The following is a 57,671-nucleotide window of genomic DNA, read 5'->3' on the forward strand; positions in this document are numbered from 1 at the left end:
GAAAAGAGTGTATGGCTACGGTCTGCGATCAATAGTGATGGTTTAATTTGCTCGGCATAAGCGAATAGTTCACTCCGTTGGTGGCTGAATAGGGCATTGACGGGAACCACGCCTAAACGCAGCAAAGCAAAAAAGGTGATATAAAATTCTGCAATATTCCCTAATTGCACTAATGCGGTTTGTCCATGCTGAACACCGCGGCGCTTGAGGGCAGCGGCCAGATTATCCGCGAGTTGATTGAGTTGGCGATAAGTATATTGTTGAGATGAGCAAATCAGAGCAATATTTTCGTTGTCAGCATGACGCCTGAGTATGTCGCAAAGGGGAAGATCAAGCCAATAACCGCGCTGGCGATAGCGTTGTGATAAGGTTTCAGGCCAGCGATTAAACTCAATACTCATAACACACGTTCCTTACTGTCAGATAATCCTAGAGCTTGTAGCATGGTGCCCAGTTTCACCCCTGTTTCCTGCCATTCAGCATGGGGTTGTGAGTCAGCAACGATGCCGGCTCCGGCAAAGAGTCGAATATGGTTTTCGAATAATTCACCACAGCGAATGGTAACAACCCATTCACCATTGCCCTTAGCATCACACCAACCGACAATACCGCCAAAATAGTTGCGCTCGAAGGGTTCGAGCTGAGCGATGAGTTCGTATGCTCGTTCTCTCGGTGTTCCACAAAGTGCTGGAGTTGGATGAAGTAAGCCAGCAACGGAGAGGACATTAGTGTGTTTATTGCGCAATTCACTGCGTATTTCTGTCGCGAGGTGCCAAAGCAAAGGCGTGCTGAATATTGACGGAGAGTCTGGGATCATCAATTCAGTACAGTGTTTAGTGAGCGCCGTTCGGATTGCATCAATCACGAATTGATGTTCATGGTGATCTTTAGCTGAATGGAGTAGTGATTGACGCAACGCACTGTCTTCCAGAATATTGTGGCTTCGGCGTGACGAGCCTGCCAGTGGTTGAGAAATAAGGGTATTACCCTGTTTACGTAGTAGAAGTTCTGGGCTAGCACCAATTAACGTGCTGTTTTCTAGTGGAATATGAAAGTTGTAGCTATAAGGGTTTTGGGCATTAAGCTGCGTAAAAAGCTGAATAGAGTCAGGTTTTCGAGCAAATTCAATATCCAGTAGACGCGAAAGGACGACCTTATCAAGCAAGCCATGATGGATGGCGTCAACAGCTTGCGAAACCATCTGGCAAAATTCTTCTTTTTCTGGCCATAAATACCACTGTTGCATTTTTAACGGTGGCATAGAGGATCGAGTGGAAAAATGCGCGGTTTCCTGTTCCAGCCAACGGTATTCATAAGGTATATAGAGGGCAGAAGGTTGGCGTTTATCAAAAGGGATTGCCCCGACTGCAATAGGATTTTTAATTCCAGCCTGTTGAGCTTGAAGGAATAATTGAGATAGATGGTCACTTAATAGATTATCAATATCATCATAATGATTGGCGGGAGTGGTTACTTTGGCAAAACGTCCTCGTGCATGTAGGCTTTTATTTGAAGATAGGAACACAAAATCATCACAACTAAAATCCGATAATTCGGATGTGTGATATTCAGTCATTAACTTAAGCACGATATTTCCCTGTTACTATTTAATAAAAAAAGTCAATTTAATACGTATTAATGTTGATAGACGCATTAAACTTCAACTTGCAATTTACAACACGCTATGAAACCTGATTTCTCCCCGTTTCGCGGGGAGAAATCACATGTTCACCTTGAAGTTAGATTGGTATAGACGCAATTCACAGCGGCAAAAGCGTTTGCTTTATGCCACTGGAGTAAAGTTTTGTCTTACCAAGTATATTCCACTGTGGCAACGATGCTGCGCCCGCTACCGTAGAAGCAGGCTTCTACATTTGAGCATGAAGCAACATAACGTTTATTGGTCAGGTTATTCACGTTTAGTTGTACATTCGCGCCTTTTAACTGTGGGGAAGCTTCACCAAGATTGTATTTCGCCATCAAGTCATAGAGGGTATAGGGCTTGACGTGGAATGTTTCTGTATAATCACCGGAAGTCGATCCTGTATAGCGTATCCCGGCTCCCAGAGTGAATCCTTTCAGAGCGGTTTGCGTGAAGCTATAACTCCCCCAGGCAGAAGCTGCATGTTCAGGCACTGAAGGGATTCTTTTGCCAATACGTGAAGTATTGCTATCGTCTTTAGTTTTAGTGTCTGTATAGGTATAACTTGCTATCAGGTTAATTTCTGGTGTGATTTGGGAATGAATTTCAGCCTCTGCTCCTTTTGAACCAATTTTGCCAATTTGCTCGCTAAAACGGGTAACTGGGTTACGGGTGGTTACGTTTTTCTGGGTGATATCGAACAGAGAAAGTGTTAACAGCGTATCACTATCTTTGGGTTGGAATTTAATCCCGATTTCAGTTTGTTCACCGGTTGTAGGTTTGAATGCCGGTGTACCAGGTGCTCCTTGAGACAAGTTAGGTTCAAAGGAGGTGCTGTAACTGATATAAGGCGAAATGCCGTTATCAAAGGCATACAACAAACCCGCACGTCCTGTGAATGCACGGTCTTTTTGTGTTGTTGAGGTGTTTTTGAGCAGGTTTTGTTGCTTGGTTTCAGTCCAGTCATAACGGCCGGACAGAACTAAATTCCAGTTTTCCCAACTGAGTTGGTCTTGTACGTAAGCACCTAACTGGTAAAGTTTCTTTTTGTCATTTAAAGAAAGAGATAACTCATTTTCATTGACGGGGATACCCCAAACTGGATTTGACCAATCAAAGTTGTATTGACTACCGCTTTTATACCATCTTTTGCTAAGGCTATCCGCCCATTTGTAATCGATTCCACTAATAACGTTATGATCAATGTTACTGGTTGAGAATAGTGCCTTCAGCTGATTATCCACATTAAATGATTGCGTTTTGTTGTATTCCCTCTGTGGACGGCGTTGGATACTGGTTGGTAGGTCTTTTACATCCGATACATAAACGAAAAGCTTAAAACGTTCATTTGCTCTTGAATAACGCAGGTTTTGTTGGAAAGAGAAAACATCATTAATGTCATGCTCAAGAATATAGCCGATAGAGGATTGTTCCCGTCTGGACTGATTAAAAGAAGGCTCACTGAGATTCATCTTGTAGGGAATATAGCCCGCATTGGGAACAGATGTTACGGTGCCTTTTTTAGGATAGAAATTACGGAATCCCGCTTTGGGATCGTACTGATAACTGCTCAGCAACGTGAAGGTCGTATTGTCGTTTGGTATCCATGTCAGAGCTGGAGCAATGGCAATTCGCTCTTTTTTATAATCTTTGACAAATTGTTTTTGGGTGCTGACGATACCATTTAAACGATAAAGAACGGGAATGTCATCACCCAATGCCCCACCAAAATCAAAGGCTAATTCACCCAGGCTCCGGTTACCTGCTTTCATCTGGACTTTACGAATGGCCTCTGCTGTGGGCCTTTTGCTTGTCATATTAATCAAGCCGCCAGGGCTGACCTGACCATATAGCACAGATGCCGGCCCATGCACTAACTCTACACGTTCCAATAGCCAAGGATCGAGCTGATTACCATAACTCAAGCCATCAAGGAATTTAGGCGCGTAACGAAAACCACGGGTAATCACTTCGTCATTACGGTTAGAAGAGCCGCGGTAGTTAGTCACAACGCCACTTGAATAATTCAGGGCATCGGCAACGCTCGTTGCGCCTTGTGCTTCTATTTGTGCGCGATTGATGACACTGATTGACTGGGGAGTCTTGATAAGCGGAGTGAGGCTTTTGGTGCCTGCGGCACTGTCTGATTCTACAATGTTTTTTCCAGAATACCCTTCCGTCTTGCTTGTGACGATTAAGGTATCTTCGCTGTTATTGGAAGTCCCATTATTGGCTGAGGCATAGGGAGATAACAGTAAGACAGAAGTAAGCGATAAGAATAATTTATTATAGTTATAGTTTCTATTTGTTCTTTTTGCGGTTTTCAATATCTTATTCTTGCTAGGCAATACCATGGATTTCATCTCTCAATATAGATACTTTTAAAATAATTGATAAAAATCAAATTGATAATTAAGGCGACACCACTATGGCTAAGCTGAATAGTGAGGGCCTCCTGCCTCGTTACTCCTGATAATGCTCCATTAACTCTGTTAGCCAGTGATTAAGATTAATAAAATAAATTGGATAATATTGCAAACAAAAATCATTATCAATATCATTGGTGAATGATAATCGTTTTTATTTTCTAGGATCGTTGCTGGTGTGGTGTATCAAATGGATATGTCATTTGTGAGCGGATTTTTTTGAAGGGGATAAAGGGATGACATTAGTTTTTCAGCCACCAGGTACGGCAGCTCATTTATTAGCTGCGCGTCATGTTGGCAGTGAGTTGTGGTGGAAAAATATTGCTATTTTGGGAACACCCATTATAGAAATTACGAATAATCATCAAGTTAAAACAACCTTCTTTTGGCGAGATCCTAATGGGGACGAACAAAATTCACCTTTTCGCCAAGTCTACATCGATATCAATGGCATCACTGATCATCACTGTCCGCAACCTCAGAGTCTACAACGATTGCCTGAAACGGATATCTGGTATTGGTCAGTGAATCTTGAAGATAACTGGAGAGGAAGTTATCGATTTATACCCGTGACTGACGCACATTTGCCCCCTCAATTTTCAGACGAAATCAAGCAACGTAATCAACAGCAACGTGAATGGTGGATTTCACTCTTTCCATTATCTATTTCAGATCCTTTGAATCTACAGGAATGTCATCGTAATGGGCTTGGTTTGCCTTTATCGGCGATCCATATGCCCCATGCACCTGCACAGACCGCATGGTCATTAATTGATGGGAGCCGTCCACATCATACTGCGCAGCCGGATAAACGTGAGCCTTTGCTTTTGCACTGGCACAGTGATCGGCTTAACAATCAAAGGCGTGTTTGGCTTTATTCCACAGGGGAAGAAACCGCCCCCTCCCGTCCTCTTATCATTCTGCTGGATGGGTTGACTTGGGCGGAAAGAACTCCAGTTTTTCCGGTGATTGAGGTAGCAACTGAAAAACAGCAGATACCAGAGGCGGTTTGGCTGTTGATTGATGTTATTGATATGCCGCATCGAGAGCGGGAACTTCCCTGCAATCCCGATTTTTGGCAAGCGATTCAGGATGAATTGCTGCCGCTTGTCGCACAGTATGTAGCTTTTAGCGATGATCCTGCACAAACAGTGATAGCAGGACAGAGTTACGGAGGGCTGGCGGCATTGTATGCCGCGCTCCATTGGCCACAACGTTTTGGTTGTGTTCTCACACAGTCAGGATCTTTCTGGTGGCCTGATAGCAAAATTGTTCGGCAGTTTATGCCATCTTCTGACCATAAACCAGGTTGGCTGACACAGCAGGTTCTTGGGCAAAAAGTTATTCCTTCGTCGTTAAAAATTTTTCAGGAAGCGGGTTCCCGTGAAGCAGATATCCATTTTGTCAATGATCAAATGTATGCCGCGTTGCAAGGGGCGGGGCACAACGTGAATTATCGCGTGTTTAATGGTGGACACGATGTGTTGTGCTGGCGTGGTGGGTTATTTGATGGCCTTGGTTGGTTACTGGCTAAAAAATGATATGAAAAACCGATTATTGTAATCCAAGAATTGATGAGAATTAAAAATGAATTTGGAACAAAAGAATCCTTTTGATGATGACGAAGCCACTTTTTATGTACTGATAAATAATCAACAACAATATAGCCTTTGGCCGACTTTTGCCGCACAACCCGCCGGCTGGGAGCGGGTTATTGGCCCAGATTCACGGGCCGCTTGTATCGCATACATAGAAGAGCATTGGGTGGATATGCGTCCGGCTAGTCTGCGCAATTTCGATCTGCGTCAACCATCTGCGCGAACCACAGATAAATCAAACTGATAATGCTGATGGTTTAACCTGTCGATAAGAAAGGAAATTAAACGTGCTCAATGTATTGCCATGTACTGAAATTAAGTCAGTCGATTTAACGTTGCCACTTGTCGCTGCTCAGCCTGGAATTTGGGTGGCTGATCAGCTTGCCAACCGCCGTAATGTGTTCACCATTGCGCATTATATTGAAATTAATGGGAGACTGGATCGCACCCTATTTGACGCCGCTATTCGTCAGGGATTGGCTGAAGCCGATACCATTCACGCGCGATATTTTGTTAATGAAGAGGGAGAGCCTGTACAGCAAATTCCAGCCTTCTGTAATGCACAGCAAGTAATTGCTCCTGAGTGGTTTGATTTCTCTCATGGACAAAGCGAAGAGGGAGAACGTCTATCACAGGAATTAATGCGAACAGATCTGGCTGCTGAGTTACCTGCCGATGGAGAACGTCCTCTATATCGACAAGTGATCATGCAGGTTGATGCTCAACCAGAGCGCTGGTACTGGTATCAGCGTTTTCACCATCTAATGTTGGATGGCTTCAGTTTTGATGCTCTGACTCGACGCATTATTGATATCTATAATGCATTCAGAGCAGGTCGCCAGCCAACTGAAAATCCTTTCTGTTCCTTTGAATTAGTCGTCAAAGAGTACCTGAGTTGGGAGCAATCTGCTGCGAAAGCAGAGTCAGCTACGTTCTGGCAAAAGCATACCCGTGAACGAGGTGTTGCTGTTTCACTTTCTACTGAGAATATTGATAATAATAACAATGCATTACCTCTTAATTATCATTGTCATTTTCCGCTTACCCAGTTTGTTTCAGTAAGGGACGATGATTTACTGCGGCCATTCCAGCCAGCTGAAATTGTGATGGCTACACTCTGCATCTATTTCTATCGCATGAGTGGAGAAAAACATCTGTCGATTGGTTTTCCTTTTATGCGGCGTTTGGGATCACAAGCGCTTTGTGCGCTCGGCCCCGTGGTCAATCTCTTGCCGCTGCAAATAAAATTGCAAGACAGGATGTCCCTGGCAGAAGTAGCAAAGGCGTTTGTGGATGAAATGAAGCAAGTGCGTCGTTACCAGCGATATGAAGCCGAACAACTGCGTTGTGATCTGGGATTATCCGGTAGCAACAATGCGCTTTATGGGCCTGTTTTCAATTACAAAATCTATAATGAGGCATTGAAACTAGACGGAAAACCCATCAAGACGCATACACTCGCGATGGGGCCAGTGGATGATTTAGAGTTTGAATTATGTTGTTATGATGATCAGCTTCATCTGACACTGATTGCGAATCGAAATAAGTACAGTGAACAAACGCTACAGTGGCACGGTGAACGGATCAGCTATTTGTTGAATCAATTGCTTATGCAGCCGCAGCAATCCATTGCGTTCATCCCTCTGATTCCGCCACAAGAACAACAACGGCTTGATAGCTGGTCATGCGGGCCGAAAACTCAACCGCCTGTAGAGAGTGTTTCTGTACTGGATCTTTTTTTGCAACAGGTCGAACAGCAGCCTGATGCTATCGCGATACGTTGTCATAATGAACAGCTGACTTACCATCAATTGATGGTAAAAGTGATGCAACTTGCACGTTTCTTGCTATTACAGGGAATGGGGGCTGAAGATGTGGTTGCCATTGGCATTCCTCGTTCAGTGGATTCAATTATTGCTATTTTAGGCGTCTTGGCCAGCGGTGCAGCTTATATTCCCCTTGATCTCGATTATCCGCAGGAACGTTTGCAGTTAATGTGTGACGATGTTCAGCCAGCCTTGCTGATCACTCACTTGACTACATTGGGACAAATGCCCGAAACGTTTAAAGCTATCTGTCTGGATGATCCGCAGATAGCGACGCAGTGTTCCCGTTTATCCCCGTTACCCGTCACAGACGAAGAACGCCGCGAAAAACTGCGCGGGGAACACTTGGCTTACATGATCTACACTTCAGGATCTACCGGTAAGCCAAAAGGGGTGATGAGTACACATGGTGGATTGTTGAATTTATTAATCTCCCATGCAACGCATTTATTTGGGCCTGCCATTGAGAATTTTTACCGGCAATATGGCCGACGAGCGCGTGCAGGACATACTGCCTCTTTCTCCTTTGATTCCTCTTGGGAGCCACTGTTTTGTATGATCTTAGGCAGTGAACTCTATATTTTTGATGAGGAACTGAGGCGGGATGCGTGGGGCGTGGTACAGCAGATGAATCTGCTACCGATTGATATCATGGATATTACGCCTTCCTTCTTGATCCAACTTATCGATAGTGGGTTGTTGGAAAAAGGTAATCACCAACCTGCGTTTATTATGATTGGTGGTGAAGCGGCGACACCGCGGTTGTGGGAATTACTCAAACAGCAGCCGCAAATGGATATCCACAACTATTATGGCCCTTCCGAATATACGATTGATACGCTGGGAAGCAGTATTCGGCTGGCCGATCAACCGGTGATTGGACGTCCAGTTGCTAATACCGATATCTGGCTTTTAGACCGTTACTTACAACCTGTGCCAATAGGTGCAGCGGGAGAATTGTATCTCTCTGGCGCGGGTATCGCCCGTGGGTATTTGCATCGCCCAGGGATGACGGCAACACGTTTTGTCGCTAATCCATTCCGTCATGGCGAAGTAATGTATCGCAGTGGTGATCTTATGCGTTGGCGCCCTGATGGATTACTTGAATTTATTGGCCGCGTGGATCATCAGGTTAAAGTACGAGGTTTTCGCGTTGAATTAGGCGAAGTAGAAAATGCTCTGGTTGATTTGCCGGAGGTCAGTTCCGCGGTCGTGATTGCTGAACCTATCGGCGCAACATATCGGTTGGTGGGGTATTGTGCTGTACCTGATGAGCAACAACGTGCTTTACCTAATATCTCTGCTCTGCTGCTGGCGGCATTGGCAAAGAAACTGCCTGATTACATGGTTCCTTCCCTCTTGATGGTATTGGCAACCTTACCTATTTCGATCAATGGCAAAATAGACCGTCATTCATTACCTAAACCACAACAACTTCCATTGCCAGTAGGCAGAAAAGCGGAAAGTGAGCAGGAAAAATCCATTTGTGAAGCTTTCTCCAGCTTGTTAGGTGTGCAAGAAGTCAGTGCAGATGATGACTTTTTTGCGCTGGGAGGAGACAGTATTTCTGCGATGGCGCTGGGGACGCAATTGCGTCGCCTTGGTTGGCAGTTGCGTCCGCGGGATATTTTCAGTGAACGTACACCTGTGCGTATGGCATTGAAGATGACGCCTATTGCCATTGTTAAACCTGCTCCTACACGCCTTCAGGAAGGGGCGATCGATAGCCTGCCTATTTTACAGTGGTTTGCTGAGACTCATGGCATTAATACCCGTTTTGTCCACGGTGTATTTATACATGTTCCGGCAGAATTGCAGCCGCAACACTTATCACAAGCATTGGTTGCCTTAGAACAAGCGCACCCTGTACTGCGCGCATTGACTCGTGATGGTCGGCTGATTGTAGGTGAGTCTATTCCGTTATCCAAAACCGCTCATTACAGCCTATGGCAAGATTGCGAAGATATTGAAGCTTGTGCTGAGCAAGCTTTCCACGATGCCGTTATGCGTTTGGAACCTGCGAATGGTCAATTATTCCATGCTTGTTTATTACAACATAACGGTGTGTCTAAAGGATTAGTGCTTGTTATTCACCATCTGGCAACAGATGGTGTTTCGTGGCGAATAGTATTGGATGAGTTACGTCAAGGAGTAGAAGCAGCAATCGCCGGTCAGCCCGTAGTTTTGCCGGCAGAAGAGTACACGTTGTACGATTGGAATGACTATCTACGCCAAAATCTGCCACAACGTGCAGCTGAATTGCCTTTTTGGCAACAAATGTTAAATGAAAAAACGCCCCTTTTAGGGCAGCGTCCGCTGGATATACAGCGGGATCGCCAAATAACCTCCTGCAACCAGCGAACATTATTGAGTGGCGAACAAACGGCCGCATTATTAGGGAGCTTGCCAAAGCAATACCACGCGAATATTGAAGAAATTTTATTAACAATGTTGGCAATGGCTTGTTATCGTCGTTTTAACGTCAATAAGTTACGTTTCCAGTTAGAGTCTCATGGCCGTATTGAATTCGATCAAACCGGCGATTTAGCCCGGACTGTTGGCTGGTTAACCGCTGAATATCCAATAGTGGTCAATTTACCGCTGACAGGAGAACACCAACCTGCTGCGATCATGAGTTCTGATAGCGCTATTTCTGACATCGTCAGAGCGGTGAAAAGCGTTCTACGTGCAGTGCCGGATCGTGGCGTCGGTTATGGCTTGCTGCGCTACCTTGATCAAACAGGGCGGGAAATACTGGCAACGCAAGAGACACCAGAGATCTTATTTAATTATCTGGGGCGTTTTGTCGAGACAGATCACTTATGGTCACCACGACGAACTAAACATCTTTTCCAGGATGCTTTTGCGGTTTATCAAGATCCCGAAATGTCCCTAAGCCATAGCTTAGAAATCAATTTGTTTGTGGATGAGCAGGGCAACACACCACAGTTGGTGATTAATTGGCAATGGATTGATGGTATTTTTAGCCAGCAAGATATTGCGGAATTACATCGCGGTATGGCATGGGCGGCTGATTGCTTAATCCAATTCGCCAGACAGCAGCCTTTACGGGCCATGGCTACTTTAGTCGCCGCAGAAACTGGGCTATCAGATATTGAAGAAAACGATCTCACTCAGTTGACTGAGCGTTACGGTCCACTATCTGCTGTATTACCGTTACTGCCACTGCAACAAGGGTTATTATTCCATGCACAGACAGCGACCGAACAGGGAAGCTATAACTCGTTGACACGTCTTTCCCTGCTCGGGGCATTGCCTGTGGCTGAGTTACGACGGGCATTGTCAGTTTTAGTTCGGCATCATCCGCAGATAGTTGCGAAATTTGATACTGAACAATACCTCTCTCCACTGCAATTGATCCCCATTATTTCTGATGACAAGGATTATTGGACACTTGATTTCCATCAACTGCCTGAGTTGACAGCGGAAGAGGAGGAAGCTGCATTACGGGAACTGGAAAAAGCAGAACTCACGCGAAACCTCTTTCAGCAGCCAGCAGCGATGTTACATGCATTGCTGGTACGCCACGGTAAAAGCTTACGCCATACGCTATTGCTAAATGTTCATCATCTGATCGTTGATGGCTGGTCAACACCTATTCTGGTTCAAAACCTTTTGACCTTGTTGAATCAAGGAGAGCAAGCCTTGCATAAACCTGAGATACGTTATCAAGACGTAGTTCAGCAATTATTGACGCGTGAGACGGAGCCTTCTCGTCAATGTTGGCAACAGGTATTGCAAGATGTTCAACCAACGTGTTTATTCGGCGAACAACGCCGTACTGGTGAGGTTAAAGAGCTTGAGATATTACTCGCACCAGAGATGGAGCAGGCATTGACGGACTTGTGTCAGCAACGTGGTTTAACGCTCAATACTTTGATGCAAGGCATTTGGGCGCTGCTATTGAGTATACAAAGTGGCTCATCTGATGTTGTTTTCGGCTCTCCGGTATCGGGGCGGTTTGGGCAGATTGACGGGTTGGATCAGCATATCGGATTGTTCAGTAACACCTTACCCGTTCGCGTTATTTTGGATATGGAACAACCGCTATTACCTCAACTAAAACAGCTACAGGTACAGCAGATCCAATTGATTGAGCATGACAATATTGGTCTGGGCGAGATCCAGCGAATTGCAGGTACGGGTACACTTTTTGATACTTTATTGGTGGTTGAAAATTATCCTGATGTGGAACAGGACAAAGGGAATAAAGAAAATATTGCAGGCATCATCTGCCAAAGCATCAATAACCGTGGTTATACCCATTACCCTTTGACATTACTGGTATTGCCGGGTAAGCGTCTGCGTTTATTAATGGAATATCGTGAAAGCGTTAAACAGCCTGAGTATTTGGCTCAACGCATACTGTTCTTGTTCCAACAATTAATCGAACGGCCAGAAGTTGCACTGCGGGAATGGGGGTTACAATTCGCCGATGAAGCCGCACTAATTGAGGAAGTTAATCACACTTATCATGATATTCCTTCCAAAACACTTCATCAGACTGTGATTGAGCAGGCAAGCAAAACACCTGACGCTTTGGCGTTGTTGGATTGTCATCATCGTCTGACTTACCAGCAAATGCGTCTTCAAACTCGGTTATTGGTTGATCGTCTAATTGATGCGGGTGTACAGGCAGGGGACATTGTTGGGGTTGCATTATCGCGTTCAGTTCGGCTAAGTCTGGCGTTACAGGCGATTTTGGAAGCAGGGGCGACATGGTTGCCTCTTGATATCGGCTATCCTGACGAACGCTTAACCATCATGCTGGAAGATGCGCAACCTCGAGTAGTGATTACAGAAAATGAATATCAGGCACGTTTTGCCAATCAGGCACCGTTGTTGTTGCTGGATACACTGGCAGATGAAACACAACAGCCTATCCATCCAGCCGCCAATGTGACGCCTGAACAGGCTGCATACATTATTTATACCTCTGGCTCTACAGGGCGGCCAAAAGGAGTGGTGGTGAGTCACCAAGCCATTGTTAACCGTTTATTGTGGATGCAGGATGCTTATTCATTGACGACAGATGATGTGGTATTGCAGAAAACTCCCTGTAGTTTTGATGTTTCTGTATGGGAGTTTTTCTGGCCATTGATGACCGGTGCTCAGTTAATGATGGCACCACCGGAAGCGCATCGTGATCCCACACTCCTTCGGCAACTGATTGATGATTATCACGTCACGACATTGCATTTTGTGCCATCAATGCTGGCAACTTTCATTGATTCTTTCGCGTTACAAGAACAAGAAGCACCTTTCTGCCGTAGCTTGAGACGTGTTTTCTGTAGTGGAGAAGCCTTGTCCTGTGAACTGGCGCATCGCTATCAAATGCTGATTACTGCACCTTTGCATAATCTTTATGGGCCAACAGAGGCGGCGGTAGATGTGACATGGCAACCTGCGTTTGGTGAGGCCTTGCAGCGTTGCAGTAGCTCTGGTGTCCCTATCGGTCGGCCGGTATGGAATACCCAATTGCGTATTTTAGATCCTTGGTTGCGCCCTGTTCCCATTGGGGTGGCGGGTGATCTTTATCTCAGTGGGATCCAGTTAGCCACAAACTACCTGAACCGAGCTGATTTGACAGCCAGCCGTTTTGTGGCCGATCCGTTTGCATCGGGTGAGCGGATGTACCGAACGGGGGATATTGCCTGCTGGTCAGAAAACGGTGAGGTTGAATACCTTGGACGCAGTGACGATCAATTAAAAATACGTGGTCAGCGTATTGAACTGGGTGAAATTGAACAAGTTTTACTAGAACAGCCTGAAATCGCCCAGGCTGCGGTTGCTGCACGTGAGTTAGGTAAGCCAAGTCAGGCAATTGAGAATGTTGATGCGCGTCAGCTAATTGCCTGGGTGATCCCGCAATCAGATGTGACATTGGATATTCAAGCGCTGCAACAAACAATGATGAAACGATTGCCTGCTTATATGCTGCCGGTCAGCTATGTAATACAGGAAAAATTCCCACTGAGTGCTAATGGAAAATTGAATCGCAAGGCACTTCCGATGCCAGAGAAATTAACAACAGGCAGGTTACCGCAGGCGGGTTTGGAAAGTCAGCTAGCTAAGTTGTTTGCAGAGATTTTAGCGTGCGACATTGTTTGGGCTGATGATGATTTCTTTGCTTTGGGTGGGCATTCGTTGCTGGCAATGCGTTTGGCAGCCGAAATACATCGACGCCTTAATCTCCGTGTTTCAGTCGGTCATATTATGGTCGCGCGAAGTGTAGAAAAATTGAGTGCACTACTGGTAGATGAACAGAAGAAAAATTCGGCCGAAAACGGCGGAATAGGTGAAGTCTTACCGTTGAGGGAAGGAGCGGGGCCAGCACTCTTCTGTGTGCATCCAGCGTCAGGTTTTGCCTGGCAATACAGTGGGCTTTTGCGTTATCTGGAGGGAGACTGGCCGATTATCGGCTTACAATCTCCTCGTCCTCATGGTGTCATTGCTGACTGCGACAGTCTCGACGCAATGTGTACACGCCATTTGGCGACCTTACGAAATATCCAACCTCATGGGCCTTATTACTTGCTGGGTTATTCTCTGGGAGGAATGTTGGCTCAAGGAATGGCTATCCGTTTACAGCAAGAAGGCGAGGAAGTTGCTTTCTTGGGATTATTGGATGCTTATCCTCCAGAAGGTCAGGATTGGGGAGGGTTAAGCGAAGAAGAAGCCAAACAGGAAATTGCCCGTGAACAGGCAGAGTTTATGGCGGCCACAGAAGATGAGCATGATCCGCAACTGCGTAAGGAAAAGCAGACTATGTTTGAGGATATCGTGGCTAACTATCGAGATGCTGTCCGCAGTTTATTATCCGCTGTTAACCAGAAATATGATGGCGAAGCTACGTTGTTTGTGGCTACCCGAACATTGCCGCCTGAATTGGATGTCGAGGAGACATGGGCACCTTGGATTCGCCATTTACGGGTTTATCGGCAAGATTGTGAACATGCAGATATTCTTTCTCCAGATTCATTGAAACAGTGGGGGCCACTGCTCAATAACTTGTTGAAAAAACGCCGTAATTAAGCTTGCAGCAATTGATTTTATCGTATTTAACGCACCGTATGGAACATTATGGCTACTTCATCAATTTTTTTGGATTTTAGTTTACTTAAAAATAATGCCCATTTTCGCGCTATCTTTATTGCCCGTATGTTATCTGTCTTTGCATTAGGGATGCTGACGGTTGGTGTGCCTGTCCAAATGCAGTTTCTGACAGGATCTACCTTACAGGTCGGGATTGTGGTGGCACTGGATGGCGTTGGTATGTTCATCGGGTTAATCTTGGGTGGAATACTGGCTGATCGTTATGATAGACGTAAACTTATTTTGTTTGCCCGTGGCACCTGTGGTCTCGGTTTTGTCGCTCTGAGTGTTAACGCATTTCTAGACTCTCCGTCCCTGTATATGCTCTATTTTCTTTCTGTTTGGGATGGTTTTTTTGGTGCATTGGGGATGACGGCATTAATGGCAGCCATCCCCAATTTAGTCGGGCGGGAGAATCTGGCGGCGGCAGGGGCCTTGAGCATGATTACTGTTCGCATCGGTGCCATTATTTCACCGGCATTGGCAGGGATTATTATTGTTGTTGGTGGACCAGGATGGAACTTTGCCGTGGCAGCCATCGGTACATTAGCCACGTTGTTACCCCTGATGAGGCTCCCTGAAATGAAGCCTCAACCAAGTAAGCAGGAGCATCCAATCAGTGCATTGATAAGCGGAGTGAAATTTGTTTGTCAGCATAAAATTGTGGGCAGTGTCATATTGGTAGGGATGATGATCAGTATCGCGGGAGCCGTGCGTATCCTGTTTCCTGCCTTATCTCAGGAAGTTTACCACCAAGGGCCGTCAGCAACGGGGTTGATGTATTCCGCTGTTCCCTTGGGAGCCATGCTCGGCGCCTTTACCAGCGGCTGGATAGGACGCAGTACCCGACCTGGTGTTCTGCTTGTTATATGTGCCCTGTGTTCCTTTATCACGTTATCCCTGCTAGGGATCGTGACCAATATCATTCTGGCATTACTTGTGTTGGTTTGTTATGGATATTTGAATGCATTTGCATCCTTACTGCAATTTACCCTTGTTCAGAGTCATACACCGGATCATTTACTGGGGCGAGTGAACAGTTTTGTCACTGCTCAAGATGTTACCGGCGATTCTTTGGGAGCATTGGGATTAGGTTTTATGGGCCGTTTGTTATCTCCGGTAATCACTGTTTTTTCGTTTGGAACTTTTGCTGCAATTACCTGCTTGTTGCTTGCAGCAGTAGTAAAACCTTTACGTCATTCTACCCTGCGTGACAGAGAAACAAGCACCTTAGAACAAAGGCTGCAGCAAGATGATAATTAATTGAAACCAGGGTTATACCAATCGCCTTTCAAGATGCGTCTTATATCTCCCCGCAATGCGGGGAGATATAAACAATTACATTGAGTTGCAATTTACGACACGATATGAAACCTGATTTCTCCCCGCTAAGCGGGGAGAAATCACACGCATCTTGAAGTTAGATTGGTATAACGGAAATGCAGAACTATTTCAATGTATCAAAATAACACCATAACAAAGAAGGTTATGGTTAGGTTAAAGTTTATTAATATAAAGGTTAATTAAATATGGCATTTTATGATGAGTGTTGGTGGTATAAATCGTGTAGGTAATAGCTTTGATTAAACCTGCTTTCTTTTGATAACAATCTAAAAATCAGCACGCCTTTTTTAGTCTTTCCCTGCTTTTTAGACAACTATCACTTTGATGGTTTCAAGCTGCCTACACAATAAAAAACAGAAGAGCTGGCATCTTTGCAAATCAACAATGGATGGTGACTAAAATGAATAAAAGCGACAGAAGACCTTGGAACACGCTGACTTCCACACGTTTATCAGTCAAAACCCAACCACGAGTGCTTTATCACGCTATAGCTTGCTGTTTGGCTGCGGCCAGCGCAGGCGCCTATGCCGAAAATTATGTTGAAAAAGGACGGATTGGCGATCCTGCCAGTTGGCGTTCCAGTGAGTTTTCCGGCCAATGGGGGCTTGGTGCGATTCACGCTGATGAAGCCTATGCCAGAGGCTATACCGGTAAAGGGATTAAATTAGGCATATTTGATCAGGCAGTTTATGCCAAGCATCCTGAGTTTATGGGAAAAGATAAAGTCATCAACTTAAAGACTTCTGGGATACGTGAATATACTGATCCCTATATTCCGGTGAAGAAAGGTGATTCATTTACTTATGATGGCACGCCGTCCGTGGATAGGTACGGGAGGCTAGGAACACATGGTGTCCATGTGGCTGGCATAGCGGCGGCTAACCGAGATGGCAGAGAGATGCATGGCGTGGCCTATAACGCCCAAATACTCACTGCGGATAACGGTGATCCTGGCCCTGAAGATGGCATTATCTTGGGCAATGATGGTGGTGTTTACCTGGCGGGTTGGAATGCACTGAGAGACAGCGGCGCTCGTATCATTAACAATAGCTGGGGGATTGGTATTGATCGGGAGCTTGAGAGGGGTGGGAAAGATCCAAACGCAGCCCATTTTACCCTGGCTGAAGCTCAGATGCAGTTTGATGAAATCAAACCGATTTTGGGTACAAAACCTGGTGGGGCATATCAGGGGGCAATTGATGCTGCCCGTAGCGGCATTGTGACAATTTTTGCTGCTGGCAACAGTAATAACTACAGTAATCCAGATGCTATTGCGGGCTTGGCTTGGTTTGTGCCTGAGATTGCACCAAACTGGTTGACCGTCGCGAGCTTGCAACAAAATCCAAATAGTTCCAATAGCGTGCCTTATACCATCAGCGATTTTTCCTCCCGCTGTGGCTATACTGCCAGTTTTTGTGTCAGCGCACCGGGTAGTTGGATATATAGCTCAGTTATTAAGGGAACAGGGATAGACAATATTACCACGGGCTATGACAGCTATAGAGGGACCTCAATGGCCGCGCCACATGCTGGTGGTAGTATTGCGGTATTGATGGAACGTTTCCCCTATATGACCGGCGATCAAGTCGCTTCTGTGCTTCGTACGACGGCTACTGATCTAGGGGAAAAGGGCATTGACGAGCTTTACGGCTGGGGATTGATCAACCTCGGTAAAGCAATAAATGGTCCTGGCATGTTCTATACCGCAGAAGATATTCCTGAAAAATTCCGCATTCCAGATCCTGACGGAGTCGCTTACGGTAAGGGACAGTTTATTGCTGATATTCCGGGTGTTGGTGCCGTGCTCGATAAGGGTAAACCGACTGAACGCGTCTGTGATGCTGGTCAGTGCGCCCAGGATCAATGGAGCAATGATATCAGTGGTCATGGTGGATTAACCAAACAAGGCAGAGGTGCACTGACTCTCAGTGGTCAGAATACCTATTCTGGCCCAACACTGGTCAAACAGGGATTACTGGACGTTAGCGGTAGTGTCTCTTCCAGCGTTGCAGTAATGGAAAGTGGCACACTTGGTGGGAATGGTACGGTGGGAGCGCTCAATGTGCAGCGTGGCGGTACGGTAGCACCAGGTAACTCTATAGGGACGCTTAAGGTTGCTAAAAAAATTACCTTTGAACCTGGTTCTTATTACGCTGTTGAAATCGCTTCCGATGGGCGCAGTGACAAAATTCAGGTTGAAGAAAGTGCACAGCTCAATGGCGGAAAGGTTAGTGTTTCCCTTGAGAATACGGCCAACTTACTTTCGTTTGAAGATGTGCGAAGCCTGAGTGGTCAGCAATATACTATTCTTAGTGCGAAGCAGAATATCAATGGTCGCTTTGATGGTGTTGTCCCGATTTATCTCTTCCTTGGCACTGGATTGTCTTATCAACCTGGTGAAATCAATCTCCATGTTGGACGTAATGAGACGGCTTTTGTCGATTTTGCTAAGACACAAAATGAACGTGCAGTGGCTGCTGCCGCGGATACACTTGGGATGGGGAATCCGGTTTACGAAAGTATCTTAACCAGTCGTTCTGCGGAGCAAGCCCGCTCTGCGTTCCGTCAGCTTGATGGGCAAATTCACGCTGATATCGCGTCTCAGTTGGTTAATGACAGCCGTTATTTACGTGATACCTTGAATTCTCGTTTGAGTCAGGCTGAAGGCCGTTCATCTTCGCCCGATATTCATGGAGACAATAACGGTGCGTGGGTTCGGCTGCTTGGTGCATGGAGCCACGCTTCTGGAACAGCGAATGCGACGGGCTATCAGGCTTCAAACTATGGTTTATTCCTTGGTGCGGATGCGCTTATTGATGAATATAGCCGTTTTGGTATCGCAACGGGTTACACCCGTACTTCCCTTGATGGCGCTAACAATGCGACTGCTGACAGTAATAACTATCACCTTGCTCTTTATGGTGACCGCCAATTTGGTGACTTTGTGTTGCGCGCCAATAGCGGGTTCACGTGGCACCGTATTGATACCAAACGCTTTATCAGTTATGGCAGTCAGCGTGATAGTGAGAATGCCAAGTACAGTGGGCGAACAACACAATTATCCGCTGAACTTGCTTACCTTCTGCCGACAGGGGTTGTGAATTTGGAGCCGTTCATTAACCTGGCTTACGTCAATTTCCGCAATGAAGGTATTAACGAAGATGGGGTTGCTGCTGCACTTCACGGTAACAGCCAACATACTGAAGCAACGCTCTCTACATTGGGATTGCGTGCCAATCATAGCTGGCAGGCTGCATGGGGTTCTGCAATTACCCTAAATGGAGAATTAGGCTGGCAGCATCAATACGGTGAGCGTGAACGAGCAACCGGTTTAGCGTTCCGTGACAGCAACACAACCTTTGTGACTCGCAGTGTACCTGCTTCTCGTGATGGCATGGTGCTGAAAGCGAATGCGGAGGTGAGTGCAAGTAATAACGTTTCATTCACTCTTGGCTATAGTGGGTTGCTCTCCAGCCGTCATCAGGACAATAGTATGAATATCGGTTTTAGATGGCAATTCTGATGACAGCTGGAATGTATACGCATTAAACTTCAAGTTGCAATTTACGATACGAAACCTGATTTCTCCCCGCGAAGCGGGGAGAAATCACACGTATTTTGAAGTTAGATTGGTATAGGTATTGGTGCAAAAAGATCCCCCCAAAATAGGGTTGTTGTTTTCAAAAGGCAGCACACGGCCTGTCAGCTCGATTGCTGAAGTTGTGTGGCTGGCGATTCAAGCGGCTTCTAAAAAATGGCCGAGCTAAGATTAGCGTCTTGCGATAGGGCGTTAAATATGCTCAACGAACTCTTATCTGCTATTGCTTCAGGTTATAACGAAGATAATATCTTTGATGTTGCCACTATCATTCTGTATCTTGCGAATATCAGTGAATATGATGCTTATCACTGACTGTTAAATCAGAATCCAGTTTCGCCAATGGAAATTCAAGAGGTTGTGATAGTTACTATTACATTTGCAATTATTTTTACAACAATAAGTTAACAATTATTATGACATACCGTTTATCATCTAAAGATATTTGGGCATTGGGCTTGATGACCTTTGCCCTATTCGTCGGGACAGGAAATATCATCCTGCCAATGGTTGACCTGCAGGCGGGTGAGCATGTTTGGGGTGCTGTTGCTGGTTTTTTGCATACAGCTATGGAGCCAGATACATATGCTAACACTGTATTTATTCGGGGGTTAGCATGAGTCAACAATGGACATCCCGTCTGGGGCACATATTAGCAGCAACCGGATCTGCGGTTGGCATTGGTGCCATCTGGAAATTCTCGTATGTTTCAGCAACAAATGGTGGCGGAGCATTTCTGGTTGTATTTTTATTGTTTAGCTTTGTTATTGGATTAGCCGTTCTGTTAGCTGAAAACATGCTGGGAAGCAGTACGGGTGAAGTGGCCGTTAATGCGTTTAAAAAATTACTTGGTAAACATTGGGGATGGGTTGGCCTTATCGGTGTATTCAGTTCATGGTGTATCTATAGCTTTTACAGTGTTGTCGGTGGTTGGACCATAGGCTACACGGTGATGGCAAGTACAGGAAAATTGAACATTACAGAAGTCTCTCAACTGACATCTATTTTCACCAATTTCATCAGCAATCCATGGTGGCCGATAATCGCGCATCTGGCATTTTCAGGGTTAACCTGCTTCGTGGTATTATCTGGCGTGCAAAAAGGTTTAGAAAAATCAGTTAAGGTCATGATGCCACTGTTATTCTTGATCATGATAGTGTTAATTATTGTTGGCATCCGTTTACCAGGCTCATCAGAAGGTCTAAAACTATTCTTATATCCAGACTTCAATAGCTTGACCGGAAAAGGTGTTTTAGATGCATTGGGATTGGCATTTTTTTCGTTGTCTATTGGGTTAGGTATCCACATTACGTACAGCTCTTATTTGCCTAATAACAAAGGCATCGGTAAATCGAGTATCTGGGTTGTCAGCCTCTCCTGCCTGGTTTGCGTATTGGCTGGCCTGATGATTTTTCCGGCTTTAGCAGCTGCTGGCTTAAAACCCAATGCAGGGCCTGGCTTAACGTTTATGACAATGCCGATTTATTTTGCCAGCCTTCCGGGTGGCTCAATCTTGGCAGTGACTTTCTTTTTATTGTTATTAATGGCGGCACTGACCTCAGCAATTTCATTACTTGAGCACATTGTTGCCTATTGTCAATCGCGCTTTAAATGGTCACGACGTAAAGCAAGTTTAAGAGTGACGGCATCGATTATGTTAATGGGTATCCCTGTTTCCTTATCTTTTGGACCTCTAAGTGATATTACATTAGGTGGAAAAACCATCTTCGACATGCTGGACTTTATTACTTCCAATGTTCTCATGCCATTATTTGGAATTATTATTTGCCTCGTATTTGGCTGGTCAAGTAAGGTCAATGCATTAATACCGGATAATATGTCATTGCGGAAACGTCAGTGTTTGCGGTTTATATGGCGATATGTCGGACCTTTATGTATCGGGGTAATTTTGGTACACGGACTGATTTGATTATATTAAGTATCATATTCATTTATTTGATAGATACGCATTACCTTTCAAGTTGCTCATTATAAGACAACATAACTCATTGTTTCTCCCCGCCACGCGGGGAGAAACAATATCCATTTTGAAGTGAGTTGGGTAGCGAATGATGCTGCTATATTGTAACATTGTTACAATTTAGGTAAAAATTTAAACGGGCGAGTTTATCTACCAAAACCGCCCGTTAGTTATCGTCAAAATGCCTCGAATCAATTTTAATCCCTTAACGCACTCAAATGTTTGATGGGAAATTTCATATGGAGTTTATACGTATTAAACTACAACACCATATGAAACGTGATTTCTCCCCCGCGAATCGGGGAGAAATCACACGCATCTTGAAGTTAGGTTGGTATAGATTTATATAATGAATGTCTGACTAATCAAGATAATAATAACTAATTAGCCAAGTTAAATTAATTACCTTGCTATCACAATCTTACCATTAATAATGGATAAATAAGGGCTATAAGTTGCAGTATCACCGGTGATTTTATTGTCTAACAATATAGGTGAGCGACCGAAAGCTCCTTCTTCAAGACGGAATAAACGACCATCTTTATAGCTGACTAATTTAAAATTTTTCCATTCAGGTTTTATTCTTACAGTGTAATCACCGCTATTAAGCATTTCTTCAAAATCCATTGAATCAAAGAACATTCTTGGATTGCTACTATTATCTGCAATAGCCCATTCTTCCCAGGCAGGTTTACTCATGCGCCATATTTTATCCAAATCCTTTTGAACAAATGAGAGAATTATTTCCTGATAAAAAGATTTTATAATTGGCAAATCTTTTTCTGTCACTGGTTGAGCTTTTGTCCACATCCACTCTGGCAAGCCATTAATCGAATAGATTTTCTTGGCAGAAAATAAACCTTTTTCTAATGGGAGTGAGGACATACCAGTAAAATCAAAGCCCGCCTTCTCATTAGATATATTCTTGAGTGATTCTTCAGTGACTGGATTGCCATCTTTATCAACGACTAATTTAATGCGACTAATAACGTCATCATTTTCCCCATAAGCTGACACTTTTTTTAATGTTGCTTCACATCGAGATTCAGGCATAAGTTCTTCTTCAAAAGATCGACTGCCAAATAGTAACTCTATAGTATTAGATCCATTTTCTAAAAAAGCGGTTGAATTTATGCCGCTGGATTGAATTCCATAGGGAGCATCTGAATTTTCCATGGCAATCATACCATTAATACGTACCACACAGAGGCTTTGGTTTGTATTGAATGAAAGTAAATATTTATATTCCATATCTGTTTTTCCTAGTACAGATGTGCTGAATAACACGTTAGAAAAAAAATACTACCCCAAAGAAATCCGATAGGACGATTTATCTTTAGAAAGTGGTTTTTGAAATACCCATTCATTTCCTACTCCTTTTTTTCTTTCTATATTTGTAGTTGATTTAAATTCGCCATTACGAGACTTTTTCTTTCCCACACCAAAAGCAAAACTCAAATCTACCATTGCCTTAATTCCGTCATGATAAAACACCAAATCCAGGCTCTTGGGTTTTGATTCTAGCGCTGCCAGTAATTTTGCTTCTGCCTTAGCCGTCGCATCGACATAACCATAGATAGCATAGTAGCTTACTCCACCGCGAATATTAGTTTCAGCTTTAATACCGAATCCAGTTTCTAATACACTATCTTTTTTGAAAGACCAGTCTCCTTTTTTATCTGATTCCCAGCCAAATTTAACATTCAACTCTCCGGTTAAGATGAGATCCAATTGTGCACCTATATATGCTCCATTCTCACCTTTTTTGACTTTTTCTTCGTGGAGTTGTCCTGCTTCACGAAGTGAGGAAAGTACTCTTTCAACCTTAAAATAAGCCGCTACTATTTGAAGGACATCAACGCGTAGTTCCAGGCCAATTAAAGGAGCTGCCACTATTTCCGCTCCAAATTTGGAATATAGTTGAAAGTTATTATCGTGAGAAAGTTCATGTTCACCATGAATCTTAATCGAAGGGTAGATAAGATCCATTTTTAATATTTTGAACTTATCACTATCATGCCCGACTGACAAAACATTCGTTATTTTGCCAACGCCTTGTACAAATGATTCTATTGGCTTTATCTCATTTTTATTCTTCTTAAATTCTTTTTGTAGAGTCTGTGTCCACGTACGACTGGCTGACCCCTTTTGAAGTTTAATTGTTCCTTCTACAGTTAATGCATTTGTTACTTGATAGCGCGTCGTGTTTTGAGTCCAGCCACGATGCCTTCTATGCCCTAATCCTTGTTCTCTGTTAACCTGAGTTTGTTGTCTTCTCCTTTGTTGATCAGTGAATTCTTCAATATCTTTTTTAGCTTTAAAAATTAGATCGATTTCCTGTTTTTCTTTAGTCACTAAATAAATATTGGAATTAAGAACCGTTTTCTCGCCCAATACCATGAATAGCATTTTTTCTATGCCAGAATATTCCTTCTTTACTAATGGTTTTCCTGAGCATTCATCGACTCTGATAGCATAATGCTGTTTTTTGATATTGGTATGAAAATCTTTTTTTAGAAAACGTGCTAGAACTGAGAATGGTCCTTGTTCAATCTCTAAGAAGTCTTGATTTGATTTGTGGTAAATTAGTTTTCCTTTATAAGGCTTTTTAGGCGAAAATTGCGCAATGGAGTGGTGTTTTTCATCAAATAAATTGCCAATTGGGCAATCTGGGTTATGTGAAATACAGCCTTTACTGATTGAACTTAATTCAACTGATACCTTCGGTTTTTCTTCCTTCGGTAATTCATTTACATATTCAAAGGTTGTTAGTGGCGCATCAAGTACATAGAAAAAATGTTGTGGAAACCAAGACTGTTTATAACTGATAGTCTTATCGCCTAATTTGATATCAATTTTGTGGGTACAATCATCCGGGTTGTCACAACCACATACTGCCGAACCTGCCTTTGTTGACGTCATTTTTTATCTCCTTATCCAATAGTGACGCTGCCACCACCAATCACGACACCGCCACAATCAACCGCATCCCCCGTTCTGGCGGCCGGTTTTCCTTCAATAAACACGGAACCGGAACCCCCAGCAATTGCCCGTGAGTGTGACGAATGAGAAGCTAATGCATCTCCCTGTCGGGCAAGATAAGCCCCATCAACTTTCACTGTCCTGGCTCCGGTAATAACGGGAGTGGCTGAACAATCACCGTGCTCTGTGCCGATATCGCCAATTTTAACTGCATTACCCATCTTGTTTTTCCCCTGTTGATTAAAGAGGTACTTGGCCCAACTCTTGAATTAATAGACTTTCCGCCCGCATATGCCCCGGCTGACTGTATTCGGTTAATTGGGCATATATAGCTGCTGGCAGGTCATCGATGGTTAAATAATGTCGGGTGATAAAGAGCTGGAGTAATCCACGGACATTGCGATCATCCGTGATGCCGTTTTGACTGAACCAGTCAAAAAATTGCCGGGCGCATTCCTTCGTATCGATATGTGGAATAAAATCAAAAGGCGCTTTATCCAGCCATTCAGGGATCAATCCGGCTAATTTTTCGATATAACGCGCTGTGAAAATAGCCTGTATCTTTTCCAACTGAATGTCTGTGATAGCTAACATTTTGCGCTTGCTGGTTGCGCCAATCGGAAAAGGCGCCCTGATTTTGGCAAAGTTATCGGTGCGCTCTTCTTCAAGATAAAGTGTCGTGATCCGCGTGATTGGCCCCAAAAAGCAATGCAGTTCCCAGTCACTCAGGACACCGATAAAATCCCAGATATTGCGCGGATCATAAAAGCGGAAAAAGACCGGTTTTTCCTGTTGGGGAAGCAGCACTTGCAGGTATTTGCGTAAATGCTGGCGCACGGTTTTCATATCCGCGTCGCTGTGGACGAAAATCCCCCACGGGGTTTGACGACACTCCAACCAGATTTTGACCTCCTCAGTGACCTGTACCAGATAAGGGGCGATTTCAACCAGTTCAGGCTGGAGTGGCTCGCCATAAAGACAGGCGGAAGGGGGATCATAACGTTCCAGCATCAAAAACAGATCGTGTTCTGCCGCACCATCAATAATGGCGTAGAGTTTTTCCTGACTCATTCCTGCTTCTCCTTTTCTTTCATGGGACAATGGGCGACAAACATTGAACCTTCGCTTGCTGCGGCCAGCAGGATGGCAGGATTAGCAGGTGCCAGTAAATCGCCGGGGCTACCGCCAGAGTTCAGGTTAATAGCCGCGCCTTTGATATCAATACCGCCTGCATGAAGCACAATAAAGTTCCCGCCGACATTTAATGTGATTTTGCTGCCACTTTGCAAAGTGAGATCGCCCTGCGCATCCATACTGACAACCCCCTGAATTTTTTCCGCCAGATCGCCTTTGAGCTGTAACGAACGGTCACCGTCAATCTGCTCAATATAGTTACCCGTAGTTTTATGATCCTGTTGACCTTCTACGGTCACCTTGCGGTTATTGGCTATCACCAGTTCATCGTCATGACCAATACTGGTTGTGCGGTCATAGTTAATGCGTTCTCCGCGTGAATTGCGCACCTGAATGGCGAGGTTTTTCTGAGCGTGAATAAAGACCTCTTCGCGATCTTTTTCATCCTCAAAGCGCAATTCATTAAACCCTTCGCCTTTGTGGGTTTTCGAACGGATCGACATCTGGGTTTTCGCCATCGGCAAACGGTTTGGTGGAATGTTGTTGGCATGATAAGCCCGACCGACAATAATTGGCTGATCAGGATCACCATGAATAAAATCCACTAAAACCTCATGACCAATACGAGGAATGGCAATCACTCCCATGAGTTGACCGGCCCATGCCTGACTGACACGCACCCAGCAGGAGCTCTGATCGTTAAATGCACCGTATCTGTCCCAGTCAAACTGGATCCGTACACGTCCGTGCTCATCACAAAATATTTCTTCGCCTTCTGGCCCGACGACCGTGGCAATATGCGGGCCTTCCATTTTGGGTTTGGGGTAGGGCGAAGGGCGATAAGAATTTTTCCGGGTGGTGAAAGTAAATTGATTAGATAACCATGTACCGCTATCACCGGAATGGGTTTCATCTGCTTGTGGCTGACGGCCGGAATGGGTAATTTGAATGAGCTGCCATTGATCATTGAAAGCCTCTTTGGGGTGATCCGTCACGTCAACCAATTGCCCCGGCCACATAGCAAAACAGTCACCGCGCCCGTAACCAAGTTGCGTATCCCGGCGCAGGTATTCCAGACGATACTGACTTGCCCGTTGCCCCAGGTCATCATCTTTATAGCGGCTGGGAAAATCGTAATAGTGGTAGCTGTTCAGTATGCGCTGATTTGAAAGATTACGCCCTTCATACCAGAATTCCCGATTCCAGCGTGGGTTCTTAAACGTTCTATCTTTAGTGGTGATATTGGCGACGCCAACCTGTTCTGACCAGCTAAGTTGCTGGATACAGGTTGTTGCGCCAGTCACATCGGCTTCCGGGCGGTAAGGAACCGTGATGACCTGATTAAGAGACAGACAGGAATCGTGAAACATGATGCGCTGTTCGTGCTGAACCTGATCGAAAATAAAATAGTAAAAAATACCTTCATCGGCCAGTAAGCGCTGGATAAAAGCGAGATCGCTTTCATCGTACTGAACACAAAATTCCCGTGGCGGATGTTTATAACCCAATGCGAAGAAATAGTTTCGTATACCATTTTCCCTGAGCAGTGTTTCCACAATATCCATAACGGACTGATTTTGGAAAATCCGGCTATTCACCCGTAATGAGGCGCGCCATAAAGGAGACTGAATAGTGATATGGTAATGGCTGGTATGACGTCCGCTAGAAAGCTGCGAAAACTGCGTGACCATCCCCGTTATTTGCCGTTCAACCTGGCCGTTGCGATGCACGGCAAAAGCCGCATTTCTGTCGAGGACATCGGCAAAATTAATTTCAGGCGTTTTACAGGTTAGTGTGGCTTCTAGCCGAAAGGGAGTTGATAGCGCTTCATTCAGAGAAAAATCGACAACAGCGAAAGTTTGTTCAGGTAAATTTTCCGTAATCAATGTGAATAGCAAACCTGAGCGATCACGTAATTGATTGATTTTATCCATTACCCTGCTCATTTGTACTCTCCATAATATTTTGGTGTATCAATCCTTAGTTAATATTGGTGAAAATAATTTAGTAATAAAATTACTATTGCATATTTTGGGTACATTACGGAGCAGAATATAATAGAACTATTTATAAATACAACCGCGGATAAAAATACATCAGGAAAATTGTGATTGATATCTACTGTTAAATAAAATCAATTAATTGCGTCATTTAAATTTCACGGATTACAACGGATTAAAATCACATTAATGTGTTATGCTTGTTTTCTCTGTGTTATTGGGCTAATACATTTTCAGGTTTAGCTAATTTGGCAACGTGTCTGACGACGAAATACTGGAATAATGCGTAGGTTGCCCCCATTGACGCGAGGAACGTACCGATCTGAAACGAACTGAGTTTGTGGACTATTATTTTTCATGATAATTTATTGATAATAAAATGAATTAATGTAATGCCATCAGTTAAAATCAACCATGTGACAACCCCATAAATAAGTTGATAAAAATCCATAGCAAATAAAAATATAACTATTGCACTTTTTACGTTGTATTAACTAATGTTGTAATACCCTCCATTTTACTCAAAGAAAGTGGGGTGGAATATATCTGACGAAATCACTCCCATAGAAAGAAAATAAATTAACAAAATAAATAATATAGAGGAAAATTTATTTTTCGTGTAAATTTAATCAATTGATATATACGCATTAAACTTCAATAGTGACGCAATCGTAGAAAAAGCGAAACAACAAGACATGCAAGTTCAGATCCCCAGTCGGAAAAATCGAAAGGTTGTCAGAGAATACGACCGTGAACTTTACCGACTCTGTCATTTGATTAAAAATGTTTTTCTTCATCTTAAACGCTGGCGTGGTATAGCGACGCGCTATGCCAAAAATAGCGCGTCTTTTCTTATGGCTTTAGCCAGTTTAAGATGCGTTAGCTTCTTAAACATAAAACCACCCGCTATGCGGGTGGAGTTCAAGGGTTATACCAAGAAAAACACCTTTCCGTTACGATATAGATGTTCAAGCTAATATCCGTAACTTAAATAAGGAAAGGTGTTTATGGGAATTAAAGCACAAAGCTCAGCGCATACAAAGTGGCTGTGTAAATACCATATCGTCTTTTCGCCGAAATATAGACGAAAAGTCATCTTCAATAGTATCCGTTCAAGTATAGGTGAGATTCTACGAAACCTTTGTAAGTACAAAGGAGTCGAAATAATCGAAGGGCATTTAATGCCAGATCATGTTCATATGCTGGTGAGTATCCCCCCGAAAATAAGTGTTTCCAGTTTTATGGGGTACTTAAAAGGTAAAAGCTCGTTGATGATATTTGATAAACATGCCAATTTAAAATACAAATTTGGCAAGCGGAAGTTTTGGTCGGAAGGATACTAGGTCAGCACAGTGGGGCTGAATGAAGCCACAATCCGTAACTATATCAGAGAGCAAGAAAAGTCAGATTTACTTCAAGATAAATTAAGTACACGAGAGTATAACGACCCCTTCAAGGGGTAAGCCAAAGAAGCAAAGACACTTAGCTTGAACGAAGAGAAAGCCGCGTCATTTAGGCGCAGTCGGTAACATGCCCTTATAGGGCTAGAGCAAACCACCCGCTATGCGGGTGGTTATGATTGCTGCAGTACAAATTTGTTGCCTTGTTCTTTGGCTGAAAATCTCATGACGATAATATCTAAAGAGTTCTGTCTCTTTTTTTCTATTCACTGTTAACTTTTTGCGCAAAAAACAATCAGCGCCTTTCCGTTTTTACTCACTTCCTTAATGCGACAGAACTTTTTTATTTCTCTAGGAAAACATCACCTGCTTGTCGCCTTGGTAACGCCATGACGAGCTCAAGAATGGCTATCGCGGCGAGCGTAGTGATAAATAGGGATTTCCCTGCTTCAACTAATATCCAACCGCCTATCATTGGAAATCCAAATATCCCTATAAAGTAGGAAACAACGAACCAAGTAAGAGCTGCATGGCGATTCTCAAGGGAAGATTCGTTTATAGCCCAAGTTTGGATAACAGGATATACCAATCCATACCCCAAACCTGTTAAAATAGCTGCTGCAATCTGAAAGGTTGAATGAATAGGTATACCTAACAAAGATAAAATGCCCAGAATTAAAAATGACATAAGTGTGATGACAAGTGGAATACGAGGCACAGTTGATAAATAGTGGGCCAACAGAAGCCGTGATATAACCACAGTTATCACATGAACAGCAAAAAATGTACTGGCACTTGAGTTTGTTCCTTCCACTATTGAACTCTGAAATGACATTATACCAGAGAACACGCAGCCTCCTAACCCTACCATAATAATCGGACGGATTGCACTCGTAACCGCAATCTTCGATATATTCTTTATCCAAGGTCTTAATGATAATTCCCGTTGATTCTGCGGCTCTCTAAACCCAAATGTCATTAAAAATAGCGATGCAACAATAGCTACAATACCAACAAGAAGAAATGCTGTTAGGATAGGTATTTTTACTTGTTCAACAATGATGGAGAGTACAATTGGGCTACCACAAATTCCTGCCATCTGGAAAGCACTAAAACGCGTAAACCAGTATCCTCTATCTGCATCAGAAATACGTTCAGACAACGCCATTGGTCCACTAATATAGAATATACCCCAACCAAGACCAATCAAAAAAGCTCCTATACGTGGCATGTAACTCAGATCACTACCGGAACTACTGAGAAGAAAATAACCACACGACACTGATAAAGCCGCTAAGGCTGCGAAACGCGATGCTTCCAGCCTCCCAGCAAACCATCCAACCAAAGGAACACCAATCAACGTGCCGATTAAAGCCACACTCAATGTTATTCCTGTGTCAATATCACTCCCTCCTTGTGACCGGAAATATTCAGAAATTAAGAAAGTAGCTCCATACCCACCTGCAGTAAATGTGGTGCCGAAGAGGAGAAAAAGTGCTGACGTTGTTCGCATGAATCAAATCCTATCACCAATATCATTAAGTATTGAATGCCTTTGGAACCATAGATCTCAGTTTACTTATCGCTTCTTTCAAATGGAGGCAAACATAGCGTATTTCGTCTTCATTGTTAAATCTACCCAAACCGAAACGGACACTGGATTGAGCTTGCTCATTACTGAGGCCTATTGCTTTTAGAACATGCGATGGAGCCCTATTAGCAGATGTACATGCAGATCCGGAAGACAATGCAATATTAGAAAGCTCAAGCAAAAGTGAGTCTGCATCTATTCCCTCAAATGATACATTCAGTAACCCCGGAAGACATTCGGTTAGATGACTGTTTATCCGAATACCATCCATATTTTCGATAATATATTGTCGCAGTAAATTCCTTAAATGACGTAATCTTTGTGACTCATCAGGTAAGCTTTGAACAGAAAGCTCAACTGCGCGGCCAAATCCCACTATTCCTGGCACATTTAGAGTACCAGAGCGCAGACCCCGTTCATGTCCACCACCAACTATGAGGGGAGATAAAGCAATATTCTTATCGTGTGAGTTGATATAAAGTGCACCAATACCTTTGGGACCATATATTTTATGTGCAGAAAATGAGGCCAGGCTAATATTCATACGTTGTACATCAAACTCTATTTTTCCAAGCGCTTGTGTAGCATCGGTATGAAAAAATATATCGTGCTCTTTACAGATGGCACCTATTTCCTCAATTTTTTGTAATGAACCAATTTCATTATTTGCCGACATAATAGAAACAAGATAAGTATCATCTCTCAATGCGTTATATATTGAAGCAGGGGAGACAACACCGTCACTTTGTGGTTGTACATAGGTTACGTCTATTCCCATTGATTCAAGTTTGGCGCAACAGTCAAGAACGGCCTTGTGCTCAATCATGGATGTGATGATATGCCCTTTTTTATTTTTGTGCTGAAGAGTTGTGATGGCAAGATTAATCGACTCGGTTGAGCCAGATGTAAATATAATATCCGATGGTCTTACCGCATTGATTGATGAGGAAATTAATTTCCTTGCATGATCAACAGCCTCTCTAGCTTTCCAGCCAAAAGTGTGGCTGATACTAGATGCATTGCCATACTCATGGGTAAGATAAGGCATCATAGATTGAAGCACCTCAGGATCTAATGCGGTTGTAGCATTATTATCTAAATATATTAATTTTTTTAATGTTTTCATGATGTCTTACATTTGTAATGTAAAAATGGAATTATCTTCTTATATTTTTAAAATAATTAGGCAATTGTTATATCACCTTGGCTTACATCACCAGTTTCGCTAACGAGATTAAGACGAATAGCACTGGAAACACCTAACATATGGCTAAGTTGAAGCCCGCGAACATATGCTAGTGCTCTAGACCACACACAATCTTCAAAAAACACTTCCAGGAGTGTATCTGTATTACCACCTGCTGCTTTCTCAAAATATTCTTTTGTAATAGCTGCACAAGTGAGTTTTTCAGTTGGCTCTTCATAAGAAACATCAGACATTGATGGTTTGGAATCTGAGGTACTTTTGGAAACCATTCGTTGCTTGAGTTTTTCGGGTATTTCCTCGGAGGCAAGAATGTGAACTAAGTGCTGTCTCGCTGAATCTTCGTGAATAACTCGTATTTCACTCAGTGGTATTTGATATTTTTCAGCTACAGGTAAAAAAACATTTACAATCGAGGCGTGGAGTTGGCTCAAACGAGGATTTCTTTTTTGAGAATTGGAGAGATTATCCGTCAAGAATTGTAGACGAAATATTCCACGGTGATCGAAGGCTATAGATATTCTTGGTAATTGGCCACATTTATCTTGGATTTTTTTAGCTAATAGAAGAGCTGCTTCAAAGGCTTTCAGTTGTGCTTCGACAACTATTTTATCCTTTTGATCAAGATAAACACGTGAATTACCAGCGAGTATACTGATATTAGTTTCTTGTATATTTGTATTCATTAACTATTCGTCCATCATATGTAATTATTAATCCACGCAGGTGAAGATAGCATATGAAAAATTCATCAAGCAATTTATTAACTAAAAAAGTATAAGCTAGATCAAAATATTTTAAGTTAGAATTAGAGTATATGTCAAAATCCATTTTTTTGTTTTTTAAATAGTAATAATAATCATGCTTTTGATATTCACCACTCTGGTGAATCTTTGCTTCAGAGGATATATTTTCATGTGAAATAATATAACCTCAAATCTATTTATTAATTGTTATTTTAATAAATAATTTCATTGCTTATAATTTAGCAATCTTGGGTTCATCAGTGAGTGAACTTGTATATACTAAAAAATAAAAACTGTTGTTTTAGTGTAAAGAAGCATTCTTTTCTAGGATTATCATAAAGTATCCTAAAAAATACAAACTCACGAAAATGGTACCAACTGATGCGCTCATATCGAGATCTAACCAAAATAATTCTTAAAATTAGTGTTGAATAACGATTCAAACAACACTGACACGCTGCGTTTGTCTTCTCAGCATTATCGTGTTTGCTCTGTTCATCAATGGCTTTGATTGGGGCTAAAAGCTGGCTGATGCGTAATGTGATAATATTGCGTGCGCCGATATCAGCCTTTAGCCGCTTAATTAACCCAGCGCACAAAGACTTGTTCGACGGAATTTTCACTACCCTAGAGACAGGTCTAAGCAAATTGGGAGAAAGTGCTGCTGCACAAACCCAGGTAGCGATGGATCTCATTCACCTGATTGATGATATTCCGATGAAAGGCAAGCATGCTTATGATGTGCTTGGTTTTATCTACGAATACTTAATCAACCTCAGCTTCGTTTAAGAATAGCGACCTCAGTATCTCGTAAATTCAAGCTCGGTTTTTTAGGCTGGAATGTGTAAGAATAAGACCAGCGGCGATTTCCAGCAGAAAACCGAGCTGACTGCGATGCCTTGAATGCTCTATCTGGGAAATATTTTTGAGCTGGTCGACGACCGTTTTTATCAAAAATCGCCGTCTTAACATCAGCCTATCCCAGAGAGATAACGCTTTGGCCTTCATGTTACTCCGGACATGGGTGACTATAGCTGACTAATCTGGGGAAATTATTCATAACATATTGTTTTACATGTTCAATATAAAACGTTTTAAAATCACGATAATGGCTCATAGGGAATAAAATGAGGATCATCATGACTTCACTGAGAGAAAGGGAAGCGTTTCGGTACCGTTTACGTAATCCATTTTTCATGAGCTGCTGATGCCAGAGAGGGATAAATTTTGGGCAAAAGTCATCGACGTCGCAGTAAAGTTCTTCTAAATTATACATGCCTGAGGAGCTCCACGATTTTGTTTTCTTTAGCAAAAACTTTGATCGTGCCTCAGACACTTTAGTTCCCTTCTTAAGCGGAGCTCAGGTTAAATAAAGGCCTCCGCCATCGGCAAGTTTGTAGGTTTTTTCTTTGGGTTTTGCAGTTTCGATTTGTCGTGCGTTTAGTTTCATTATTAAGGGCATTCTTTCAATCGAATGGTAAGTGCCCCGAATTATGCCCTTCGCTGCATCTTGATTGCAACAGACGAAACTAGACGTAATAATAAGAAAGGGTGTTGATTTTGTTGGGTTTGAAAGAAATTGTTTGACTGGGTTGGACTTCACTGGAAGTTGAAGTGGTGCCCGGACTCGGAATCGAACCACCGACACGGGGATTTTCAATCCCCGTGTCGGTGGTTCGATTCCGCCTCCGGCACCAAGATTTTAAAGCTAATTTGTTGAATATTATCAGATAATTAACAAATAAGTTAAAATTTATGGCTGTTAAGAAAATGTTAAACAATTGGTATCCTGATTTGCATACTCAATGTTTAAAAAGCCAAATAAAGAATACAGGGTGCCTGCGTTTGCAAGCACTCTTTTTTCGTTCGAGGTAAAGAGTTCAGTAATTGATTCTGATGTCAAGTGAGGTGTAAACTTCGCGGGATACCAGTCCGGTATCAATTATCTTTTTATACCATCTATGTTGATGCAGGGCAGTTCAATCCATTCCATCCTCCTAAACCCTGATTGAAACGCGCCCTGTTTTTTTTCTGAGCCCCCTGCTTTACACCGACAGATCCAGATATATCGCCAGCTCGCTTTCCAGCGTTTTACCCGCGATTTCCATATCAATGTCAATGTATTCCATCGTGGTCGCCAGACTGCGGTGCCCCAACAGGCTTCTGACCAGTTGCAGGTTACGGTCGGGGGCTTTCATCAGCTCCGTTGCCAGGGTATGACCAGGGCGCGAGCACACTATTTTTACTGCTTTTTAAAGATTAATAATTTTCAATATTTGATTATCACAGTTTTATATCGGATAATAATTAAACTAAATTACAGTTCTTTAGACATTTATAGTTAACAAAAGAGTTAAAGAACAATGCTGACATTTTAAGTGCAAATATTAATCAAAGTATGCTCTCGCCCTGCGGTAACCCGGAGAAGACAAGCGTAGCGCGTCAGTGGTTCTATACTAATAGACCAATATTAAGCGAGGAACTTTTTTGGCTGACAATCAATTTGGCATCACATTCGCGTGCATTCCCCTAATGCAATGTGGTAACCGACATTCCGCACCTTATTCATAAGTCATTTTTTTAATTGATAATTAAATTGCATAAAATTTACGCAACCTTTTGATAATCAGCGCATTACGGATATGGCTGCGGAATGACAGTGGTAGAGCAATTTTCCGTGCTTACTACAACAATTCTAAGGGTGTAATAACAAATTTATGGAGTTACATAAAGCTGATGTTCTGTTATTGCCATTGCAAGACTATATTCAACATCTGAAGCCTGAATTTGACGCAATGTTTCCTGTTTAGGAAGATAAGGTAACAGATATTCCTGACGCTGAGGGAAAGTAAGGCACTGCGGTATAGGGCAAGAAATTGTGCTTTTTTCATTCATTCTGATGGCATTATCAATAATATCCGACCAATACCGTTGCATCTTTATTCCCCCAACAATTGCGGTCGGTGCCAACGGAAATAACAGAGATATATTGGTATAATTATCATAAATATATGCATTTTCCCACCGATGTGTATTTTCAAGTTGATATTCATTAAGTTTGCGGCTTTGGGCATGGGTTAATAAATTCAATAACCAAGGGTGTACGTCAGGTTGCTGCCTGGCGAGTGTCTGCATCAATAAAATTAATATATCCAGCGGAAGATAAAGAGTTCTGTCGGCAAGAGTAAAACCCGATAACTGTTCCTGAAAGGCCTGCAAAATAAGATATGAGAGAGCCAGATTATCGGCGCATTGCGCTAATTGTGCTCCCTGCTCCAAAAAATGAGGATAACATTGCTTATCTAGTAATAAAGGAGATTGGCTGGCAATAATATAATGTTTTTTCTTTTTATTACGACTGAATATGGATTTTTTTATTAATATACCTTCCTCATTGAGATACCACCAAGCATAAGGACGCCAGCCCAGATCACTAAAATTTGTATGGGTCAGAACCACTCGGAGATGAAAAATTTCATAGTCTTCCTTTTGTTTGTCAGTAACAAATTTGCTGACACCAGCACGTGGGAAAAATATGTTAGGGCTAGCATGAGGTAAAGTAACAAATATTTTTTTTGCGCAGAGAAAACGTCTCAATGTTATTTTATTCCAACCTAATAAAGACCATACATAGTGTGATAATGTATTTGGTAGGGTTGGAAAAAGTAGAGTTTTTTGATCATTTATCCGTGAAATAACCAACCAACGATAAACTATATTATTCATTTTTTGTTCCTTTACCAAGCAAATTTCTCTGAAATAAATACCATTGCAAAGAAAATAACAATAAGACACTCGCCATTAAGTAATAAGTTGTTTTCAGAGAAAAGAGTGATAATAATGCTCCAGCACCTAATGAAAATGTTATTTTAGACAATGAAGCAATAGATGTTCTTAGCATAATAAATTTTCCAACATCCTGTTTTTCAGGCATTTGATTACATTTCACCTGAATACATATAATGTGGAAGGTTATAAATAGTGTTGCCAAAAATAACAATGCAGTCACCAAATACTTATTCTCTGTCTCAACCATAAATATAATGATGATTGCACTAACTAACAGTGCATTATTAAGAATTAATTTTTCTCCGACTATTTTTCGCGACAAAAGTAAACCAGAGATAAATCCCGCTATCATACAGCTAATATTGAGTGACGCATAAAAGCTTCCCTCTAATTCAGTAAGAGTATTAGCCAGTGACGGCAAAGAGGTATTAATAAATTGAAATGCACCACTGGAAGGAATGGAAAATAATAGTATTGTTCTTAATTCCTGTCGGTTAAATACATGGGCGAGATAGGATTTATCCAGCAACTGTTTCTGCTTTTTATCGGTATGAACTGTTGTTGGTATCATTGATAAAGTAAAAGAGGTAAAAAACACGGTCGCCATTGTACTCGCGGCATAAAAAAAACCAGAAATAAATAAGCCTGAATTACCGGCATCCAATGTGAGAAATAATCCCCCCAGTGCTGCACCTGATGTTTGAGAAATCTGAATATTGGATGCCGAAATTTGCAACATTTTACTACCATCCTCTGGCGTGAAATTATCCCGAACAATACGATTAACCGATGTTTTATTGAACATCTTCACCAGAGATAAGATACTTTGTATGGTCATTATTGCCAGCATGAGTAATGTTGGTTGTGTTGCTGAAAATAAAAAAAACAGTGGCAGGCAGAGTGCTGACAGAGTGAGGATGCCATTACTGACAGTGAGTTGCCCGGCAGGTTTTTTAGAATCAGCAAATGAAAGAAGAAAAAAACCCATAATTGCGGAGGGAAAATACCCCGCTACTATTGTGAGACTGACAGCTAACGGACTGTGTGTGATTTGGAAAACCAACCAGAGAATAATCACACTTTGCATCCCCTCAGCTAAGGCAGAAAAAGTTATATAGGTTTGGAACCCTATAAATTTTTTCCACAATAACTGTTGATTCTTCATTGTGCTTCTCTCTTAACATTCGTTGACGGGAAAGATTCTGACAATTGATTAATCAAATTATGAAATTCAACCAGACTTTGACATGAGGCGAATGCTAAATAGCGAAAATCGTGAGCACCAATACGTGTCATTTTATGGCGTGTTTTTTCTGATTCAGATACAGCAACAATATTTTGTAAATGTAATAAATCTGATGCACTGTACTCCTCTGGATAAACACCAATAACCCCAGAATAACCGTGATAATTCTGTGATGGTGTACTATCAATCGAGCGCAGTAACTGGCTGTTGACAAAAGCCTGCCATAAATTTATTCCAGTAAAACGCAATAGTGACTCAGCAACACCAACTCCCGGTGGCCGTAGGCCAATTTCACCAAAAATTAATTGATCACCCCGTCTGTAAACTTCCATATGAAAAACGCCTTGTTTTAGCTCTAATTTGGCAATGGCTCTTTGAGCCATAGAATAGGCTATTGAAAACATTGGATGGGATGAAGGTAGATGAATACTTGCCCTAGTTTGGCCTTTGGCATTGAGGATAGGAAGGCTGTAACAAGAAAGGCAAGCTACAGCGATCTCAGACAAATTGACGATACCGTCAAGATGGAATTCTTCTTCTATATCTATCTCTTCTTCAACCAACATCAATGTATCCAGATGAGTAAGTTTTTGATATAGCTGATCAATGGCTAAGCGTTCAACATTCTGGCATGAAGAGCTAGATAGCGGTTTAATAATAAAATGGGTGGCTGTCCCTTGGGTGTATTGTGCAAAATTGTTGTAGAAATGGCCTGAAAGCCAACACCTTGGAGCAGGTAATTCATCTTCAAAATATTTACGCATACGCCATTTATTGGTTACACATAACGCTTGTTCATAATTTAAGCCTGGCAATCCATAGCGACTACGGAGAAATCCAGCAAATGCCATGTTACTTTCTGAGCTTGCAACCACATAATGAAAGGGTGTCTGATTCATTATGTTATCTATTTTTACTAGTGTTTCCTCTTGTGGAGAAAAACACACCTGTGGTTCAAAAATACGAATATAATCAATATCATGATGTTGATTAATCGACTGTTCTAGCATTATTTTTTGAGTATCCAGAATAAGGGCTCGTTCAGACATTATCGTGCTCCTGTAAATGCAATAAGTTTGTTGACATTTTCTGCTAGTGTGTGGTGATCCATATGCGTGATAATCGCGTAGCCAGCACGACCATAAATGCCTTGAGATTGCGTCTGTGTATCCTCTGCCCAATTTAGTTCAACCAAATCAAAATTCTGGTAAAAGGACTGTTTTGTCAGTGAAACACCTTCAAAAGCACGTAATAGAACAACAGCAAAAAGTTGAAAAGGATACTCAGGCAGGTGGTGTTCATAAGGTAGACCTAAAGAAAGTGTGGCATGAGCACTATATAGATCGACACCATAGCCCAGTTTTATCATTTCAGGTACCCATGCACCAGCAGGCCTTAAAGCACATTCACTAAAAAATACCTCTTCCTCATTTTTAAAAAATTCAAGATGGAATACCCCGTTAGAGGCGTTTAAACGTTCCAAAATACGTGGACAAAACTGATCAATTTGTTGGTAAATATCAGGAAAATCTTGGCGTGATAATATTTGTAAAGCCAGTGTTTTTCCTTCATTACATTGCATCACAGGGGTTGTATATTGGCTGATAGAAAACCAATGTAATTTACCGTCAGACCAAATTCCATCAACACAAAATTCAGCGGCAGTGATCTTATTTTCTGCAACGTAGGCCACATTACTCAGATTTTTTTCATACTGTTGGAAATAAGTTTCATACTCTGATTTTGAACTGATGGCAGTAGTGGCGAAAGAACCCATACCATTAGCCGGTTTTATAATAAAAGGAGTACCCAACTCAGCAACCAATTGTGAATAATCATCATCACAGGTTACATATCGGCAATAAGCATGAGGGACAAGGTGTGCCAGTCTCTTTTTTTGTAAACATTTATCCCGAAAATATAAAGTATTACGATAATCTTTAAGGCCAGGTAATTGCAACATATCGCGTAATACCGCTGCCGTAAATACACCGTCTTCGTTGCCTGTAACAATGCCTATAATTGTATGTAAGGGAAAGTTTAATACGCACCGTAGAACTTCCTGCGCATCTTCCAGATTTTTAACCATATAATACTCCGTACCATTAAGGGCAGGTTTAAATCTTTCAACTACATGAATAATTTGATATCCCTGATGAGCTAAAGCTGTCGCTATGCCTTCACGATATCCTAATACAATAACCGTATTGTTCATTCATTTTCCCCTACTCGCCAGATATAGAGATCGTGTTCATTGGTATTAAAATGGCCTAAATACTCAAATCCCCGTTGGGTAAAGAAATGAATATTCATCGTCAGTGAACGACGTAATGCAATAATAATAGGTAATTGCGTCTGCTGACCTGCTTCTTGGCAAATGATATTGAGTAATTTGCTGGCAATCCCCCTGCACCGGAATTCCGATAATACAGATAAATAACTGAATGTTAAATTATCATATTCTTGCTCAACTAATACAGCCGCAATCACCTGATTATCATATTTAGCAACTCTCCAATTAGTTAACTTCTCCATAATACTGGCAGGCGTTTCATTCAGTGCTGTTGGCATAAAATCAGCCACAAATGGTAAATAGACTTCTTGCAAAAGTGACAATATTCCCTTGATATCTTCCTCAGTTGGTATAGAGAAGTTGATCGCTATTTCTGACATTACTCATTTCCGAAATTAATCTTTTTAACAACCATAAAAAGTTGGCTTTCATATAAGATCACCAATTTCCCTTCGGATTGATATTTATCCACCAGCATTTTTAATCTTTCAACAAATAACTCACCATGAGCAGCTAAAGCACGCTGTACTTGAGTCGATGAACGACTCATTTCGATAAATTCTTCGCTGGGAATAAGCATATTCCAGCGGGTATTAAGTGTAATATGGAGAGAATTTTCATGCAGGAATGCGGTATTTAATTCCTGTACATAATCAAAATCCCGATAGTGACGGCTATAGTTAGGACTTAATTCTTCCAGTAGATTTTCATATTCATTTAGAAATTCACTATGTTGGTAATCTCGGTTATTTTGCAGGATAGCCATGATACCATTATCTGCCAGGCTGCTTCTGACCAAATTTAATACTGTTGCCCGATCCATCCATTGAAAAGATTGTGCCGCCATGATCAGATCAGGGTTACACACATTGGCAAGATGTTGTTCAGCACTGCCATGTAACCAACTAACCCATGGTAGTTTTTGTTTACCCGTGTCGATCATATCCTGCGAAATATCAATGGCAGTGTAGTGGTGGTGCTGGCCAAGCAAATTTGCCAGCCCTTCGAGGGCAATGCCAGTTCCAGCACCAATATCAACAATAGACAGAGCTCTATCTTTAGGCAACCAGTGACAAATTTCACGGAAAAGTGACTGGGGATAACGTGGGCGATAGAGATCATAACTCTTAGCCAAACCATCAAATTTTTCTTTATACTGTTTCATATTATCCTCTGCTCTTTCTCTTTTGATGACGGGTTTTCGGACGATTGTTTTTCGGACAACTGATTAAGGATGTAATTGAGTCGCCCACCTGCTCGGACAACAGCTAACATTTGTTCGGATGGTGGATAAAAATCCGCTAATGGCGTTTCAGCGATAAAACGGCCTTTGTTAATTAAGCATTCAACCATTAGCCCTTCACGAAAACCTTCAATATCGGCCTCAATCGCTAACAGGCCAAGATTCCATGCGTTGCGGAAAAAAATCCGACCGAAAGCAGGAGCAACAACCATAGGTATACCTGCTGCTAATAAAGTACTTACCGCCTGTTCTCTTGAGCTGCCAATGCCAAAAATACCATTACAGACAATGATATCTCCGGGTTGAAGTGTGGAGACAAACTTAGGAAACCGATTTTCAAATAGATGAGGAGCCAGTTGAGCCGATTCAGTGTACATGTGTTTATAGCGTGCAGGAATAATATCGTCGGTAGAAATATCCCCCGTAATTATCCTGACGCGTTGCTTTTTGGTATGATTGCTTTTTGCAAAATCGTTTTTTTGATCAATCATGCCATTCAAGCTCCGTAATCAGTGGTATCCTACCGTGTAATGCCACATTGGCTGCAACTAAAGGCGATGAGAGGTAAATATCCGCTTCAGCATTGCCCATACGCCCTTGAAAATTCCGGTTCATAGTTGAAAGAACCCGTTCCCCTTTGGCGGGAATAGTACCTTGTGTGCCGACACAAGCTCCACACCCAGGAGGAGTCACCAGAGCGCCCGCAGAAACAATTTTTTCAATATAGCCACGTCGCATAGCCTCCAGATATACACGTTTTGAACCAGGCGTAACGATACAATGAACATCCTGATGTACGCTGCGCTTATCAAGGATTGCCGCCACTTCCGCAATATCCTCTAATCGGCTATTGGTACAACTGCCGATAAAGACATAATCTATCTTCTGCCCTGACAGCGTTTCCAACGGCACCGCTTGAGCCGGGGAGAATGTGGCAGGGATATATGCGGCGTCAGTTCTGACAGCGAAAATGTCAGATGATGATCAGCGACCTCTGGATTGATAAACTGCATATTGGTTGGCCTACCTGGCCCATCCGGCATAAAGACACATTTGGCACCAAGTTCAACTGCCATACTGGCGAAACTAGCAGCAGAATCGAAGGAAAGTGTCTGGCTCCATTCTCCACATAGCTCCACTGAACGGTATAAAAAAGGAGATTGTCCGAAATGACGCAGCAAGGCAAGCATCACATCTTTAGCTCGTGTAGCCGGATGAGGCTGACCGGAAATACTCAAACTGACTGTTTCTGGTACTTTCAGCCAGGTCTGCCCGGTCAGCATTGCGGCCAACACATCAGAAGCTCCCATTCCTAAGGCCAGTGACTGTACGGCGCCACCCGTACAAGTATGAGAATCAGCCCCAATTACAATGTTACCGGGTTGAAACCACTGTTCCTCCAATGCAATTAAATGGCTGATACCTTCACCTCTGGTGAAGATATTGACACCAATCGATTTGGCAAATTCCATTGCTTCATTAACACGTTCTGCCATTAACTTATCTGGCACAATCACTGAATGGTCGAAGAAAAAACCAATTTTTTCAGGGTGCAGAACCCGTTTCAGGTTATGCTGACGAAAGAGTTTAGCGATAGTCGGTGAATTGCCATCCTGAACATAAATTTTATCGACATCAACAGTGATCAGCTCTTTAGCCATAACCTGAGGTTTCTGGCTGTGTTTAGCAATAATCTGATTAACGATAGGCTGTTCATGAGCCATCATGCTGATGTTCCTTCTGCCTGCTGATAGAGTTCATGCAGTACATGTGTTGGGAGTCCGCCTGGATAACTTCCGGCAGCTTTTCGTACCAACGCCAGACAGTATTCCAGTGCCTGTGGAGCTGTATTTATGCCATCTTCTTCTAAAATATTTTGTAAGATAGCTCGACCGGAATGTTTGCCGACAACCAAACGACGCTGACCGCCTACTATCTCAGGCTCAAAAGGTTCAAATGTTTTGTTGTCTTTCAGCATTCCATTGACATGAATGCCAGATTCATGGGCAAAAACATTGTCACCAACAATAGGCTGCCAGGGAGAAATGGTATGTTTACTCGCCTGAGCAACTTTCTGAGATAGGAGGGTAAGTTGTCGGGTATCAACACCAGTATCTATCTGATGGAAATGTTGCAGAGCCATTACCATCTGGGCTAAATCCGGCATCCCTGCTCGTTCCCCCATCGCATTAACGCAGACATGGAAATAACGTGCTCCCGCTTCAAGACCCGCCAGTGTATTGGCTACAGCTAGCCCGAAATCATTATGGCAGTGACACTGCAAATCAATGGCTGATGCCTGACGAACGGCAGAAACTCTCTGTGCATATTGCTGGCTATTCAGAATACCTATTGTGTCTGAAAGACGTAGCCGGTCGGCACCAGCATGCTCGACGGTGGTCGCATATTCTTGCAAAAAACTGATTTCCGTCCGACCGACATCTTCTGCACTGATTGAGACAAAAGCGCCTTTATCTTTAGCGAATTTAATCATATCGCCAGCAGTAGTTAACAACCAATTTCTGTCTTTGCTCACACTATGTTTAAGATGAATATTGGAAGTCGGAAGGCCGATATGTATAGCCTTAAATCCCAGAGAGAGAGTATATTTAATATCTTCCAGTACCCCCCGATTCCAGCCGATAATATTCACTTCATTCTTGCGTTCTAGTATCTCTTTTAATGCCAGAACTTCATCCCCTTTCATGGCTGGAATCCCGGCTTCTATCCATTGAACACCAGCATCTACCAATGAATTAAAAATACTCACTTTTATTTCTTTTGAAAATGCAACACCTGGAGCTTGCTCACCATCGCGTAACGTTGTGTCTTCCAGAATAATATTTTTTTGAATAGTCATAGTGTCATAACCTTATTTTTTATTAATGAGTTTAGCTAAACATGAAATTTGCTGGGAGGTTTAGGAATATTTAGCTTTTCTCTTAATGTTCCTACCTTATAATCCGTCTTGAACACACCCAGTTTTTGTAATTCAGGTATAACATGAGTCACAAATTCCTCTAAGCATCCGGGCATATAAGGAGGCATAAGATTAAAACCGTCACAGGCTTTTTCCTGTAACCACTGTGCCATTTGAGCAGCAACTTGTTGATAAGAGCCAATAAGAACTAAGTGACCTCTGGCAATAATGATTTTTTCATATAACTGTTTAATCGTTAAAGACTCCGAACTTGCCATCTTTTCAATAATCGCTCGACGACTTTGATTTCCATTAGAAACAGGAAGATCTGGAAGAGGCTGATTAATATCGTAGCCTGATAAATTAATACCACCTAGCAAATCAGATAACATGCTGAGACCGAATTCAGGGTGAATAAGCGCCTGCAAATCATTAAATTTCTTTTTGGCACTATCTTCATCAGCGCCAATAAAAAAGCATAGCCCTGGCATAATTAAAATATTGTTATAGTGCCTTTCATATTGACTGAGCCGGGATTTTAAATCGCTATAAAATGCTTTTGCTAAATTCATATCAGGCTGTGCAGTGAAAACTAATTCAGCCGTTCTGGCTGCCAATTCTTTTCCCGGTTCTGAAGAACCAGCCTGCACAATAATGGGATGCCCCTGAGGAGGACGAGAAATATTTAATGGCCCTTTTACGGAAAAATATTGTCCCTGGAAATTTAACTCATGGCATTTTGAAGGGTCATAAAAAACACCACTTTGTTTGTCACGTGGCAGGGCATCATCATCCCAGCTATCCCACAATCCAGTAACAACTTCCCAAGATTCAGCTGCCTGACGATAACGTTCATCATGTTCAGGATGTCGGGCGAGACCGAAATTTTTGGCCGCATGGGATTTAGAAGATGTCACTAGATTCCAGCCAGCACGCCCACGGCTAATATGATCCAACGAAGCAAATTCACGGGCAATATTAAACGGATGCTTGTAGGTGGTAGAGGCGGTAGCAACCAGGCCGATGTGCTGTGTCACCATAGCTAATGCTGACAATAATGTCATGGGTTCAAACACTACAATCCGGCTGCCATAACCATTCTGGTCATCCTGAAAAACCGAAGGAGTATCAGAAAGAAAAATTAAATCGAATAAGCCTTTTTCCGCTATACAAGCCATATTCAGATAATGCCCGATATCTTGTGCAGCCTGTGAATTAACATCAGGATGGCGCCATGCAGCTGGATGATGTCCAGTACCATAAGCAAGATAAGCACCAAGCACCAGTTGTTGCTGATTATTTTCCATTATATTTCCCTTTATATGTAACAATATATTCTCTTGATAGAAAAATATGAAAAATCAAACATAAAGATATATGAGGAATAAGATTTATGACTTTTTTTATACTGATGCAATCTTTCTCTACTTCTGCGGATCGTCCATATTTTAATATTTCGTGAGATACATATTCCATTGCTTTATAAGCCGCTCTGAGCATATGATTGGCATAAATAATAATGTTAAAACCTGCTTCACTCAGATCATTATGATAAGTTTCTGAATAAGTCGTTGGCACACATATCAGTGGTAATTTGGGATATTTTCTTCTAAATGAATGACTAAAATCAATAACTTCATCCGATGTATTCTGACAACTATGAATCATAATGCCATTAGCACCTGCTCTAACATAGGCATTTGCTCTCTCTAACGCATCTTCCATCCCATAACCCGCAATTAAACTTTCTAGTCGTGCAAAGATCATCAATCGACTATTTTGTTGTGCGGCTTTACCTTTAGCTATTTTGTTACTAAATTCATTAATATCAGCCAGCTCTTGTTTAACACTGGTACCAAACAGAGAGTTTCTTTTATTTCCCGTCTTATCTTCAATAATTACTGCATCAATTCCTACCTGCTCCATTTTTCTGATATAATGAACAAAATGCTCAATTCGTCCTCCTGTATCAGCATCCATAATAACTGGCATTTTAGTAAGTAATTTTATTTCATTAATGTTTTGCAAGCGACTATTAATATCCAATGTTTCATTGTCAGGAATACCTTTAACAGCTGAGTCAGTTAAAGAACTTGACCAGATACCATCAAATTTATGGGTATAACCATTATCATCTGTATAATTTGTATTTTTGATAATGAGTGCTGAAAGCGGATTATGTGCTTCAATAAAAGTAAGCGATTTCTTTTCTTTTAGTAACTTCTTCAACATAAAACAATCTCCTTTTTGAATTAAATGAGTCAAGACCAACACATGAGAACTCATTGAATGAAGAAAATAAAAATTATTAATTTATAATGAACTAACATTTATATTAAAGACATGCCAACTTAGACATCTCCTGAATAATGAATGAACAAACATTTTATATCATCAGATAATACAACAAAAAAAATAAACAATACGTAAACCAAATACAAACAATAATATTTATTTTGCGAATTAGATTTAAAAACACAAAACTCCCATGTTAAGTAAGCCACTACACATTTTTCGCCAGAATAAATCTAGACTTGCACAATAAATGCCGCATGTGTCCCGAAAACTTATATGATGAACGGAATCGTTAAATTCAAAAAACTAATAAACCTAAAGTTAATTCTAAATTAATATAAAGCTTTATTTATCCGTGACAATCATCACAAAATAAAACGTAGGTTCAAATAATAACTGTACAGTTTGTGAGAAAAATATTAGAGGTTATTTCAATCTGATATTCCTCAATTCATTTATAATTTAATAAAATTTATGTGACCAATTACAGATATAGCTATAGTATGTTTGTTCAATACTTGCATAATCAGTATCGTCCACTATATGGATTAAGAAATATTCTTATCTATCAATATAATGAAAACAATACTATCAAAATTTGATAATCAAGATAATAGATTCAGAGTTGAATTATCCTTATAAATACAAAATAAAAAATTTTCGTGCTATTTGTGCATCACTACAAACTGGGTGAATTTTTATTTCATAATGTTATAAATTTAATTTTCTTATTCTCATTGAAAATTGCAGAATCAAAAGTTTGACCCCGCTCAAACTAATCGATACAATTTTATTGTCCATGATCCATAGCCTGCAAGGATCAGCATTGAACGGCTAATGAAAAATCCCGTAGCCTGAAAGGGATAGCAAGATTTGCGGTACATCTGCACACTTTTGGAAGCAGATATCGCCGGACACCTAACCTACTGTCTGGCGATGAAAGTTTCCCGGTCTTTTTCTACACCGGCTTATTACACACGTTGAACAACATTCTTACCACGTTCACCATCATCATTTTACCTTGCACGATTTTTACCCATGCTTTGATTCACGCACGATAGACGTCCCGAAAACTTCGCGGCGTCACTTGCGTTTAAGCGAAGCGATTACCAAGTGACGCTGCCAAGCGTCAACGTCCAGAGCACGTCCGGGCTGGCTTTACGACGGGTTTGAACCCCGCATTACTCAAAGTCACCCGTTATTACGGGCATTTTTCTGCTTCTCATTCACTTTATTCGTTTGTTTTTAACCCCACGCCTGACAACAGGCTGATGCTGTAAAAAAGGAGAAATCACACCACGTCACGAATAATGAGGCGTTCATCCTGACTGAGATCAGGCGCTGAACGGGGAGTACACCACCGCCGTGCTGAGCACGTAGCGAACTCCTGCAAAAACTTACCGAAACCCTCGCCCTGTATACACATTATCTGACGTACCACGGAACGGTGAACCTAACCGACACGCAGGGGAAATGTTTCAAAATGAGTAAAATTAGTCTGAAAATCACAGGGAAAATACGGATAGCGAAGCGATCACGAACGAGAACAAACAACAAAGATTGATTTAGCCGTCCGTATTCTTCCCTGAGTTTGTGTGCTCTTGAGAGGAGTTATAACCGTTAAACTTAGCCGTTCAGTTATTGAGTAAGCTAAAACAATCAGTTAAAGTATTCCCGCCATTAGCAAAATCTAATGGTCGAGGCGTCGCGGCCTTGAAATCAAGAACACTGGTAGGATGTTTCTACCAGTGCGCCTGTTATCACCCTTTCAATGGTGGTTCAGGTGGGGAAGGCTTCGGCCTTGCTGGTTTCTTGATTCCAGTCCGCGAACCCTGCCTTGAATCACCACCATCAATTTTAATTAATGGAAGGGGTAGCAGGAATGAATAACAACGTTAGAAATGACTGGCATCAGGCCGATATCATCGCAGCATTACGTAAACGGGGTACAACCTTAGCGGCGCTCTCCCGTGAGACGGGACTCAGTTCATCAACATTGGCAAACGCACTCAGCAGGCAGTGGCCTAAAGGCGAGTGGATTATCGCGAATTATCTCGGCATCCATCCCTCAGAGATCTGGCCCAGCCGCTATTTTGATAAACGTGGTCAACTGATTGAGCGTAAAGTTCGCAATAAACCACAGGAATAACCCGCTATAATTTGTGATCGATGTTGTAAAAATGAATATTTTTTATCTTAAGCCCTGAGCGTGAAATGGCAGTCAAATTTGACCATTTTTCACCCTCACGGCTTTTTTACTTTAATATGATTAAAAAGCGCACAATTAGTGATATAAATAATAAAAATCAGTCAGATAGTAAAGAAAAAGCAAGCAAAAAAACTTAGGGGCATTAAAAGGGGCATAAACAGAATGAAAGGTAATAGATTTTATAAATTCAACAAGTTATAATTTTTTTCGATTCCGCCTCCAGCACCAAGATTTTAAAGCTAATTTGTTGAATATTATCAGATAATTAACAAATAAGTTAAAATTTATGGCTATTAAGAAAATGTTAAACAATTGGTATCCTGATTTGCATACCCAATGTTTAAAAAGCCAAATAAAAAATACAGGGTGCCTGCATTTGCAAGCACTCTTTTTTCGTTCGAGGTAATGATTTCAGTAATTGATTCTGATGTCAAGTGTGGTGTAAACTTCGCGGGATACCAGTCCGGTATCAATTATCTTTTTATTACCATCAATGTTGATGCAGGGCAGTTCAATTCATTCCATCCTCCTAAACCCTGATTGAAACGCGCCCTGTTTTTTTTCTGAGCCCCCTGCTTTACACCGACAGATCCAGATATATCGCCAGCTCGCTTTCCAGCGTTTTACCCGCGATTTCCATATCAATGTCAATGTATTCCATCGTGGTCGCCAGACTGCGGTGCCCCAACAGGCTTCTGACCAGTTGCAGGTTACGGTCTGGAGCTTTCATCAGCTCCGTTGCCAGAGTATGACGAAAACGGTGGGGGGAGACGGCAAAACCACACTCTTTCGACAAGCGATTGAAGAAAGAACGGATAGCCGCTCCTTTATAACTTTAAGAGCGCATTAATGCCAAACGGCGCTTAATTGAAACCGTGATTGGTCAACTCGCCGGACAATTTGCTATCGAGAAGTGCGGGGCACGGGATGTGTGGCATTTGAGTAATCGAATTGCCAGAAAACTGCTTTTTCACACGTTGGGTATTGTTGCCAATGTTAAACAAGGTAAAAGTCAACGCGACTGGCTTCAACAAGCCAACGTCATAGGGGGCTAAAGTTGAGCATCGCGTTAAATAATTATTTAGGCTTTACAATGTCAACTCAGGAGGCAGGTAAAACCTACCCCCGATCACGACTAAAAAAAGAAAAATGAACTACAGCTTAATGATAAAAGCAAGAATATAATATGGGGGTACCACATTAACACTATGAGAATGACTGTCTTGAGTTGCAGAGGCTCCATGGCTATGCGATCCTCCCCCTCCTTCTGACCCTGAAAACGACTTTTTATAACTAGGCGTCTGCCCATTCCTCTCGAATAGACATTGCCCGCCACTCCCTTCCTTTCCCGCAGTGTAAATAGAGTGACTGTGCGATGGGATCTCAGAAAGTTTTAGGGTATGTCCCTGAACATTAACTCTAATGCTGGGGGTTTTCGCATCTGAAATTACATCAAAATACTTGGCATTATTATTCCCCTGCACCTTTTTATTATTGGTTTGTTTAACATTGGTAAATCCGGTAGAGCCAAGTACAAATCTATCCCGTAAATCCGGCCTTCCATTTTGTCCATCGCATAATGCCCACCCCTTCGGCATTTCAGACTCAGTGCCAGCAAACATCATCACCATTCCTTTCTGGAAGGTTTGCTCAGGAGTGAGACCAATACCATTTCCACTTACTTGAATACCATTGCTGACAACAACTTTTAAACCATTATTCTCATCCGCACTTAATCCACTGTTGGTCGCAAGTTTAACGCTCATCCCTTTGGCATTAATTTGAATACCATTGCTGACAACGGCTTTTAAACCATTACTCTCATCCGCACTTAATCCACTGTTGGTCGCGAGTTTAACGCTCACCCCTTTGCCATTAATTTGAATGCCTTCCCCGGCATCAACAGATAACCCGCTGCTGCTTAACGCCAAGCCCCCGGCACTGCCGGAAGTTTGCCCATCAGTACCTTGACCACCGCCGCCATTGGATTGTGAGCCTTTCGCCAGTTTTAACGACACACTATTGGCGGCGACAGCAAGACCATTCCCCTCACCAACACAGATACCGTTTGTTTTATACACCAACCCGGAACCAAGGTCGGTTGCTAACATATTCTTCACGCTAATTAACGGTGCATAGTCAGTGTCGGTACTGCCTGGATTTAATTTAAGTTGCAGCGTCCCACTATCATCCAGTTTGAATCCATCACCAGAACCTTTTTGATCTGAGGCTTGTCCTGTGGCACGTAGCCCGACATTTGCCATATCAATTAAATCAGCAAAATCATTTTGCAATGGAATACTGCCCGATTTAAAACGTTCTTTTAGTGCATCTGCTAGCGGTATTTCGTTTGTTTTAGCTGGAATCAAACTTTCCGAATTACGATTGTTATCAGTCATTTTCTTCTCCAAATCGATGAACATTTATAACGTTGACGAAATATTTTTCAGGGCATAGAAGGACTCTTCTTGTATATAAATATATTTATCATATTTTTTATATGAATGTTTTTGTTACTATTTTCCAAGAGCAGAATCATCACATAACAACCACGCAAAGTTTCGATATTCCCGGTCATAACAAAATGGAAACCTCATTGAGTATTTTGGCGTTTTTATAAAGTAATCTTTGGTGCGTTAGTCCTGAATGATCATATCTTCATCATTCAGGGATTTAATGAGCATGATCTATTAATTCATATTTAATTCACCACATCATGTTTAAAAAAATAATATTTAACAGGCAAGACATAATATCTTTGTCTTTGTCTACATGTAAACAAAGTTGCATAAAAAGCAAATTGCATTATTGGCAATGTACTCATTATCACTTTTTCGGCACGATGACTATCGATATAAGCATGATATAGCCACACAAAAATATTTTCAGAATGATATACCTGTCATTTTGTGGCGGTAGCTTTATCTAAATATATTTTTACACCTTATTTTAATTGATATTAATCATAATCATTTTTATTTTTAAAGAGGCTATTATGTCTACAAGTACATCTCAAATTGCGGTTGAGTATCCTATTCCCTCTTATCGTTTCATTGTTTCTGTTGGGGATGAACAAATTCCATTCAACAGTGTCTCAGGATTGGATATTGGCTATGAAACCATTGAGTACCGCGATGGTGTGGGTAATTGGTTCAAAATGCCCGGCCAACGTCAATCAATCAATATTACCCTGCGTAAAGGTGTTTTCCCTGGCAAAACTGAACTGTTTGATTGGATTAATTCTATCCAACTTAATCAAGTCGAGAAAAAAGATATTACCATTAGCTTAACCAATGACGCAGGCACTGAATTATTGATGACCTGGAATGTCGCCAATGCTTTCCCTACTTCATTAACGTCGCCTTCCTTTGATGCCACCAGCAATGATATCGCCGTTCAGGAAATTAGTCTGATAGCTGATCGCGTCACCATGCAGGCTGTTTAAGGCATTACATAGTTAATCATTTTGTATAAAGGAATTTTTATGACAACCGTTACCAGTTATCCCGGCGTTTATATTGAAGAATTAAATAGCCTGGCTTTATCTGTATCAAATAGTGCCACAGCCATTCCTGTTTTCGCCGTGAATAAAGAAAACAAAAATTTTAATGGAGATACTGCACTCCGAATTAATTCCTGGATGGATTATCTTAATCTGGTGGGTGACTTTGACAATGAGGATAAATTGTCAGTTTCTCTGCGGGCTTATTTTACCAATGGCGGAAGCTACTGCTATCTCATCCAAACTCAGAATTTAGAAAAACTCATTCCAACCTTAGATGATGTCACTTTACTGGTTGCTGCGGGTGAAGATATTAAAACAGCAGCGGCAACTTTATGTCAGCCGGGAAAAGGATTATTTGCCATTTTTGATGGCCCTGAAGAAGCGTTGACCATCGCGAATGCAGAAACAGTCAAGAACAAATATGACGCCACAGCGTTCGCCGCAGTTTACTACCCGTGGTTGAAAGCAGATTGGGCAAATATTGCCATTCCACCAAGCGCTGTTATGGCAGGGGTTTATTCCTCCGTCGATTTATCCCGCGGAGTGTGGAAGGCCCCTGCCAATATCGCCCTGAAAGGCGGTCTGGAGCCTGAATTTTTGGTCACGGATGAATTGCAGGGAGAATACAACTTCGGTCGTGCCATTAATATGATCCGAAATTTCAGCAATACCGGTGCCACCGTTTGGGGGGCAAGAACGCTGGAGGACTCAGACAACTGGCGTTATGTCCCTGTGCGCCGACTGTTTAATACCGTCGAGCGGGATGTTAAGCGCGCCATGAGTTTTGCCATGTTTGAACCTAACAGCCAGCCGACCTGGGAACGTGTCAGAGCGGCAATCAGCAATTATCTTCATAGCCTGTGGCAACAAGGGGGACTGGCGGGCAGCAAAGAAGAAGAAGCTTATTTCGTACAAATTGGCAAGGGCATTACGATGACGCCAGAACAAATTAATCAAGGGCAGATGATTGTAAAAGTCGGCTTGGCTGCTGTTCGACCTGCGGAGTTTATCATTCTCCAGTTTACGCAAGATGTAGAACAGCGTTAATCACATTGATTGATGAGGAATTATCATGCCTGCTAATCTAAAAACGCCCGGCGTTTATATTGAAGAAGATGCTTCCCTTGCATTATCGGTCAGCAACAGTCCCACTGCCGTGCCTGTTTTTATCGGTAAATTTACCCCAAAAACCGTAGAGCCAACCCAAGCCTGCATTCGTATCAACAATTGGCTTGAATTTACTTCTGCTTTTTCTCTGGCACCAGTGACCGAGATTGTCATTAAATCGGATATTCAGCCTTCTTCCACAAATGAAGTAAAAAAAGAAGAGGTTGAAAAAAAAGAGACGGAAGCCCACGAAGATCTCAAAAAATGGCTCTACAATATTGAGAGAGTCAATCAATCTCTGGCCGTAGAAGCCTTGAAGCTCTATTTTCAAAATGGGGGCGGGGCTTGTTATATCTACCCATTAAACGATATTAATGACGATTTGGCTCTGGCAGCCATTCCCGAACTGATTGAACAAAAAGGGGATATTACTCTTCTGGTTTGTCCAGAAGAAGATCAGGGTTATAAAAACAAAGTCTAAAGTGCAGTCAGCCCCCTGTTGAATAGTGATAACAAAAAAGTGGGCTATTTCCTGATTGCAGATAGCCTTGATGGTAATTCGGTGTCTGGCGTGGCAAATAGCACCAAGATCGCCGCCTATTATCCTCAGTTGGAAACAAACCTGAAATTCTCCACCTTACCCGACGATCAGAACATTGTTATCAGTGGTTATGAGAACGAATCAGGCAAGGACAAGCTGAAAACTCTGGATAAACTTAGGGAAACAGATAAAGCGCTGGCACAGGAAATTGATATCAGGTTGCAAGAAATACAACAAGATAATCTCATCCTTTCCCCCAGTGCTGCCATCGCAGGAATTTATTGCCAAACAGATAACCAGTATGGCGTCTGGAAAGCCCCCGCCAACGTTGCACTCAGCGGAATCAAAGGCCTGACTGATAAAGTCGATGACGAACGGCAAGGTACCATGAATGATAATGGCATCAATGTCATCCGTTCATTTACCGGCCGTGGCTTGATGGTTTGGGGGGCTCGTACTTATGCTCATAATAGTGAGATCAACTGGCGTTACATTCCTGTCCGTCGTCTGTTCAATTCCGTTGAACGCGATATCCGTCAGGCACTACGTGCCGTGTTATTTGAAACCAATAATCAACCGACCTGGATGCGCGCTAAGGCCGCCGTTGACCAATATCTTTATGCCCTCTGGCAAAAAAATGCCCTGATGGGGAACAACCCGGAAGAGGCTTATTTTGTCCATATCGGTCAGGATATCACCATGTCTGATGCAGATATCAAACAAGGCAAAATGATCATGAAAGTAGGTCTGGCCGCAGTACGACCGGCTGAATTTATCGTTCTGCAATTTACGCAGGATGTCGCTCAGTAATCTCCGTGATTAAACATCGGGCACTGTATCAACAGTGCCTATCTCACCCAATTAAAGGAGATGATGATGAAAAGAATTCAACCGGGCGTGACCTTAACAGAAAGTATCACCACCACGGGGCAACAGGAAATACCCAGCGCAGTGCCTGTATTTATTGGCTATACCGCCCGCAATCAACAACAAGCAAAAACCGCAGTTCGTATCGACAATCTGGCGGAATATACCCGACTATTTGGCGACCATCATTTGATGGCATTAGCAGTCAGGCACTATTTCGATAATGGCGGGCAACAGGCTTTTGTTTTGCCGCTGCCAGGAAATATGCCTTCAGTAAACATGCCCCAAGCAGAAGCCGAAGCCCTGATGGCAGCATTAAGTTCAGACGCGGTGCAAGAAGCTATTGGTGGGGAAACGCAGATTACCCTGATTTTGGCACCGGATATCGCCAGACTGAATGACAATGTGACTGATGAGCAACACACTCTGGTGAATTTATGGTCTCAGGGTTGGAGTACCCTGCTGAAACTGAGCCAAATCCGCTCTAATCTCTTTGTACTGTTGGATGCGCCGGATGAAGTTGAACAGGCTCACCAATGTCTGAAAGATCTCTCGTCAGAGTATCGCCAATGGGGAGCGGCCTATTGGCCCCGTCTGGAAACCACTTATCAGGATATGTCCAGCTCCAAAAATATGGTGCTCTCCCCCACCACCGCTATCGCAGCACTTATCCAACACACGGATAACGAAGTTGGTGTATGGAAAGCGCCAGCCAATATTGCCCTGGCTCAGGTTATCCGGCCGGTTAAGTCGTATCTTCAAGGGAGTACACTGTTTAACACCAATGGCACTTCTCTTAATGTGATCCGCACGTTCCCCGGCAAAGGCATACGCGTATGGGGATGCCGCACGCTGGAAAATACGGATAACACGCAGTGGCGTTACCTGCAAACGCGACGCTTGGTTTCTTATGTCACCGTGCATTTGGCGCAATTAGCCCGTATGTACATCTTTGAGCCTAATAACGAACTGACGTGGATGAAATGCAAAGGGCAAAGTTACAACTGGTTACGGCAACTGTGGTTACAAGGTGGCTTGTACGGCTCACGGGAAGATGAGGCATTTACTGTGCTGTTAGGCGTAAATGAAACGATGACCGCAGAAGATATCCGTGCCGGAAAAATGATCATGAAAGTCGCTTTAGCCGTATTGTCTCCCGCTGAATTTATCGAAATCAGTTTGGTATTTGATACCCAAACGGGCGCGCTTTTATCTTAAAAAGGAAAGAGCACAATGAACGATTATTACACTCCCGTGGTATCCCACCGTTTTATGGCGAGTTTTATTTTTAATGGCATTCCTGATCCACTGGATATCCGTTTTCAACGTATTTCCGGCCTGAGCCGGGAACTTCAGGTCACCCAGCACAGCCAAGGCGGTGAAAACGCCCGCAATAACTATCTGGCTGAAAAGATCCAACACGGCACATTAGCGCTGGAGCGCGGTGTGATGACAGTTTCTCCTTTGACCTGGATGTTTGACCGGGTATTGCGTGGAGAAAATATCGCCTATGCGGATGTGGTGATTATGCTGTTAAACGAAAATTCGCTGCCTTTGTCCAGTTGGACGTTGAGCAACGCCTTACCGGTACGCTGGCAGACCAGCGATTTTGACGCGAACAGTAATGCCATTCTGGTGAATACCCTTGAACTACGCTATCAGGATATGTGCTGGCTGGGAGTCAAAATATGACCGTCGAAATCAGAGAATTAATTATTCAGGCAAAAGTGGTTCCCTCAACACCAATACTACCAACACAAGCAACTGGCTCAACCCAACAAAGCCATTCTTTGATTCAGGAAAGTCTGGATGAGGCAGCTTTAGTTGAAAAAATTAAACGCGAAGTGCTGGCTGCATTACGCGATGAGGAAGGGTGGCGCCCATGAGTTTAATTGAACGTGGTTTAGCGAAGCTGACGATTAATGCTTATAAAGACAGGGAAGGAAAAATACGGGCAGGCACCATTCAAGCCATGTATAACCCTGATTCCCTGCAACTAGATTACCAAACGGATTACCAACAATCCCAGGCAATTAATAGTGAAAAGCAGAGCAGTATTTATGTACAAGCCAAGCCTGCCGGGTTATCCCTTGAACTGATTTTTGACGCCACAATGCCGGGCAACAAAACCTCTGTTGAAGCTCAGTTAATGCAACTCAAACAGTTGTGCAGCGTGGATGCCACCAGTAATGAAACGCGCTTCCTGCAAATCAAATGGGGAAAAATGCGTTGGGAAAACCGCGGCTATTTTGCCGGCAGGGCAAAAGGTTTGTCCGTGAATTACACCTTGTTTGATCGTGATGCCACGCCTTTGCGGGCGCGGGTCATCCTGACATTGGTGGCGGATGAAAGTCTGGTCTTACAGGAGACAGAGCAAAACCTGAAATCACCGGCGAAAATTGCCTTACGGGTACAGGATGGTGTTTCGCTGGCCCTGATGGCGACAAGCACAGCATCAACGCTGTCTGGTGGTGTTGATTACCTGACACTGGCCTGGCAAAACGGTCTGGATAATCTTAACGGATTTGTACCGGGTGAGATATTGCAGGCCACCAGAGGAGATGCCTGATGAGCCATCAACTGAAAATCATTGCCGATGGCAAGGAACTGTCTTTGCTGGCCGCCGTTGATGTCGATACTTACTACCGCGTTAACAGCATCCCTTCCGCAACGCTGAAACTCAGCTTGCCGGACAGGCCACTTTCCTCTTTCAGCCAGCCGGATGTACAGGCTGAACTGGCCCATTGTCAGACAGGGAAAACCCTGCGTCTGGAATTGACTGACAGCGGCAGAAAATCAATGCTGTTTAATGGCTTGATCACCCGTAATTCATTGAAGATCAAAAACAAGCAATTATTGCTTACCTTGGTCGTCCGGCATCAATTGCAACTGATGGTAGATACTCAGCACTCACAACTGTTTAAAGCCAGTAACGAAAAAACTATTTTGAATACCTTGTTGAATCAGGCGGGTATCAAGGCTCATTTTGAGCGGATAGACGCGCTGGATCAAAAACATGAACAGATGGTGCAATTTCGCTGTTCAGACTGGCGTTTTCTGTTGTGCCG

The 57,671-nt window shown here is 42.5% G+C and carries 41 protein-coding genes, 1 tRNA gene and 7 pseudogenes (2 of these 49 running past the window's edge); 22 read left to right on the forward strand and 27 right to left on the reverse strand.

Annotated features, from left to right (window positions below):
• From WDV75_RS02555 to WDV75_RS02565, 3 genes are all read right to left on the reverse strand, one after another.
• Positions 1-401 carry the 5' end (the start) of a (2,3-dihydroxybenzoyl)adenylate synthase gene (locus tag WDV75_RS02555; protein ID WP_273557873.1) on the reverse strand. The gene continues 1,222 nt to the left of window position 1, outside the view, so the window shows 401 of its 1,623 coding nt (coding positions 1-401); the start codon lies at positions 399-401; its stop codon lies beyond the left edge, outside the window.
• The gene (locus WDV75_RS02560; RefSeq protein WP_273557874.1) at positions 398-1,588 is read right to left on the reverse strand and encodes an isochorismate synthase; all 1,191 of its coding nucleotides are present in this window, start codon (positions 1,586-1,588) and stop codon (positions 398-400) included. The genes WDV75_RS02555 and WDV75_RS02560 overlap by 4 nt, the downstream gene beginning before the upstream one ends.
• 221 nt (positions 1,589-1,809) lie before the next feature.
• Entirely contained in the window at positions 1,810-3,996 is a 2,187-nt protein-coding gene (locus tag WDV75_RS02565; protein WP_273557875.1) for a TonB-dependent siderophore receptor, read from the reverse strand.
• A gap of 308 nt (positions 3,997-4,304) precedes the next feature.
• On the opposite strand from WDV75_RS02565, the gene fes reads away from it, so the two are divergent.
• The 7 genes and pseudogenes from fes (at position 4,305) to WDV75_RS02600 (ending at position 21,480) form a co-directional block, all read left to right on the forward strand.
• Positions 4,305-5,609, forward strand: a complete 1,305-nt coding sequence (gene fes, locus WDV75_RS02570; protein ID WP_189759890.1) for an enterochelin esterase — start codon at positions 4,305-4,307, stop codon at positions 5,607-5,609.
• A gap of 46 nt (positions 5,610-5,655) precedes the next feature.
• Complete coding sequence (locus WDV75_RS02575; RefSeq protein ID WP_189759889.1) at positions 5,656-5,910, forward strand: MbtH family protein; 255 nt, start codon at positions 5,656-5,658, stop codon at positions 5,908-5,910.
• Positions 5,911-5,953: 43 nt separating this feature from the next.
• Positions 5,954-14,548 carry an amino acid adenylation domain-containing protein gene (locus WDV75_RS02580; protein WP_273557876.1) on the forward strand — a complete coding sequence of 2,865 codons (8,595 nt, stop codon included), beginning with the start codon at positions 5,954-5,956 and terminating at the stop codon, positions 14,546-14,548.
• 48 nt (positions 14,549-14,596) lie between these two features.
• The gene (gene entS / locus WDV75_RS02585) at positions 14,597-15,871 is read left to right on the forward strand and encodes an enterobactin transporter EntS (RefSeq protein ID WP_273557877.1); all 1,275 of its coding nucleotides are present in this window, start codon (positions 14,597-14,599) and stop codon (positions 15,869-15,871) included.
• Positions 15,872-16,352: 481 nt separating this feature from the next.
• The gene (locus tag WDV75_RS02590) at positions 16,353-19,475 is read left to right on the forward strand and encodes an autotransporter outer membrane beta-barrel domain-containing protein (protein WP_273557878.1); all 3,123 of its coding nucleotides are present in this window, start codon (positions 16,353-16,355) and stop codon (positions 19,473-19,475) included.
• A gap of 491 nt (positions 19,476-19,966) precedes the next feature.
• Positions 19,967-20,122: pseudogene (locus tag WDV75_RS02595) on the forward strand (branched-chain amino acid transport system II carrier protein); the annotation flags it as partial.
• 44 nt (positions 20,123-20,166) lie between these two features.
• On the forward strand, positions 20,167-21,480 hold the full coding sequence (locus tag WDV75_RS02600) for a sodium-dependent transporter (RefSeq protein ID WP_189759886.1): 1,314 nt from the start codon (positions 20,167-20,169) through the stop codon (positions 21,478-21,480).
• Positions 21,481-21,933: 453 nt separating this feature from the next.
• On the opposite strand, the gene WDV75_RS02605 is transcribed toward WDV75_RS02600, so the two are convergent.
• Genes WDV75_RS02605 through tssI form a run of 5 tightly spaced genes read right to left on the reverse strand, consistent with a single transcriptional unit; the run spans position 21,934 to position 27,581 of the window.
• Positions 21,934-22,782 (reverse strand): hypothetical protein, encoded by an 849-nt coding sequence (locus WDV75_RS02605; RefSeq protein WP_273557879.1) that lies wholly within the window; start codon positions 22,780-22,782, stop codon positions 21,934-21,936.
• Positions 22,783-22,833: 51 nt separating this feature from the next.
• Entirely contained in the window at positions 22,834-24,453 is a 1,620-nt protein-coding gene (locus WDV75_RS02610; protein ID WP_273557880.1) for a hypothetical protein, read from the reverse strand.
• An 11-nt stretch (positions 24,454-24,464) separates the two neighbouring features.
• Complete coding sequence (locus tag WDV75_RS02615) at positions 24,465-24,734, reverse strand: PAAR domain-containing protein (RefSeq protein ID WP_273557881.1); 270 nt, start codon at positions 24,732-24,734, stop codon at positions 24,465-24,467.
• 19 nt (positions 24,735-24,753) lie between these two features.
• A complete protein-coding gene (locus WDV75_RS02620) occupies positions 24,754-25,584 on the reverse strand; it encodes a DUF4123 domain-containing protein (protein WP_273557882.1) in 831 nt (276 codons plus the stop codon).
• On the reverse strand, positions 25,581-27,581 hold the full coding sequence (tssI, locus tag WDV75_RS02625) for a type VI secretion system tip protein TssI/VgrG (RefSeq protein WP_273557883.1): 2,001 nt from the start codon (positions 27,579-27,581) through the stop codon (positions 25,581-25,583). The genes WDV75_RS02620 and tssI overlap by 4 nt, the downstream gene beginning before the upstream one ends.
• Before the next feature lie 719 nt (positions 27,582-28,300).
• Here tssI and WDV75_RS02630 point away from each other — a divergent pair.
• Positions 28,301-28,531, forward strand: a pseudogene (locus tag WDV75_RS02630) (IS5/IS1182 family transposase); the annotation flags it as partial.
• Between the two features lie 123 nt (positions 28,532-28,654).
• Positions 28,655-29,110: pseudogene (gene tnpA / locus WDV75_RS02635) on the forward strand (IS200/IS605 family transposase).
• A 280-nt stretch (positions 29,111-29,390) separates the two neighbouring features.
• Here the strand turns inward: tnpA and WDV75_RS02640 are convergent.
• Genes WDV75_RS02640 through WDV75_RS02650 form a run of 3 tightly spaced genes read right to left on the reverse strand, consistent with a single transcriptional unit; the run spans position 29,391 to position 32,528 of the window.
• Positions 29,391-30,560, reverse strand: coding sequence for an MFS transporter (locus tag WDV75_RS02640; RefSeq protein WP_273557884.1), 1,170 nt, complete (start codon positions 30,558-30,560; stop codon positions 29,391-29,393).
• A gap of 25 nt (positions 30,561-30,585) precedes the next feature.
• Entirely contained in the window at positions 30,586-31,764 is a 1,179-nt protein-coding gene (locus tag WDV75_RS02645; RefSeq protein ID WP_273557885.1) for a cysteine desulfurase family protein, read from the reverse strand.
• Positions 31,765-31,820: 56 nt separating this feature from the next.
• Positions 31,821-32,528, reverse strand: a complete 708-nt coding sequence (locus WDV75_RS02650) for a hypothetical protein (protein ID WP_273557886.1) — start codon at positions 32,526-32,528, stop codon at positions 31,821-31,823.
• Positions 32,529-33,089: 561 nt separating this feature from the next.
• On the opposite strand from WDV75_RS02650, the gene WDV75_RS02655 reads away from it, so the two are divergent.
• Positions 33,090-33,377 (forward strand): hypothetical protein, encoded by a 288-nt coding sequence (locus tag WDV75_RS02655; RefSeq protein ID WP_273557887.1) that lies wholly within the window; start codon positions 33,090-33,092, stop codon positions 33,375-33,377.
• On the opposite strand, the pseudogene WDV75_RS02660 reads toward WDV75_RS02655, so the two are convergent.
• Positions 33,364-33,864 (reverse strand): annotated as a pseudogene (locus WDV75_RS02660) (transposase). The gene WDV75_RS02655 and the pseudogene WDV75_RS02660 overlap by 14 nt on opposite strands.
• Before the next feature lie 309 nt (positions 33,865-34,173).
• On the opposite strand from WDV75_RS02660, the gene WDV75_RS02665 reads away from it, so the two are divergent.
• A tRNA-Pro gene (locus WDV75_RS02665) sits at positions 34,174-34,285 on the forward strand.
• A gap of 348 nt (positions 34,286-34,633) precedes the next feature.
• Here WDV75_RS02665 and WDV75_RS02670 read toward each other — a convergent pair.
• From WDV75_RS02670 to aepX, 13 genes and pseudogenes are all read right to left on the reverse strand, one after another.
• Positions 34,634-34,807: pseudogene (locus WDV75_RS02670) on the reverse strand (site-specific integrase); the annotation flags it as partial.
• Positions 34,808-35,303: 496 nt separating this feature from the next.
• The gene (locus tag WDV75_RS02675) at positions 35,304-36,314 is read right to left on the reverse strand and encodes a hypothetical protein (protein WP_273557888.1); all 1,011 of its coding nucleotides are present in this window, start codon (positions 36,312-36,314) and stop codon (positions 35,304-35,306) included.
• A complete protein-coding gene (locus WDV75_RS02680) occupies positions 36,307-37,542 on the reverse strand; it encodes an MFS transporter (protein ID WP_273557889.1) in 1,236 nt (411 codons plus the stop codon). The genes WDV75_RS02675 and WDV75_RS02680 overlap by 8 nt, the downstream gene beginning before the upstream one ends.
• Entirely contained in the window at positions 37,539-38,672 is a 1,134-nt protein-coding gene (locus tag WDV75_RS02685) for a hypothetical protein (protein WP_273557890.1), read from the reverse strand. The genes WDV75_RS02680 and WDV75_RS02685 overlap by 4 nt, the downstream gene beginning before the upstream one ends.
• Entirely contained in the window at positions 38,672-39,838 is a 1,167-nt protein-coding gene (locus WDV75_RS02690) for an ATP-grasp domain-containing protein (protein WP_273557891.1), read from the reverse strand. Before WDV75_RS02690 ends, WDV75_RS02685 begins: the two co-directional genes overlap by 1 nt.
• Complete coding sequence (locus WDV75_RS02695) at positions 39,835-40,296, reverse strand: GNAT family N-acetyltransferase (RefSeq protein WP_273557892.1); 462 nt, start codon at positions 40,294-40,296, stop codon at positions 39,835-39,837. The genes WDV75_RS02690 and WDV75_RS02695 overlap by 4 nt, the downstream gene beginning before the upstream one ends.
• Positions 40,296-41,081 carry a class I SAM-dependent methyltransferase gene (locus WDV75_RS02700; RefSeq protein WP_273557893.1) on the reverse strand — a complete coding sequence of 262 codons (786 nt, stop codon included), beginning with the start codon at positions 41,079-41,081 and terminating at the stop codon, positions 40,296-40,298. Before WDV75_RS02700 ends, WDV75_RS02695 begins: the two co-directional genes overlap by 1 nt.
• Positions 41,078-41,650: a hypothetical protein gene (locus tag WDV75_RS02705; RefSeq protein WP_273557894.1), complete on the reverse strand. Its 573-nt coding sequence runs from the start codon at positions 41,648-41,650 to the stop codon at positions 41,078-41,080. The genes WDV75_RS02700 and WDV75_RS02705 overlap by 4 nt, the downstream gene beginning before the upstream one ends.
• Positions 41,643-42,065, reverse strand: coding sequence for an aconitase family protein (locus WDV75_RS02710; protein ID WP_273557895.1), 423 nt, complete (start codon positions 42,063-42,065; stop codon positions 41,643-41,645). Before WDV75_RS02710 ends, WDV75_RS02705 begins: the two co-directional genes overlap by 8 nt.
• On the reverse strand, positions 42,038-42,886 hold the full coding sequence (locus WDV75_RS02715) for an aconitase family protein (RefSeq protein ID WP_273557896.1): 849 nt from the start codon (positions 42,884-42,886) through the stop codon (positions 42,038-42,040). Before WDV75_RS02715 ends, WDV75_RS02710 begins: the two co-directional genes overlap by 28 nt.
• The gene (locus WDV75_RS02720; protein WP_273557897.1) at positions 42,883-44,019 is read right to left on the reverse strand and encodes a homocitrate synthase/isopropylmalate synthase family protein; all 1,137 of its coding nucleotides are present in this window, start codon (positions 44,017-44,019) and stop codon (positions 42,883-42,885) included. The genes WDV75_RS02715 and WDV75_RS02720 overlap by 4 nt, the downstream gene beginning before the upstream one ends.
• A 35-nt stretch (positions 44,020-44,054) precedes the next feature.
• Positions 44,055-45,386: an LLM class flavin-dependent oxidoreductase gene (locus WDV75_RS02725; RefSeq protein ID WP_273557898.1), complete on the reverse strand. Its 1,332-nt coding sequence runs from the start codon at positions 45,384-45,386 to the stop codon at positions 44,055-44,057.
• Positions 45,376-46,311, reverse strand: coding sequence for a phosphoenolpyruvate mutase (aepX, locus tag WDV75_RS02730; RefSeq protein WP_273557899.1), 936 nt, complete (start codon positions 46,309-46,311; stop codon positions 45,376-45,378). Before aepX ends, WDV75_RS02725 begins: the two co-directional genes overlap by 11 nt.
• Before the next feature lie 1,945 nt (positions 46,312-48,256).
• Between aepX and WDV75_RS02735 the strand changes: the two genes are divergently transcribed.
• A complete protein-coding gene (locus WDV75_RS02735; RefSeq protein ID WP_273557900.1) occupies positions 48,257-48,523 on the forward strand; it encodes a helix-turn-helix domain-containing protein in 267 nt (88 codons plus the stop codon).
• 637 nt (positions 48,524-49,160) lie between these two features.
• Here the strand turns inward: WDV75_RS02735 and WDV75_RS02740 are convergent.
• Positions 49,161-49,400 (reverse strand): annotated as a pseudogene (locus WDV75_RS02740) (site-specific integrase); the annotation flags it as partial.
• 40 nt (positions 49,401-49,440) lie between these two features.
• On the opposite strand from WDV75_RS02740, the pseudogene WDV75_RS02745 reads away from it, so the two are divergent.
• Positions 49,441-49,638, forward strand: a pseudogene (locus WDV75_RS02745) (IS982 family transposase); the annotation flags it as partial.
• Positions 49,639-49,737: 99 nt separating this feature from the next.
• Here the strand turns inward: WDV75_RS02745 and WDV75_RS02750 are convergent.
• Entirely contained in the window at positions 49,738-50,982 is a 1,245-nt protein-coding gene (locus tag WDV75_RS02750) for a tail fiber protein (RefSeq protein WP_273557901.1), read from the reverse strand.
• Between the two features lie 596 nt (positions 50,983-51,578).
• On the opposite strand from WDV75_RS02750, the gene WDV75_RS02755 reads away from it, so the two are divergent.
• The 9 genes from WDV75_RS02755 to WDV75_RS02795 all read left to right on the forward strand — a co-directional run.
• Complete coding sequence (locus tag WDV75_RS02755; protein WP_273557902.1) at positions 51,579-52,028, forward strand: phage tail protein; 450 nt, start codon at positions 51,579-51,581, stop codon at positions 52,026-52,028.
• A gap of 39 nt (positions 52,029-52,067) precedes the next feature.
• Positions 52,068-53,135: a phage tail sheath family protein gene (locus WDV75_RS02760; protein ID WP_273557903.1), complete on the forward strand. Its 1,068-nt coding sequence runs from the start codon at positions 52,068-52,070 to the stop codon at positions 53,133-53,135.
• A 25-nt stretch (positions 53,136-53,160) separates the two neighbouring features.
• Entirely contained in the window at positions 53,161-53,676 is a 516-nt protein-coding gene (locus WDV75_RS02765; RefSeq protein ID WP_337927166.1) for a hypothetical protein, read from the forward strand.
• Between the two features lie 18 nt (positions 53,677-53,694).
• Positions 53,695-54,546 (forward strand): phage tail sheath family protein, encoded by an 852-nt coding sequence (locus WDV75_RS02770; RefSeq protein WP_337927167.1) that lies wholly within the window; start codon positions 53,695-53,697, stop codon positions 54,544-54,546.
• Between the two features lie 66 nt (positions 54,547-54,612).
• Positions 54,613-55,821 (forward strand): phage tail sheath family protein, encoded by a 1,209-nt coding sequence (locus tag WDV75_RS02775; protein WP_273557904.1) that lies wholly within the window; start codon positions 54,613-54,615, stop codon positions 55,819-55,821.
• A gap of 15 nt (positions 55,822-55,836) precedes the next feature.
• The gene (locus WDV75_RS02780) at positions 55,837-56,295 is read left to right on the forward strand and encodes a phage tail protein (RefSeq protein WP_273557905.1); all 459 of its coding nucleotides are present in this window, start codon (positions 55,837-55,839) and stop codon (positions 56,293-56,295) included.
• Positions 56,292-56,489, forward strand: coding sequence for a DUF5908 family protein (locus WDV75_RS02785; RefSeq protein ID WP_273557906.1), 198 nt, complete (start codon positions 56,292-56,294; stop codon positions 56,487-56,489). Before WDV75_RS02780 ends, WDV75_RS02785 begins: the two co-directional genes overlap by 4 nt.
• Positions 56,486-57,172 carry a hypothetical protein gene (locus tag WDV75_RS02790; RefSeq protein WP_273557907.1) on the forward strand — a complete coding sequence of 229 codons (687 nt, stop codon included), beginning with the start codon at positions 56,486-56,488 and terminating at the stop codon, positions 57,170-57,172. The genes WDV75_RS02785 and WDV75_RS02790 overlap by 4 nt, the downstream gene beginning before the upstream one ends.
• Positions 57,172-57,671, forward strand: partial view of a phage baseplate assembly protein V gene (locus WDV75_RS02795; RefSeq protein WP_273557908.1) — the 5' portion only. 1,117 nt of this gene lie beyond the right edge of the window; the window shows 500 of its 1,617 coding nt (coding positions 1-500); it begins with the start codon at positions 57,172-57,174; its stop codon lies beyond the right edge, outside the window. The genes WDV75_RS02790 and WDV75_RS02795 overlap by 1 nt, the downstream gene beginning before the upstream one ends.

The organism is Xenorhabdus griffiniae, assembly GCF_037265215.1.
GTDB classification, from domain to species: domain Bacteria; phylum Pseudomonadota; class Gammaproteobacteria; order Enterobacterales; family Enterobacteriaceae; genus Xenorhabdus; species Xenorhabdus griffiniae.

Excerpts from the sequence above, each read along its gene's own strand:
- WDV75_RS02655 (WP_273557887.1), top strand. The coding sequence starts at position 33,090 with ATGGCTTTGATTGGGGCTAAAAGCTGGCTGATGCGTAATGTGATAATA.
- WDV75_RS02700 (WP_273557893.1), bottom strand. The coding sequence starts at position 41,081 with ATGAAACAGTATAAAGAAAAATTTGATGGTTTGGCTAAGAGTTATGAT.
- WDV75_RS02650 (WP_273557886.1), bottom strand. The coding sequence starts at position 32,528 with ATGAATACAAATATACAAGAAACTAATATCAGTATACTCGCTGGTAAT.
- WDV75_RS02600 (WP_189759886.1), top strand. The coding sequence starts at position 20,167 with ATGAGTCAACAATGGACATCCCGTCTGGGGCACATATTAGCAGCAACC.
- WDV75_RS02720 (WP_273557897.1), bottom strand. The coding sequence starts at position 44,019 with ATGACTATTCAAAAAAATATTATTCTGGAAGACACAACGTTACGCGAT.
- WDV75_RS02735 (WP_273557900.1), top strand. The coding sequence starts at position 48,257 with ATGAATAACAACGTTAGAAATGACTGGCATCAGGCCGATATCATCGCA.
- WDV75_RS02605 (WP_273557879.1), bottom strand. The coding sequence starts at position 22,782 with ATGGAATATAAATATTTACTTTCATTCAATACAAACCAAAGCCTCTGT.
- aepX (WP_273557899.1), bottom strand. The coding sequence starts at position 46,311 with ATGTTGAAGAAGTTACTAAAAGAAAAGAAATCGCTTACTTTTATTGAA.
- WDV75_RS02785 (WP_273557906.1), top strand. The coding sequence starts at position 56,292 with ATGACCGTCGAAATCAGAGAATTAATTATTCAGGCAAAAGTGGTTCCC.
- WDV75_RS02775 (WP_273557904.1), top strand. The coding sequence starts at position 54,613 with ATGAAAAGAATTCAACCGGGCGTGACCTTAACAGAAAGTATCACCACC.
- WDV75_RS02680 (WP_273557889.1), bottom strand. The coding sequence starts at position 37,542 with ATGAAGAATCAACAGTTATTGTGGAAAAAATTTATAGGGTTCCAAACC.
- WDV75_RS02695 (WP_273557892.1), bottom strand. The coding sequence starts at position 40,296 with ATGTCAGAAATAGCGATCAACTTCTCTATACCAACTGAGGAAGATATC.
- WDV75_RS02590 (WP_273557878.1), top strand. The coding sequence starts at position 16,353 with ATGAATAAAAGCGACAGAAGACCTTGGAACACGCTGACTTCCACACGT.
- WDV75_RS02645 (WP_273557885.1), bottom strand. The coding sequence starts at position 31,764 with ATGAAAACATTAAAAAAATTAATATATTTAGATAATAATGCTACAACC.
- WDV75_RS02575 (WP_189759889.1), top strand. The coding sequence starts at position 5,656 with ATGAATTTGGAACAAAAGAATCCTTTTGATGATGACGAAGCCACTTTT.
- WDV75_RS02780 (WP_273557905.1), top strand. The coding sequence starts at position 55,837 with ATGAACGATTATTACACTCCCGTGGTATCCCACCGTTTTATGGCGAGT.
- WDV75_RS02705 (WP_273557894.1), bottom strand. The coding sequence starts at position 41,650 with ATGATTGATCAAAAAAACGATTTTGCAAAAAGCAATCATACCAAAAAG.
- tssI (WP_273557883.1), bottom strand. The coding sequence starts at position 27,581 with ATGGATAAAATCAATCAATTACGTGATCGCTCAGGTTTGCTATTCACA.
- WDV75_RS02565 (WP_273557875.1), bottom strand. The coding sequence starts at position 3,996 with ATGGTATTGCCTAGCAAGAATAAGATATTGAAAACCGCAAAAAGAACA.
- WDV75_RS02640 (WP_273557884.1), bottom strand. The coding sequence starts at position 30,560 with ATGCGAACAACGTCAGCACTTTTTCTCCTCTTCGGCACCACATTTACT.
- fes (WP_189759890.1), top strand. The coding sequence starts at position 4,305 with ATGACATTAGTTTTTCAGCCACCAGGTACGGCAGCTCATTTATTAGCT.
- WDV75_RS02750 (WP_273557901.1), bottom strand. The coding sequence starts at position 50,982 with ATGACTGATAACAATCGTAATTCGGAAAGTTTGATTCCAGCTAAAACA.
- WDV75_RS02685 (WP_273557890.1), bottom strand. The coding sequence starts at position 38,672 with ATGTCTGAACGAGCCCTTATTCTGGATACTCAAAAAATAATGCTAGAA.
- WDV75_RS02615 (WP_273557881.1), bottom strand. The coding sequence starts at position 24,734 with ATGGGTAATGCAGTTAAAATTGGCGATATCGGCACAGAGCACGGTGAT.
- WDV75_RS02620 (WP_273557882.1), bottom strand. The coding sequence starts at position 25,584 with ATGAGTCAGGAAAAACTCTACGCCATTATTGATGGTGCGGCAGAACAC.
- WDV75_RS02755 (WP_273557902.1), top strand. The coding sequence starts at position 51,579 with ATGTCTACAAGTACATCTCAAATTGCGGTTGAGTATCCTATTCCCTCT.
- WDV75_RS02675 (WP_273557888.1), bottom strand. The coding sequence starts at position 36,314 with ATGAATAATATAGTTTATCGTTGGTTGGTTATTTCACGGATAAATGAT.
- WDV75_RS02765 (WP_337927166.1), top strand. The coding sequence starts at position 53,161 with ATGCCTGCTAATCTAAAAACGCCCGGCGTTTATATTGAAGAAGATGCT.
- WDV75_RS02690 (WP_273557891.1), bottom strand. The coding sequence starts at position 39,838 with ATGAACAATACGGTTATTGTATTAGGATATCGTGAAGGCATAGCGACA.
- entS (WP_273557877.1), top strand. The coding sequence starts at position 14,597 with ATGGCTACTTCATCAATTTTTTTGGATTTTAGTTTACTTAAAAATAAT.
- WDV75_RS02610 (WP_273557880.1), bottom strand. The coding sequence starts at position 24,453 with ATGACGTCAACAAAGGCAGGTTCGGCAGTATGTGGTTGTGACAACCCG.
- WDV75_RS02760 (WP_273557903.1), top strand. The coding sequence starts at position 52,068 with ATGACAACCGTTACCAGTTATCCCGGCGTTTATATTGAAGAATTAAAT.
- WDV75_RS02715 (WP_273557896.1), bottom strand. The coding sequence starts at position 42,886 with ATGATGGCTCATGAACAGCCTATCGTTAATCAGATTATTGCTAAACAC.
- WDV75_RS02725 (WP_273557898.1), bottom strand. The coding sequence starts at position 45,386 with ATGGAAAATAATCAGCAACAACTGGTGCTTGGTGCTTATCTTGCTTAT.
- WDV75_RS02790 (WP_273557907.1), top strand. The coding sequence starts at position 56,486 with ATGAGTTTAATTGAACGTGGTTTAGCGAAGCTGACGATTAATGCTTAT.